Here is a 57671-nt window from a genome sequence, read left to right on the forward strand (position 1 = left end):
GCACGGGCGGCGCTCGCCGACGCCTCCGACGCCCCCGGCTACCCGCTCACCGCCGGCTCGCCGGCCCTGCGCGCCGCGATCGCCGCCTGGTGCGCCCGTGAGTGCGGCGCCGCCGACGGTTTCGGGGTGCTGCCGACGATCGGTCTCAAGGAGCTGGTCGCCTGGCTGCCGACCTTGTTGGGCATCGGCCCCGGCGATCTGGTCGTCATCCCGGAGATCGGGTACCCGACGTACGAGGTCGGGGTCCGGCTGGCCGGGGCGACAGCCGTGCGGGCGGACGCGTTGACGGCGGTGGGGCCGTCGACCCGGGTGCGGCTGGTGTGGGTGAACTCCCCGGCGAACCCGACCGGTCGGGTGTTGCCGCCGGCGCATCTGCGCAAAATCGTCGACTGGGCCCGCGAGCGCGGCGTGGTCGTCGCCTCCGACGAGTGTTACCTGCCGTTGGGGTGGGACGAGCAGCCGGTGTCGGTTCTCGACCCGCGGGTGTGTGGCGACAGTTTCGACAACGTCCTCGCCGCCCATTCGCTGTCGAAGCGGTCCAACCTGGCCGGTTACCGGGCGGGTTTCGTCGCTGGGGATCCGGCGTTGGTGGACGAGCTGCTCGCGGTGCGTAAGCACGCCGGACTCATCGTGCCGGCGCCGGTGCAGGCGGCGATGACGGCGGTGTTGGGCGACGAGGGCCATGTCGACGAGCAGCGTCAGCGGTACGCGGCCCGCCGGCAGGTTCTACGGGCAGCCATGCTGGGGGCTGGCTTCACGATTGACCACTCCGAGGCGGGACTGTACCTGTGGGCCAGCCGCGACGAGCGCTGTTGGGACACAGTGGAGTGGTTCGCCCGACGGGGCGTCCTGGTGGTGCCGGGGGAGTTCTACGGCCCACGCGGCGCCGGGCATGTTCGGGTCGCGTTGACCGCCAGTGATGAGCGCGTCAGCGCTGCCGCGTCCCGTCTGGCGCTCTGAGGCGCCGGGGCCGCGAGCCGCGATAACGTCGGGGCATGACTGACAACAGCGGCTCTGTGAACGTCAACAGCTCTGTGATCGCCGTGCGCGGCGAGGCGACCGTCGAGGTGGAACCGGAGATCGCCCGCCTGTCGGTGACGATCAGCGTCCGGGACCGGTCCCGGGACGGGGTGACGACCAAGCTCGCCGCCCAGGTCGAGGCGTTGCGCGCCACGCTCGACGGGTTCGGCGGGACGATCGAACGGCGCGAGACCAGTGGCTCGAACGTCCACCCCGAGCTGAAACCGGACAGCGACCGGGTGTCGGCGTATGTGGCCAGCCTCACCACGACGGTGACGGTGGCCGACTTCGCCGCCCTCGGCGATCTGGTGTTGGCGCTGGCGCGGCAGGAGCACGCCTCGGTGTACGGACCCTGGTGGGAGCTTCGCCACGATTCGCCGGCCGGCCGGCAGGCCCGCAAGGCGGCGGTCGATGACGCGGTCGACCGGGCCCGCGAGTACGCCGAAGCGGTGGGCGTCCGGTTGGAACGTCTGCTGGTGCTTGCCGATTCGGGACTGTCCGCTGGCGCCCCGGTCGCCGAGTACGGCATGATGCGCGCCATGGCCACCCGGTCGGCGACGGAGATGTCGTTTGATCTGGAGCCGGCCCGGCAGAGCGTGACCGCGACGGTGGAGATGCGGTTCGCTGTGAGCGTCGCCTCGTTCAGTTAGGTCCTCGCGCTTTCGTGCTCGCCGGACAGTCGCCAACGCCGCCCGGGGCAATTTCCGGACATTCCATCTCACAACTGGCAATCGACACTATGGTGTTTTTCATCAGGCAGTCGGGTATGTGGGGTGTCGGATGTGTGGAGAGAGGAGTCGCGGTGATTGACGTCGCGGGCGGTCCAATGAGGATCGCGCTGGTCGTGCCCCCGTACTTCGATGTGCCCCCGGCGGCCTACGGTGGCGTGGAGGCGGTCGTCGCCGACCTCGCCGACGCGCTCGTCGCCCGAGGACATCAGGTCACCCTTATTGGCGCCGGACGCGCGGGCACCGTCGCGGACTTTCTGCCGGTGTGGGAGGACACCATCCCCGAGCGGCTCGGCGAGCCGTTCCCGGAGATAGTCCACGCGGTCCTCACCCGCCGTGCCGTCGAGCGGCTCGCCGCGGGGGACGGCCTGGACGTGGTGCACGACCACACCATGTCCGGCCCGCTCAACGCCCCGGTGTACGCGGCCCTCGGGCTTCCCACCGTCGTCACCATGCACGGGCCGGTCGACGAGGACCTGCACCGCTACTACGGCGCCCTCGGCCTCGACGTCGACATGATCGCCATCAGCGACCGGCAACGCTCGATGGCGCCGCACTTCAACTGGGCCGGCACCGTGCACAACGCGCTCGCCATCGACACCTGGCCGTACCGGGAGGACAAGGGCGACTACGCGCTCTTCCTCGGTCGCTTCCACACCACCAAAGGCCCGCACCTGGCCCTGGACGCCGCCCACCAGGCCGGCATCCAGCTCATCCTCGCCGGCAAATGCTCCGAACCGGTCGAGAAGGACTACTTCGCCCGCGAGATCACCCCGCGGCTTCGGGACACCGACAAGGTCTTCGGCGTCGCCGACGCGGCGGCCAAGCGCGAGCTGCTCGTCAACGCCCGTTGCCTGCTCTTCCCGATCCAGTGGGAGGAGCCGTTCGGCATGGTCATGATCGAGGCCATGGCATGCGGGACGCCGGTGGTGGCGCTGCGCGGCGGCGCTGTGGACGAGGTCGTCGAGGACGGGGTCACCGGATTCATTCTCGACGATCCCGAGGAGCTTCCGGCGGCGCTCGCCCGGGTCGACGAGCTGGACCCGGCCGCCTGCCGGGCCCGGGTGCAACGGCACTTCACTATCGACAAGCTCGCCGCCGGCCACGAGCAGGTCTACCGGTCGGCCATCGCCCGTCGGCAGCTCGTCGACGCCGCCGGCCAACTGGCCGAGCTGCGACGCCAGATCGACGGGATCGACCGGGACCTGACGTTGTCGCCGTTCAACCCAGCCGCATCGGCAGCGGACCCCGCGGCCGCAAAGTGATCCCGGCGACGATGCCGTCGTCGCCGACACCCCTGGTCAGCCGCCCGGCCGGCGTCGCCTCCAGCGCGGTGGCCAGCATCAACCGGGCCAGGTGGGCGCCCAGGCACGTCCGTGGCCCCGCCGAGAACGGCAGGTAGCTCCAGACCGGACGCCCGTCGACGAAGCGCTGTGGTCGGAACCGCTCCGGCGCCGGCCACAGCTGCGGATCCCGGTGGGTGAGGTACGGCGAGTAGAGCACCAGCCGGCCCGCCGGCAACGGGACGCCGTCCACCTCGGCGTCGACGGTGGCCACCCGGCTGCCGATCCAACCGGACGGGTACAGCCGCTGCACCTCATCCAGGAACGGCTCCACCAGGCCGGGAGCGCCCCAGTCGGGCTGCTCCGCCAACCGCCACAACGCCCACGCCAGGGTGTGCGCGGTCGTGTCGTACCCGGCTGCCAGCGCCACCCGTAGCTCCTCGACCGCGCCGGGCACGTCCACCAGCGCCGCGGCCACGCTGCCGGTCGGCGGGTCGGCCAACGTCCGGGCGATTGCGGTGTTCATCCGGCGGAACAGCCACGGACGACGCAGGACCGGCGTGGGCATCGGCTCGGTCAGGGGCCGCAGGAACGCCGCGACCAGCGCCGGGTCGACGCGGCCACCGAACAGGGCGGCGTTGAGCATCCGTTGGATGAGCGCGCTGGCGTGCGCGAGGGCGTCGAAGTCGCCGTCCGGCCGGGCGCGGTCGGCGACGTCGCGGAGCCGGCCGGCCAAGGTGGCCATGGCGGGTCGGGAGAACGGCCGGTTGAGCGCCCGGCGACGTGGCCGGTGTTCGGGCAGGTCGGTGGACACGATCCCGGCGGCCAGATACGGGGTGATCCCGCTCAGACTGCCCCGGCTACGGAACGTCTCCAGATCGGTGAGAACGGCCTGGTTCCACTCCGGCGAGTAGCCCACCGTGGCCTGGCGCCACAACCTGATGTCGAAGGCCGGCCCCAGCCGCGCGCCCTCCGACAGCAGGCCCAGCGGGTCGCGGGTCCACCGCCACAGGTGGCTGGCGGCGTTGCGGGCCGGCGGCGTCGGCGTCGGCTCCACCAGCGTGGACGTCACCGGGCGCCCGTGGTGTGGTCGCCGATCCGGCCGGCCGGCACCGGGTAGTCGCGGCCCTTCCAGGTCGCGGTGCGGCGCATCGCCACCGCGTACACCGGCAGCGCGGCCAGCGCCGTCACCGGCGGCAGGACCGCCTCGGCGTACGCGCCACGTCCGGTCTTGGCGTTGACCAACAGCCGCTGCGCCACCGCGGCCAGCGCCGATGCCCGCCACAGGCTGCCGTCCCGCCACCGCAGCCAGGGCAGGGTGTACGCGGCCAGGTGCCAGCCGGCGCTGGCCGCCAACGCCAGATCGCTGCCGCCGTGGGCGGCCCGCATGCTCTTGCCGAACCCGCGCACCGCCTCACCGTAGCTTTCATACATCCGCACCCGGATGAGGTCGCCGCCAAGCGCCAGGCCCAGCTTCAACCCGACCTGGCGGGCCCACCGGCCCAACGCCACATCCTCGACGATCTCGGCGCGCACCGCGTGGTGCCCGCCGATCCGGTCGTAGGCGTTACGGCTGAACGCCAGCAGCTGACCGTTCGCGGTCGCCGCCGACGGGGCCGGGGCGTCCAGCAGCTGGTGCGGCAGGAACGACAGCAGCACGTCGTCGATGAGCGGTGTCAGCAGGCGCTCGCCCAGTGTGCCGGTGAGCTGGCGGGGGAACACCGAGAAGACATCGGCGCGCTGGGCGTCGATTTGGTCCCGCAGGGCCCCGACAGCGCCGGGCGCCAGCCGCACGTCGGCGTCGCAGAAGACGAGCAGGTCGCCGGTGGCGGCCTCGGCGAGCTGGTGGCACGCCCAGTTCTTGCCGACCCAGCCCTCCGGCTTGGGCCGGCCCGGAAGCAGCCGCAGCCGCGGATCGGTCACCGCGCGCGCGATTTCCGCGGTCCCGTCGGTGGACTCGTCGTCCAGGATCAGGATCTCGTCGACGTCCTGGGCGAGCAGCCCGGGCAGTGCTTCGGGCAGCCGCCCGGCCTCGTCCCGGGTCGGCACCAGCAGCGAGACCCGTCCGGCGCGGACGGTCCGCCCCGCCCGTCGCAGGGTGGGGAAAGCGGCGAGGTTGTTGAGCAGACCAGCGGTTTTGACCAGGTGGAAGGCGGCGACCGCGGTCGCCAGGGCGCGGCTCATACAGGCTCCCGTTCCGGGCGGCGCCAGGTCGCCCTCTCGTCGGCGCCGCGGCGCCCCCGCGCCGCCAGCCGCCACCCGGGCAGCGGACGGCGCGGATCGGTGGTCAGGTTCGCGGCGTCGATCTCGGCCAGATCGGCCGCGAGAACGGCGGCGAGCCGGTCGGTGACCTCGGCGAGCGTGCCGGTGGCGTCGACCGGACGGACCGTCACGAACGCCTCCGGATGTTGCCGGCCCCGCATCAGCAACCGCACCGCCGCCGAGCACAGCGGCGCTCCGGAGCGGATCGCGTACCAGGCCGCTCCTGGCGCTACCGGGCCCGGCGGGCCGGCCGGACGCAGCTCGCCCTCCGGGAACACGATGAGCACCCGGCCGGCCCGTAGCAGCTCCAGACCGCGCCGGGGCTGGTCATGGCCGAAGACCTCCACCTGCCGCAGGTACGGGAAACGCGTCAGGTTGTCAGCCCGCATCACCAGCGAGGGCCGCTGCCCGGCGCCGCCGAGCAGTGTGGCGGCCAGGAACGGGTCCCACCAGCTGTGATGGTTCGCCGCCCACACCGCTCGGCTGCGCGGCAACTCGCCGCGCAGCCACACCCCGGCAAGGCCCCGGCTGGTCATCCACCGGAACGCGAGCCGCATCGGCGGGCCCAGCGGCGTGGTCATGGTCAGTTGTGCGCGTGCAGGGCCGAGTTGAGGGCGATGCCCTGACCGGACCGCGGCCGTGCCTCCAACGCGCCGGACTGGGCGTGCCGCCAGAACAGCACCCCGTTCACCTCGGACAGCTCGGACGCCTTGACCACCCGACCGTCCGGCAGCGCGATCTTGGAACCGGCGGTGATGTAACAGCCGGCCTCGACGACGCAGTCGTCGCCCAGCGAGATGCCCACCCCGGAGTTGGCGCCGAGCAGGCACCGCCGCCCGATCGCGATGACCTCCTTGCCGCCCCCCGACAACGTGCCCATGATGGAGGCGCCGCCGCCGACGTCCGAGCCGTCGCCGATCACCACCCCCGCCGAGATCCGCCCCTCCACCATCGAGGCGCCCAGCGTGCCGGCGTTGAAGTTGACGAATCCCTCGTGCATGACGGTCGTGCCGGCGGCCAGGTACGCGCCCAGCCGCACCCGGTTGCCGTCGGCGATCCGGACCCCGGCCGGCGACACATAGTCGACCAGGCGGGGGAACTTGTCGATACCGAAGACGGTGAGGTGTCCGCCGGTGGCGCGAACGACGCCCCGCAGCTCGTCCACCCGGTCCACCGGGCAGGGGCCGGCGCTGGTCCACGCGTTATTGGGCAGCAGCCCGAAAACGCCGTCCAGGTTCGCCTGGTGCGGGGTGACGAACCGGTGCGACAACAGGTGCAGGCGCAGGTAGGCATCGGCCACGTCGGTCGGCGGGTCGGCCAACGACCCGATGCTGGTGGCGACCACCTTCGTCCGGAGTCCGTGCAGCGGGCGCTCGCCGACCACGGTCGCCGGCAGGTCGAGCAGCACCGCGTCGGCGGCGTCGCCGGTGGGGGCGGGGCCGTCCGGGGCGGCGCCCAGACCGAGCTTGCCGGCGGGGTGCCAGACGTCGAGCAGTTGTCCGTCCGCGGTGACGGTGGCGAGGCCGAAGCCCCAGGCGGGAGAGTCGATGGCAGTCACGGACCAGACGTTACCGCGCCTGGCAGTGACGCATTACGGTGTGGCCCATGGGTAACCCGCTGACTCCGCAGACGCTGGCCGATCCGACCGCGCTCACCCGCGCGCTCGTCGACATCGAGTCCGTCTCCGGCGACGAGGCCGCGATCGCCGACCACGTCGAGGAGGTCCTACGCTCCCAGACCCACCTGAGCGTCGAACGGCACCACCACACCATCATGGCCCGCACCGACCTCGGCCGCGCCGAGCGGGTGGTCCTAGCCGGGCACCTGGACACCGTCCCGATCGCCGACAACCTGCCCTCCAGGCTGGACGGCGATGTCCTGTACGGCTGCGGCACGTCCGACATGAAGTCCGGGGTGGCCCTGGCCCTGCACCTGGCCGTCACTGAGCCGGCGCCCCGGCACGACGTCACCTACCTCTTCTACGAATGTGAGGAAATCGACTCGGCCAGGAACGGCCTGACGTTGGTCTCGGCAGCTCACCCGCACTGGCTCGCGGCCGACTTCGCCGTCCTGCTGGAGCCCACCTACGGGCTGGTCGAGGCCGGCTGCCAGGGCACCATGCGGGCGATCGTCCGGACGACCGGGACCCGCGCCCACGCCGCCCGGTCCTGGCTCGGCGCCAACGCGATCCACGCCGTCGGGGAGTTGTTGAGCCGGCTGGCGACCTACCCGGCCCGGACTGTCGACATCGACGGTTGCCGGTACCGGGAAGGCTTCAACGCGGTGGGGATCACCGGCGGCGTCGCCGGAAACGTCATCCCGGACGCCTGCGAGGTCGAGCTGAACCTTCGGTTCGCCCCGGACCGTTCGGTGGCGCAGGCCGAAGCGCACCTCCGGGAGGTCTGCGCCGGGTACGACGTGGAGATCGTCGACGCCGCACCAGGGGCGCTGCCGGGCCTGGGCGCCGCCGCGGCGAGACATTTCCTGGCAGCCGTCGGTCAGCCGCCGGCCGCCAAGCTCGGTTGGACCGATGTGGCCCGCTTCGCCGAGTTGGGCATCCCGGCGGTGAACTTCGGTCCGGGCGACCCGAACCTGGCCCACACCCGGGACGAGCATGTCGAACTATCCAAGATCACAGATGGCGCTCAGGTGCTGCGGCGGTGGTTGACCTAACCGGCGACGGCGCGGCCAGGATCGTCGGGCGCGACATCCGGGTCGGCGGCGCGATCGTCCACGGTGGCGGCGATCCGTCGCTGGTTGACGGCGGCTCGGATGCGGCGGTTGAGGGCGCGGCGACGGCGGAGCAGCTCGGTGCGGGTCATCACCAATGATTCCCCCTTTCCCGCGCGGGTGTCCTCGGCCGGGAACCCGCGTCTTTACGTTATAGACGCTTGAGGGCCACAAAAGGTTGCGGTTTCCCAGACAAGCGACACGGACCGTTACGGTGGTGGCATGTCGGACCACCAGTCGCAGCGACCCCATAGCAGCAGCCCGGAGCGCCACCGGGGCGCGGTCACCCTGCGGCGGGAGGCCATCCCCACCAGCACCGCCGACCAGCGACTGCTCGATTCGCGGCACCGCGGTGACTGGAAGTCCCGGGACGCCTGGCGGGTGCTGCGCATCCAGGCGGAATTCGTCGAGGGCTTCGACGCGCTGGCCGAGCTGCCGCCTGCCGTCAGCGTTTTCGGCTCGGCCCGGTGCGCCCCCCACTCAGCCGAGTGGGCGTTGGGGGAGCGGCTCGGCGCCGCCCTGGCGAACGCCGGCTACGCGGTGATCACCGGTGGCGGTCCGGGGGTGATGGCGGCGGCGAACAAGGGCGCCGTGGCCGCCGGCGGCCTTTCGGTGGGCCTGGGCATCGAGTTGCCGTTCGAACAGGGCATGAACGAGTGGGTCGACCTCGGCGTCAACTTCAGGTACTTCTTCGCGCGCAAGACGATGTTCGTCAAGTACGCGCAGGCGTTCGTGGTCCTGCCCGGCGGGTTCGGCACCCTCGACGAGCTGTTCGAGGCCCTGACGCTGGTGCAGACCGGCAAGGTGACGCGATTCCCGGTCGTGCTCATGGGGGTGGCGTACTGGTCGGGCCTCATCGACTGGCTCCGCGGCTCGATGGCCGCCGAGGGGAAGATCAGCGCCGCTGACCTCGACCTCATCTGCCTCACCGATGATATGGACCAGGCGCTACGGCACATCGTCGAGGCCGACCCCCGGCTTGTCGCCGAGCAGGAGGCAGCCGAGGAGGCGGCCGTGAGTCATCTTGTGCATGACCAGCTGGCGGCCGACGAAGCCGGACACGAGATCTGACCGCCGGCCGCCCGCTGGTCCGCGATCACATGTTGCCGCAGGCGGCGACGAGGTCGTTCTCGTACTTGGCGCCGACCTTCTCGACCGCTGTCTTGGCATCGGCCGGCTTGACCGCCGCGAGGTCGGCGGCGAACGCGTCCAGCTTCTTGGCGAATTCGCCCTCGGCGTTCTTGCTGGCCTTCGCGACGGCTTCGCTGTACGTCTTGACAGTCGCCGCGGCGTCCTTGTCGGTGGTCGCCGGGTTGATCATTGTTGTCATGGCCTTGACAGTGGCGGACTTCAGCTCGCCGCAGGCTGCCGCGTTGGCGCCGGTCGCGGCGCTGCCGCTGGGGGCGGGCGCGTCGGACGGGCTGCCCGGGGCCGAGGTGGTCGCTGCGGGGTTCGTCGGCGCGGCGGCCGGCGTCTTGTCCCCGGAGCAGCCGGCGGCGGTCAGGGCGATGGCGGCGGTAGCGGCCACACAGATGAGACGGCGCATGAATTTCCTCACGTTGGGGGTGGCCGCCTCCTGGCGGCCCAGACACGGCTGTGGACCGTACGGCAAAAATCGGGGCGGTCGCTGTCGGAAAGCTGACTCTGCGATCTTCGCCTCAATTGTCCACTAAGGAATTGATCATGCAGCGGCGGCGGGTCGGCCCCAGGCGTCGAGCTGTCGGGCGCGGTCGAGGTGTCGGTGACCGCCGACGGTCCGGGCATTCCCGCCGCGGACCGGGAAACGGGTGTTCGACCGGTGGCGCGGTGTAAGTCCAGCAGGACACCTCAGCCGTTCGGCTGCATGTGGGGCGTCCATTTCGCTGTCGAGACGGCGGACAGCAAAAGATCTTATATATGACTTAATCCCTACCGAAGGTATTTTCCAACGCCCAGTAGAAATGCGGCTTTGATACCTATATGTTCCCTGCGGGTTGAGCGCCGGAACCATTCCGGGCGCCGGTCCGAATCCATATTCACTACTCGAGGGGAATCCTCCATGCGCATTGCCGCTCGCACCGCAGTTTTGGCTGCCACGGCCGCTGCGGCCATCAGCTTCGCCAGCCCCGCCCTGGCTGGCGATACCTTCAACAACGCGGACATCAGCATCAGCGGTGGCAACGCCGCCTCGCTTGCCGCCTGTGTGAACTACGCCAAGAAGAGCATCATCGCGGGGCTGAAGGGCCAGTCCAACTACTGCAAGAACTTTGCCAAGGCGGAGGGCGGCGACGTCAAGCTCAAGAACGTCAGCGTCTGGGTACAGCAGGAGGGCAACAGCGGCTGGTTCGGAAAGACCAAGAACAACGCGTCGGTCTCCATCAGCGGCGGCGACGCCGTTGCTGTCGCCGGTTGCGTGAACTTCCTGCAGGGCAGCGCGACCGCCGCGCAGAAGAACGAATGCACGAACGCCGCCGTCGCCCAGGGCGGCGACGTCAACCTGAAGAACGTGAGCATCACGGTCATCCAGGTCGGCAGCTAGTTCAACGACCGGAGGCGGGTGGTGACCTCGCCGCCCGCCTCCCGTGCATCCCGCGGCCCGGCCCGGGGCGCGCTCCCCCCGCCATGAACCCCCTGGAGACCACCATGCACCTGCGCTCACAGCCGCTCGTGGCGAGCACCCGAACCGTCGCCGCGGCCGTCACCGGCATCCTCGTCATCACCGCCGGCACCGCCGCAGTCGCCCAGGCGGCCGACGCCAACATCCGGATCGTCGGCGGCAACGGCGCCGCCGAGGTGGTGTGCGGCAACGTCGCCGTCGCCCAGCAACTCGCCAACAAGCGCCGCATCCCGATGCAGGCCAACCGCTGCACCGCCAACTCCGCCGGCGGCTCCGTCGAGCTGGCCAACGTGGAGATCTACGTCAAGGCCGCCGCGCGCGCCGCGAACCAGGGCAACCGGGTGCTGGCCGCGCTCGATGCCGCCGCCGCCGGGACCGCGAACGACCAGTGCGCCCGCTACCGCGCCTCGAACCAGCAGAGCAACCGCTGCCTGGCCGAGGGGCACAGCGGCAACACGAACCTCAGTGGTGTCACCCACGTGTACCGCGACGCCCAGGGCAGCGTCAAGCGGCGCACCCTGGACGACCTGGTGCTGGGCGCGAGCAGCCTGCCGGCACCGACCGCGGCGTGCCGCAACGTCGTGACCGACGCCGTCAACCAGCAGGACGACTGCGTCAGCACCGGCGGCGCCCCCAGCTGGTCGCTGACCGGCGTGGACGCACGCGTGGGCGGCGCCCTGCGGCAGAACATCAACATCGAGATCCGGGGCGGCTCGGCCCGCAGCTACATCTACTGCTTCAACTACACCGACGGCACCGGCAAGGTACGCCAGCTCAACGTCTGCGACGCCCGCGCCCGTGCCGGCGATATCACCCTCCGGAACGTGGTCATCCACACCGAGTCGTAGGGCCGGCTCCGGGGTCCGGGCGTCCGGCTGACCACCGGGTCGGGTACCGCAGGCTCGATGTCCTACTGGCGTGATCTGATGGAATGGTGTCCGCCGAGCCGTCCCCAGCGTCGCCGACCGCAGCTGCGCCGTCCGGCGACGCGGGGGGCGGGCGGGCCGGTGGTTACCGGCTCGTCCGGCCGGTCGTCGTCGTACCGGCGCCGCTGGCCGTCGATCCGGACCAGCGGCGGGTCGTCGAGCACACCGGCCGTCCGATGCTGGTGCTCGGCGGTCCCGGAACCGGCAAGACGACCACGCTGGTCGAGGCCGTCGCCGCCCGGGTCGCCGAGGGCGTGGACCCGGAGCGGGTCCTCGCGCTCACCTTCGGCCGCCGTGCCGCCACCGCGCTGCGGCGGCGGATCGAGGCGCGGGTCACCCGCGCCGACGGGGCCCGCCCCACCGGGCGGGCGGTGCGCGAGCCGATGGTGCGCACCTTCCACGCGTACGCCTTCGGGCTGCTGCGCAACGCCGCCGCGCAGCGCGGTGAGCCGCCGCCGCGCCTGCTCACCGGCCCGGAGCAGGACCTCATCATCCGGGAGCTGGTCGCCCCGTTCGAGGACGAGCCGTCCCTGGTCCGGTGGCCTGAGCAGCTGCGCGCCGCCGTCGGCACCCGGGCTTTCGCCGGGCAGTTGCGCGACCTGCTCCTACGCGCCGCCGAACGAGGCGTCAGCCCGGCCGGGCTCGCCACGCTGGCCCGTCGCCACGGCCGCCCGGACTGGCAGTCGGCCGCCGCGTTCATGGAGCAGTACGCCGAGGTGCTCGCCCTCCGCGACGCGACCAGCCGGGGCGCCCCCGCCTACGACAACGCCGAGCTGGTCCGCGCGGCGGCCGCGCTCCTGACCGCCGACCAGGAGCTGCTGGCCGCCGAGCGCGGCCGGCTCGCCTACGTCTACGTCGACGAGCTGGCCGACACCGACCCCGCCCAGCTGGACCTGTTGGAGCTGGTCGCCGGCGGCGGGCTGCCGGTCGTCGCGTTCGCCGACCCGGACTCCTCGATCTACAGCTTCCGTGGCGCCGACCCCGCCGGGGCCCGCGGCTTCCCGGACCGGTTCCGGGCCGCCGACGGCGCCCCCGCCCCGACGATCACCCTGTCGACGTCCTACCGGGCCGGCGGTGACCTGCTCGCGGCGACCCGGCGGATCGCCGCCCGGCTGCGCGGCCCCGGCGAGCACCGGCGGCTGCGGGAAGCCGCCAAACTCGCCGCCGTCACCGTCACCACCTTCCGCACCGTCGGCAGCGAAGCCGCGTTCGCGGCGCACACCCTGCGCGAGGCCCACCTGCGCGACGGCGTCCCGTGGTCACAGATGGCAGTGCTGACCAGGGCCAGCTCGCAGCTGCCGACCCTCGAACGCGCCCTGCACACCGCCGGTGTCCCCACCGTCACCCACGCCGACGACCTGGCGCTGCACCGGCAACCGGCCGTCGCGCCGCTGCTGTTGCTGCTGCGTTGCGCCGTCGAGCCGGAGCGGTTGGACGAGGAGGCGGCGGTGGCGCTGCTGCACTCGCCGTTCGGTGGCGCCGACCCGCTCGCCGAGCGGCGGCTGCGGCAGGGCCTGCGGGCGTTGGCGTTGGCCGCCGGCGACCACCGGGCCACCGGCGACCTGCTCGTCGAGGCGCTGGCCGAACCTGGCCAGCTCGCCGCGACGCTGCGCCGCTGGGCCGAGCCGGGGCAGCGGGTGGCCGGACTCCTCGACACCGCCCGACAGGCCGCCGCCCGTCCGGGCAGCACCGTCGAGGATGTCCTGTGGGCGGTGTGGGACGCCAGCGGCCTGGCCGAGCGGTGGAGCGCCGCCGCGACCCGTCCACCACGCGCCGACGAGCCCGCGCACGTCCACCAACGACGGGCGATGGCCGCTGACCGGGACCTCGACGCCGTCGTGGTGCTGTTCGACACCGCCGCCAGGTTCGTCGACCGGCTTCCCGGCGCCCGTACCGAGGTGTTCCTCGACCACGTCCTCGGCCAGCAGCTGCCGGCCGACACCCTGGCTCCCAGCGCCGACCGGGGCGAGGCGGTCCGGCTGCTGTCCGCGCACGCCGCCAAGGGCCTGGAGTGGGACGTCGTGGTGATCCCCGGCGTCCAGGAGGGCGTCTGGCCGGATTTGCGGCTTCGTGGCAGCCTGCTCGGCGCCGAGCAGCTCGTCGACGCCGTCGCCGGACGGGAGGCCGCCGCCGGGGCGGCCGCCGTCAGCGCCCGCTCCGCGCTCCTGGACGACGAGCGCCGCCTGTTCTACGTGGCCTGCGCCCGGGCCCGGCGTCGGCTGGTCGCCACCGCGGTCGCCTCCGGCGCGGTCGGCGGCGCCGACGGCGAGGAGCAGCCGAGTCGGTTCCTGCACGAGCTGGGCGTCGCCGGGCACGTCGACGACGAAGGGGCGCCCCAGCTGCCGGCGGCGCAGCTGCCCCGGGCGTTGACGCTGCCGGCGTTGGTGGCCGAGCTGCGGTCCGCCGCCGCCGACCCGCAGGCCCCCGAGCCACGACGGCGGGCCGCCGCCGCGCAGCTGGCCCGGCTGGCGCTCGCCGGGGTCGCCGGGGCGGACCCGGACCAGTGGTGGGGCCTGCCGCAGCTCACCGACGACGGCCCGCTCTTCGCCGACGACGACGCGGTGCGGGTCACCCCGTCCACGATGGAGAGCGTGCTGCGGTGCAGCCTGCGGTGGCTGCTGGAACGGCACGGCGGCCGGCCCGCCGACTCGTCGGCGCAGGGGTTGGGGAATCTGGTCCACGCGGCGGCGATGCTGGCCGAGGACGCCCACGTCGATCGGGCCGCCCTGGTCGACTATGTGGGGGCGCGGTTCGACGCGATCGAGCTGGCCGCGCGGTGGCTCGCCGACCGGGAACACCAGCGCGCCGAGACCATGGTCGACAAACTCCTCGGCTGGCTGGCGGTGAACCCGCGTCGGCTGCTGGCGATCGAACGGGAGTTCGCGGTGCGGCTGGCCGCCGACGGGGACGGCCCGGCGGTGGAGCTGACCGGCCGGGTGGACCGGTTGGAGGTGGACGACGCGGGGCGGCTGGTCGTCGTCGACCTCAAGACCGGTAAAACGACCTCGGTCACCGGCGCCGACCTGTCCGAGCACCCGCAGCTCGGCGCCTATCAGGCCGCGGTGGAGGCCGGCGCGTTCGCCGAGGGGGACGTGTCCGGCGGGGCGGCGTTGGTGCAGTTGGGGACGACCGCCGGGTCGGCCCGGGAGCAGGTCCAGCCGCCGGTCGCCGACGCCGACGACCCGGGCTGGGCGCAGGCGATGGTGCGTCGGACCGCGGCCACGATGGCCGCCTCGACCTTCGCCGCGGTAGCCAACAAGGGCTGCCGCACATGCCCGGTGCGGGTCTGCTGCCCGGTGTCGGGGCACGGCCGGCAGGTCGTCGAGCCCCCGGCCGGGGCCGGCGGGGCGACATCGTGACGGCGGCGGTGAGCGGGCCACGCCACGCACCCGGCGAGCTGGCCCGGCTGCTGGGGTTGGCGTTCGGGCCCACGCCCGAACAGGCGGCGATCATCTCGGCGCCGGTCGCGCCGCTGCTGGTGGTGGCCGGCGCCGGCTCCGGCAAGACCGAGACGATGGCCGCCCGGGTGGTGTGGCTGGTCGCCAACGACTACGTGCGCGCCGACCAGATCCTGGGCCTGACCTTCACCCGCAAGGCGGCCGGGGAGCTGGCCCACCGGGTGCGGGCCCGGCTGCACCAGCTGGAGCGGCAGCTCGGCCACCCGGCGCGGAGCCCGGACGAGGGGGTGGGCGGGGAGCCGACGGTCGCCACTTACCACTCGTACGCGGCCTCGATCGTCACCGAGCACGGCCTGCGTGGTGGTTTCGAGCCCGCCTCGCGCCTGCTCACCGAGGCGACGTGCTGGCAGCTCGCGGACCGGTTGGTCCGCTCGTACGAGGGGGACATGTCGGCGGTCGGCCGGGCCCCGTCCACGGTGGTCGCCGACCTGCTGTCGCTGGCCGGCGAGCTGTCAGAGCACCTGGTCTCCCCGGAGGAGCTGGCGGCGTGGACGGCCGAGTTCGACACCCGGGTCAGCGCGCTGCCCGGCCGGGTCTACAAGGACGTCGCGGACATGGTGGAGCGGCAGCGGGCCCGGGCGGCGTTGCTGCCGCTGGTCCGCGCGTACGCGCAGCGGAAGCTGGCGGCTGAGGCGATGGACTTCGGCGACCAGCTGGCCCGCGCCGCCGTCGTCGCCCGGGACCACCCGGAGGTCGGCGAGATCGAACGGGACCGGTTCCGGGTGGTCCTGCTGGACGAGTACCAGGACACCAGCCACGCGCAGGTGACGCTGCTGCGCTCGCTGTTCGGCGGCGGGCATCCGGTGACCGCGGTCGGGGACCCCTGCCAGGCGATCTACGGGTGGCGGGGCGCCAGCGCCGGGACGTTGGAACGGTTCCCGGCCGAGTTCGTCGACGCGGCGGGGCAGCCGGCGGCACAGCTTCAGCTTCGGACGAGCTGGCGGAACCGGCCGGAGATCCTGCGGGTGGCCAACGCGCTGTCCGCGCCGTTGCGTGACGCCGGGGCGCAGGTCGCCGAGCTGGCTCCCGCGCCGAGCGTGCAGGAGGCGCTGGGCTGCCACACCGTCCGCTGCGCGCTCACCGACACCTATCTGGACGAGGCCGCCTGGATCGCTGACCGGGTGCTCCGGGCGTGGTGGGAGTTCGCGGGCGTCGCCGTGGGCACCCCGCCGGCCCAGATCCCGGTGTCCGGGCGGCCGACGACCGCCGTGTTGATCCGGGTGCGCAAGCAGATCCCGTCGATCGAGGCGGCGCTGCGGGCCCGGGGACTGCCGGTGGAGGTCGTCGGCCTGGGTGGCCTGCTCGACACACCGGAGGTCCGGGACGTGGTGTGCACGCTGCGCGCGTTGGCCGACCCGACCGACGGCGCCGCCCTGATGCGGATGCTCACCGGGCCGCGCTGGCGGCTTGGGCCCCGGGACCTGTTGGCGCTGCACCGGCGGGCCCGGCGGCTGGCCGCCGAGCGGCGCCCCGAACGTGGCCCCGGCCCAGCCGAGCCGGACATCGTCACCGATCGGCTCGACGACGCGACGCTCGCCGAGGCGTTGGCCGACCTCGGCGACGCCGCGGCGTACTCCGTCGCGGGATTCCGGCGGCTGTCGGCGTACGCGGTTGAGCTGGCCGGGCTCCGTCGGCGGCTGGAGCAGTCGTTGCCGGATCTGGTGGCCGATGTGGAACGAGCGATCGGCCTGGACGTCGAGGTCGCCGTCCGGGCCGGCGCCGCGCCCGGGTTGGCCCGCGCCCACCTGGACGCCCTGGGCGACGTGGCCGCCCGGTTCGCCATGGACGCCGAGGGCGCGACGCTGGCCGGGTTCCTGGCGTACCTGGCGGCGGCCGAGGACGAGGAGCGGGGCCTGGCGCCCGGCGAGGTGGACGTGGCCGAGGGCGCGGCGCAGATCCTCACCGCCCACGCCGCCAAGGGACTGGAGTGGGATGTGGTGGCCGTCGCCGGGCTGACGGCCCAGGTGTGGCCGGGCAGGGTGCAGGGCGCCGACCACTACGTCAAGGGCGTCGGGGTGTTGCCGTTCCCGTTGCGCGGCGACCGGGCCGGGCTGCCGGAGCTGGCGACCGGCCAGGCGCAGGACCAGAAGGACGCCCGGCAGGCGGTGCTCGATTTCCTCACCCGGTGGGACGCCCACGACGAGCGGGAAGAGCGTCGGCTGGCCTATGTGGCGGTGACCCGGCCACGCCGGCTGCTGCTGTGCTCCGGGCACTGGTGGGGCGAGGAGGTGAAGAAGCCGCGCGGGCCGTCGGCGTTCCTGTCCGAGATCCACGCGGTGTGCCGGGCCGGATCGGGCCTGGTGGACCGGTGGGACGACCCGCCGCCGGACGGCGCCGCCAACCCGACCCAGGCGGTGGCCGCCACCGCGCGGTGGCCGGCGGACCCGCTGGGCTCGCGCCGGCAGGCAGTGGAGCAGGCCGCCGCCTGGGTCCGCGCGACCACCGCCGACGCCGGGATTGACGATCCGGTGGTCCGGCGGTGGCAGGCGGAGGCGGAGTTGTTGCTGGCGGAGCGGGAGCGCCGGGCCCGGCGTGCCGGGCCGTTGCCGGTGGAGCTGCCCGGGCATCTCTCGGTGTCGCAGTTGGTGGCGCTACGCCGGGATCCGCAGGCGTTGGCCCGGGGGCTGCGCCGGCCGCTGCCGATGCGACCGGATCCGCACGCCCGTCGTGGCACCGCTTTCCACGCCTGGCTGGAGCAACGGTTCGGCGGCGACCGACTGCTGGACCTGGACGAGCTGCCCGGCGCGGCCGACGACGGCGCCGCCGGCGACGAGGCCCTGGCCGAGCTGCGCGAGGCGTTCCTGGCCAGCGAGTGGGCACACCGGACGCCGACGCAGGTGGAGACCCCGTTCGCCACGGTGGTGGCCGGAGTGGTGATCCGGGGCCGGATGGATGCGGTGTTCCAGGACCCGGACGGGCGCTACGACGTGGTCGACTGGAAGACCGGCCGGCAGCCCGCCGGGGCGGCGGCGCGGGCGGCGGCGGTGCAGCTGGCCGCGTACCGGCTGGCGTGGGCGGAGCTGGCCGGCGTCCCGGTGGAGCGGGTGCGGGCGGCGTTCCACTACGTCGCCGAGCAGGAGACGGCCCGTCCGGCGGACCTGCTGGACGCAGCCGGGCTCGCCGCCCTCATTTCTTCCCTTCCTGAAGTTCGGGATCACCACTGACGTCAAGTCCTTTGTCGGCGCTCGGACAACTTCGCGGGCTGGTGTTCGGCTGGGTCGAGCGACCCAGAAGCGAGGGCTATCGTTGCCGGGTGATTCGTTCTTTTAGATCGTATTTGTGAAGCGGGTCGGGCTATGGGGTTCAACGTTCGGTTCGACGCTGAGGGGCGGCGCAATGGGCGAGGAGACGATCGCGGTGATCGGCGGCGGCTGCTCCGGCGTGCTGGTCACCCGGGAGTTGCTGCGTAACGTCCGACGCCGTGTGGTCCTCGTCGACCCCAGTCCCGCGCCCGGCGCCGGCCTGGCCTACGGCGCCGCAGGTCCGCGTCACCTGCTCAACTCCCCGGGGGCCGCCATGAGCATCGACCCGGATGACCCGGAGCATTTCCTGCGCTGGTCGGCTACGCGGGGCCGGACGCTGGCCGTCGACGAATTCGTCGAACGGCAATGGTTCGGCGAGTACCTGCGCGAGGCGCTCGCCGAGGAGTTGCGGCTGCGCGGCGGGCGCCTGTCCATCCACCGGGCCACGGTCGACGACCTCCATCCAGCCGATGCCGACACAGCCCGTCCCTCGACAGACGATGCCGCCGGGGCCGTCAGTCGCGGCGTCAGGCTGCTGTTGGACGACGGCGCGTCGCTCTCGGCCGATCGCGCGGTCCTGACGCTCGGCGGCGCCGCCCCGGCTTGGCCGGTGGTGATCCGTCCCGACCTGCGCGGACATCCCGGGCTCGTTGGCAATCCGTGGACCACCGGAGCGTTATCGGCCATCCCCGCCGACCGGCCGACGCTCCTGCTCGGCGCGGGGCTCACCGCCGTCGACATGGCATTGACGCTCGCCGGGCGTGGTCAGGAACCGATCATCATGATGTCCAGGCACGGGCTGCTGCCGCGTGCGCACCGACCCGGGCGCGCCGGCGCGCGGCCGGAGCCGTGGCCGCCCAGGGTTGTCGGTCTGCGACGGCTGGTGCGGGCGGTGCGCGAGGCGGCCGCGGGCGAAGGGTCGTGGCGGGTCGCGGTGGACGGCCTGCGTCCACACCTCGACGATCTGTGGCAGGGCCTCGATCTCGCCGAGCAGGAACGGTTTCTGCGCCACCTCGCCCGCTGGTGGGAGGCGCACCGGCACCGGATGGCCCCGGTGGTCGCCGGGCAGATCGCGGCGCTGTGCGCCGAGGGTCGCCTGGTGGTGCGCCGCGCCGCCGTCCGCGGCATTCGTGCCGACGCCGACAGCGGCCTGTGGGTTCGCGCCACGGACTCCGACGTCGACGAGCCGTTCGGCGCGATCGTCAACTGCACCGGGCCGGGCCGGTGGCCGGCCGAAGCGTCGTCGCTGGCGGGACGCCTCGCCGCCGCGGGCGCGGCCAGGCCGGGCCCGTTCGCGCTGGGCATGGATGTCGACGCCGACGGCGCGGTGCTGGACCGGATGGGCCGGCCGCACCCGTGGCTGTTCGCAGTCGGCCCGGCCCGTCGGGGTCGACTGTGGGAGACCACGGCCGCACCGGAGATCCGTGACCAGGCCCGAGCGCTGGCCAACCACCTCGACAAAGTCGACTGAAACCCTCACCAGCGTGGTCCGCCGGCCGATAGACGACATCACCTGACGGCACTCCCCGGACGGAGGCGCAGATGATCATCGGACGATCGACTGTGGCTATGACCAGCTCGTATGAACGGAGAACCGAGCACACCCGTACCGAGCGGCTACGGATGTGGGACAACCGGGGCGCCCCGGGGGCGCCCACCGTCGACGGCCCAGCCCCGCCGCGTGCCCGACCAGCGCTTCCAGCCGTGCCGACCTTACCCCGCCCGGCCGCGCCGTCGTCCGGCCCGTCGGCGCCGTGCGACTGCGACGACGAGGGCGTCGACATCGCCGACCCCAAGCTGGCGTCCCTGGTCGCGCTGGTGGAGCAGCTCACCGGGCAGAAGGTCCGGGTGCTTGATCCGGCGGACCTGACCCGCGGCGTCGGCGGCGTGACAGTGGCCCAGCCGCCCAGCGCGGGCGGACGGGCACACAAGAATGAACGGCCCCCAGAAGGCGGGCGGCCGACCGAAGGCCCGCGGCCGCAGGGCTGGGGCGTGGACTACCAGCTCACCGAGCAGTTCCGGGACCACGAGCGCGCCGGTTTCGCGGCCGCCGGGTGTGTGACGACAACCGACGGCCGGCAGATCAGGTTCGTCGCCAAGGTGACCATGGAGCGGCAGACCGTCGCGACGACGGACGTGCGGATCAAAGCCGGCGACGCCCTGATCGACCCGTTGGCGCTCAACTTCGGCGACGGGCCGATCGGGCTCACCGCGTCCAGGATCGATTTTGATCTGGACGCGGACGGCGTCGCCGAGAAGGTCTCCTTCGTCGCGGGCGGCAACGGGTTCCTGGTGCTCGACGCCAACGGCAACGGCCGCGCCGACGACGGCCGGGAGCTGTTCGGACCCACCACCGGCGCCGGCTTCGCCGAGCTGGCCGAGCACGATCTGGACGGCAACGGCTGGATCGACGAGGCCGACCCGGTCTTCACACAGTTGCGGATCTGGGACGACGCCGACGGTGGGCTCGTCACGCTCGCCGAGCGGGGCGTGGGGGCGATCGGGCTCACCAGCGTGGCGACGCCGTTCCACCTTGAGGCCGGCGGGCGGACGGCCGGCATCGTGCGCTCGACCGGCGTGTGGCTCGGCGAGGACGGGTCGGCCGCCACCATCAGCCAGATCGACCTGGTGGCCTGAGCGCCGGTGGTCAGCCCAGGGACGCCCCGACCACCGCCGTCACCGGCAGCGCGACCAGCGGCAGGAACGCCGCGAGCATCGCCGCGGCGATGACATGGTTCGACTCGTGCACCTCGCGGATCGTGCTGCCGGTGAGCATCACCGCGTCGAACACCCACCGCGTCGCCCAGACGACGACGAGCGCGGCGACCGCCGTGAACGCGAAGCCGCTGAGCGCCGCGCCCCAGCTGGTGAAGTCCCCGGCGATGGCGTTGCGGATGATCAGGCCGAGGGCGATGAGCACGCCGGCCGCCTCGAAGCTCGGCGCCAGCCGGCCCTGCGCCACCCCTTTGCGCAGCGAGATCCGGCTGACCGCGTCGAGCAGCAGGTAGCCGCCGACCAGCAGCACCGCCCCCAAGATCGTGAACACCACCACCGACGCGGCCGCGGTGCCCCAGTTCGGGGCGGAGCCGGTCATCGAGCCGTTGACCACGAAGCCGAACGCCAGGTAGAAGGTGGCCTTGACCATCGACAGAGCGATGTCGTCCTCCCGGGCCGCCTCGACCTTGCGGGCGGCGAGCGCCACTGTCCGGTCGATGACCGGGTGGGCGACCAGCAACAGCAGCGCCACCCAGCTGCCGCCGACGGCCAGCCAGCCCAGGTCGCTCCAGTGATGCCGGTCCACGACGCCCAGCAGCGGCACCATGCCGGCGGCCTGCGCGGCGGTGATGCCGAGGCGCTGGATGAGGTAGCCCCAGTTGCCGCGCTCGAAGATCTCGGCGTGGTCGTCGAATGACCGGGTGACGAGGTTGAGAATCTTCCACAACGCGACCAGGAAGCCCAGGAAGACGAGGACCTTGAGTAGACCGATGCCGAAGCTGGCGAGAGTGGCTGCGGTGAACTCCACCGGGGCTCCTTAGACGGGCGGCACGGGTGTGCCGGTGTGGTCAGACGATCGCGTGCGGGACGAAGTAGCTGGCGTTGTCGGTGACGAGGCCGTCGCTCTCACGGATGGCCAACCCGGCGGGCTCCCCGTCGACGATCCAGGCGCCCAGGACCGGGTGTTGCGCGCCGTCGGCACCCAGGTACTGCGGCAGCGGGGCGAACTGTTGGACCACGTGCCCTTCGGCGCCGTACGGGCCGGCGACGTCCGCGACCGTCCGACCGTGATCAACGATACGGACATTAGCCCCTTCGCGACCGAGTAGCGGCTTGATCACGTAGCTGTCGAGCTGATGGTCGTCGTCGGCGAAGTACGCCGGCAGCAACAACCTGCCGCGCTCCGGGTCGTCGCCGAACAGCTCCCACAGCACCGGCAGCAGACCCTTGTTGCTCCACAGCATCTTGTAGACCGGCTCGACGATCGCCAGACCACCTGGCCGTGCCGAGGCGCTCAGGGCCGCCGGGCCGAAGTCGTCGTCGACCATCCACTCCCACGGGTACAGCTTGAACAGCACGTCCACCCGGCGGCGTTGCAGGTCGTAGAAGTCGCCGTCGTCGCCCAGGCCAAGGTCCTCGGCGACGAGCACATCCACCTCGTAGCCGGCCTGGAGCGCGGTGTCGGCCAGGTACGTGGTGTTCATCTGGTCCTCGCCGGAGGACTCCTCGGCGGTGAACACGAAGTGCACCCGCTCGATCGGGCGCCCCAACCGCCGGGCGTGCTCGTCGAGCTGACGGCGCCAGGCGGCGACGAGCCGTTCGTGCAGCGAGTTCCACTGGTCCCGGCCCTGCCTGGTCTGCTCGAACCACCGCCACTGGACGACCGCCGACTCCAGCAGCGACGTCGGGGTGTCGGCGTTGAACTCCAACAGCTTCGGCGCGGCCAGGCCCGGGTCGGCGGTGGCCTGCGGCCCGGGGCCGGCGTACCGCAGGTCGAAGCGGGCGTAGACGCTCGGCGGCTCGGCCTCCCAGGTGCGGGCGATCTCGGCGAACGCCTCCTCCGGGATGCCCATCCGACGCATGATCCGCGGATTCGCCACCATGTGGTCGCCGGCGGCCACGCACATCGCGAACAGGGTCGCGGTGTGCCGTTCCAGCTCGGCGACCTCGTCGCCGGTCAGCTCGTAGTAGGGACCCTCGCGCCAGTACTTGGTGATGGCGCCGTCGGGCAGCGTCGTGTCGAGGAAGACCAGGCCGTCGGCGCGGACCAGGCTCTCCCAGCCCGGGCGGACCGTGCCGTGCGGAATACGACGCACCTCAGCTCCCGGAGCTGCCCGAGCCGGACTTGCCGCCGAAGCCGCCCCGGGTGACCGTGCCGGACTTGACCCGGCCGCTGGCCGCCAGCCCGGCGGCGATCCGTCCGTTGCGGTCGTCGGTGCGGATGAGCTGGCCGCCGGCGACCTTAGACCCGGGCTTGTACTTGTGCTTGCCCTTGTTCTTCCACAGGAAGAAGCCGTTGCCGGAGCCGCCGTCGCCGTCGTCGTCGCACCAGTCGTCGGAGACGACCTGCAGGTTGCCGTCGACGCAGTAGATCGACTCGTCCTCGCCGCCGATCGAGCAGGCCGAGCCGCTGACCATGAAGGCCGCCGCCGCCGCGCCGACCAGCGTCACCCGAACCGGGCCGCGCCGGGTTGTCCGTTGGCTCACTCGTGGCCCCCTGTCAGATGCGTTCGTCAGATCCCCAGCACCCTGCGAAGGTACGGCGGCGCCGCCAGGGAGGCGGCATACATCTCCGGCGAGACATACTCGCATGCTCCGGCGACGTTTCCCCAGCGTCTGGCGAAGGTCGCGCTGTCGGCCGCGGGGCGGGGCCGGTCGCCGGCAACGAGAAAACCGAACGTGCTCAGTTGATATCCCGGGACGACGGCCGTGTGCAGGTCAACGTGGGTGAACACCGCACGGCCGCGCCGTAGCTGGCCGGCGACCTCCGCGGGCTGGACGGTGACCGACCCGCACTGCATCGCCAGCACCCCGCCCGGGTTCAGCGCCGCCCGGGCCACCCGTAGGAAGTCGGCCGCGAACAGCGGCTCGGCCGGGCCGCCCGGGGTCGGGTCGGTGAGGTCCAGCACGATGAGATCGAACCGCTCGGACGTCTCGGCGAGCAGCCGCGCCCCGTCGGCGAAGACCAGCTCGGCGCGGGGGTCGTCGAACGCCCCGCCTGACACCGAGGGCAGGTGCTGCCGGCACACCCGGGTCACCGTGTCGTCGATCTCCACCTGGACGGCCCGGGTCAGGCTGCGCAGCCGCAGCGCCTGCCGCAGCGCCCCGCCGTCGCCGCCGCCGATGATGAGGGCGCTGGTGGGCGCCCCGTGTCGGAGCGCGGCCGGCAGCACCAGCGTCTCGTGGTAGACGAACTCGTCCCGCTCGGTGGTCTGGATGATGCCGTCGATGACGAGCATCCGGCCGTGGAAGACGGTGTCGAGCACCTGAATGTGGCCGAACCGGCTCCGTTCGTCGTGGAGCGTCTCGACGACCTCCACCGACAGCCGCACCCCGGATCGGCCGAGAGGCAGGTCAGCCTCGGTCAGCCACCATGTCGTCGTCATCGCCGGGCCTCCCTGTCGCGTTGCGCGGCGTCAGTGTCCCAGTCAGCGCGCTCACGCTAGGGTCGAGCCGTGCCCGCCCGTACAAGAAAGCCTGTCATTCCCGCTACCGCCTACCCGGTCGAGCGGTTCACCCTGGACAACGGCCTGCGGGTCGTCCTGTCCCCGGACCGCAGCGCGCCCGTGGTGGGCGTGGCTGTCGTCTACGATGTCGGCATCCGCTCCGAGCCGCAGGGCCGGACCGGTTTCGCCCACTTGTTCGAACATCTCATGTTCCAGGGCTCGGCGAACTTGGAGAAACTCGCCCATTTCCGGCATGTGCAAGGCGCCGGCGGCAGTTTCAACGGCTCGACCCATCTGGACTACACCGACTACTTCGAGATCCTGCCCGCCAACGCCGTCGAACGCGCCCTGTTCCTGGAGGCCGACCGGATGCGCGGCCCGGCCCTCACCGAGGAGAACCTGCGCAACCAGGTCGACGTGGTCAAGGAGGAGATCCGGGTCAACGTGCTGAACCAGCCGTACGGCGGTTTCCCCTGGTTGAAGCTGCCACCGGTCATGTTCGACACGTTCCCGAACGCCCACGACGGCTACGGCTCCTTCGACGACCTCGAAGCCGCCACGGTCACCGACGCGGCTGACTTCTTCGACCGGTACTACGCCTGCGGCAACGCGGTCCTCAGCGTCTGCGGCGATCTCGACGTGGCCGAGGCCACCCGGCTCATCGAGCGCCACTTCGGCGACGTGCCGCCCCGCCCCGCTCCGACCAGGCCCGACTTCGCCGAGCCGGACCTGTCCGACGAGCGCCGCGCGTCCTACACCGACCCGTTGGCGCCGTTGCCGGCGGTAGCGGCCGGCTGGCAGGTCCCGGACCCGGTCCGGGACCTCACCGGGTACCTGCCGTTCGTGGTGCTCGCCGAGGTGCTCACCGACGGGGACGCCTCCCGCCTGGTGCGGCGCCTGGTCCACACCGACCGGACCGCGACAGGCATCAGCGGCTACCTCGGTTTCATGGGCGACGCCTTCGACGTCCGGGAGCCCACGGCGATGTTGTTGCAGGCCCACCTGCCACCGGGCGGCAAGGTCGACGGCGTCCTCACGACCGTCGACGAGGAGCTGGACCGGCTGGCCACCGACGGACTGGCCGACGGTGAGCTGGCCCGGGTCCAGGCCAGGCTCGCCGCCCACCTGCTACGGGAGTGTGACTCGGTGCTGCAACGGTCCCTGCGAATGGCGGTCTGGGAGCTGCAACGCGGCGCTCCGGGACTGCTCAACGAGCTGCCGAGGCTGCTCGGCTCGGTGACGGCCGACCAGGTGCGCGGCGCCGCCGCGACGTTGCGTCCGGGTCGTCGGGCCATCGTCGAGGTCGTCGCGGGAGGCGCCCGATGAGCGCCGCGACGCTGCCGGCCCCCGGGCCGGCCCGCGCGTTGGAGCTGCCGGCCCTCGGTCCGGCCCGCCGGTTGAAGCTGCCGCCGTGGGCCGAGCGCACGCTCCCCAATGGCCTCACCGTCATCGCGGTGCGCCGGCCGGCGGTGCCGCTGGTCGAGCTGCGGCTGCGGATGCCCTTCGCCCGGGCCCCGCTGGCCCGGTCGTTGACGTTGGCCCAGGCGCTGTTCAGCGGCACGTCCGGCCGCTCCGCCATGGACATCGCCGCGGACCTGCAGACGGTGGGCGGCGGCCTGGGATCGGACACCGACCCGGACTGGCTCTCGGTCTCCGGCAACTGCCTGGCGTCCGGGCTGCCGACGGTGCTGGACATCCTGGCCGAGATCCTCAGCGACGCGACGTACCCGGCCGACGAGGTCGCGGCCGAGCGCGAGCGCCTGGCCGATCACATCGAGGTGGCGTTGAGTCAGCCGTCGCACCTGGCGCGGGTCGCGCTGCTGCGTCGGCGGTACGGCAGCCACCCGTACGCCGAGCAGACGCCGGGAGTCGACCAGGTGCGCGCGGTGGGCGCCGGTCACCTGCGGAAGCTGCACGCCGACCGGGTCGCTCCGGCCGGCGCAATCTTGACGGTCGTCGGCGATGTGCGTCCGGAGAAGGCGCTGGACCAGGTCGAGGCGGCGCTGGGCGGCTGGGTCAACGAGGCGTCGGTCCGGTCCACGCCGGGGGTCCCGGCGGTGGCCCCGCAGCCGCTGTTGTTGGTGGACCGGCCCGGTGCGGTGCAGTCGTCGATGCGGTTGGCGCTGCCCGCGGTGGGCCGTTCGCACCCGGACTATCCAGCTCTGCAGCTGGCGAATCTGGTCTTCGGCGGCTACTTCTCCTCCCGGTGGGTGGAGAACATCCGCGAGGACAAGGGCTACACGTACGGCCCGAACTCCTACATCGAGCACAACGCCGCCGGCTCGACATTGGTGGTCGCTGCGGAGGTCGCCACCGACGTGACGGCGCCGGCGCTGCTGGAGACCTTCTACGAGCTGGGACGGTTGTCGGCGGTTCCGCCGGCCGGCGCCGAGCTTGAACAGGCCCGCCAGTACGCCCTGGGCTCGCTGCGGATCGGCATCGCCACCCAGGCCGGGCTGGCCAGCCTGGTGAGCGCCTACGCCAGCTTCGGGCTGCGGCTGCCGGATCTGGCCGGGTACGCCGAAGCGGTGGCGGCGGTCACCCCGGACCAGGTCGCCGAGGCGGCGGCCAGGTATCTGTCGCCGTTGCGGGCGCTGCCGGTGCTGTTGGGGGACGCGGCGGCGGTCGCCGGACCGCTGGCGGCCCTCGTGCCGGTGGAGCGGGACCAGCCGTGATCACTGAGCCGGCGCTGAGTCGCGCGGCGATCGACCGGGCCGCGCACCGCCGCCAGGATCCCCAGTGGCTGGCCGCCGCCTGGCAGCGCAGCCAGGTGGTGATCGTCGACACCGGCGCCGGCGGGGCCTCCCTGGTCACCTCACGCGACGAGTTGGTCCTGTTCCCGCCGGATCAGGTCGACGCCGGAGCGGAGCGCTTCTTCCTCGGCGTGGACGCCGACGGCAACCCATACTTCGGCGTCGACGCCGTGTTGCCCAAGCACGGCGCGGACGGGGCTGAGCTGGCCGGCGCCCGGTCGGCGACGCTGCGCGAGGTCGCCGACCGGCTGCCGGCGCGTGACGCTGACCTGATGGCCACGGCTGCGGCGCTGGCGTTCTGGCATGCCCGGCACCGGTTTTCCGCGTCCGTGGGAGAGCCCACCGAGCCGGCCGAGGGCGGCTGGGCACGGCGGGGCGGCGTGGGCGGTCAGGAGTGGCCGCGTACCGACCCGGCCGTCATCGTCCTGGTCCACGACGGGGCCGCCGGCCCGTTGGGGCGCTGCCTGCTCGCGGTGGGCACGAGCTGGCACGAGGCCCCGGTGCAGCGGTTCTCCTGTCTGGCGGGGTTCGTCGAACCGGGGGAGTCGGCCGAGTCCGCGGTGGCCCGTGAGGTGGCCGAGGAGGTCGGCGCGGCGGTGGACGAGATCGCGTACGTGGCCAGTCAGCCGTGGCCGTTCCCGGCTTCGTTGATGTTGGGCTTCACCGCCCGGGCGGATCCTGGGGTCCTGTTGACGTTGGAGCCGGCCGAGATCGCCCGGGCCCGGTGGTTCACCCGGGCGGAGGTGGCGGGTTTGCGCGCCGGCGGCGCGCTGCTCACCGACGACGGCCTGCCGATCGCGGTCACCGACAACGCCTCGATCTCAACCTGGTTGATCGACGCCTGGCTGGCGTCGGGCTGATCCGGGACGCGTTGTGGGGGCGGCCCGACGGGGCCACCCCCACAACGCCTTCTGCTAGGACGGGTCAGGCGCGGTCGAACTCGCCGGCCTTGACTCCGGCGAGGAAACCCTGCCAGGCGTCGGCATTGAACTGGAGCACGTCGCCGGCACGGTTCTTACTGTCACGGACCGCCGCGCCGGAATCGGCGAAGGTCGCCACCTCGACGCAGTTCGTGGCGGCGCTGTAGCTGCTGGTGCGCCAGGCGGCGGTGGGCAGCGCGGCGGTGAAGTCGGGCGTGGTCATGCGTAACTCCTGTGTGGTGATGGGGAGGGTGTTGCTGGTCACGGCGGTGAGACCGTCACCCGCAAGGCGCCGCGTGGGCCGTTACCGGCCCGCGTTGCGCCGGGGGGATCGCCGGCGGGCCGGCGTGGTCGTCGTCCCGACGGGACGACGAGTCGGTGGTTGGTGCGGGTTGTCGGCTGCGGATCGCCGCGGCGGCGTCGGCGAGCCAGTCACGCGTCTCCTCGGGTCCGCGGGCGGCCTCGCGGAGCCAGCTGAAGGCGCGCAGGTACTCCTCCAGGCTGCTGCCGTCGCTGAGCACGTGGTCCCGGGCGAGCGCTTCGACGGCCACCGTTCCGGGGTCGTCCGGATCGGTGAACTGGTAGACCGAGAACGACGTGGCGGGGATGTACCACTCGCCGATGACCGCGTCGGGCGGGAGCACCCGGAGCGTGACATGCGGCATCTCGGTCAGTTGGTGCAGGTGCTGGAGTTGGCTGGCGATGACGTCGGGCGGCGCCACCCGCCCGGTGAAGGCGGTTTCTTCGAGGATGGCCTCGTACCGCGGCGGGTCGTTCTCCGGTCGCAGCAGGTGGGTGCGGGCGGTGCGGGCGGCGACTTCGCTGTCGAGGTCGTCGGTGCGGGAGTCGCCGCTGCCGAGGATCCGACAGCGGGCGTACCCGGGCGTCTGGAGGAGGCCGGGCAGGATCTGCTGGGCGTACTCGCGGATCATCGAGCAGCCGACCTCAAGCTCGGCGTAGGTGCGTTGCTGGGGCGTCATCGCCGGGTAGGCCCGGAGCCACCCGCGGCTGTTGCCGGCGTCGCGGGCGATGGCGACGAGCTGTTCGCGCTGTTCGTCGGTGGCGCCGTAGAGATCGAGCAGGTCCAGGACGTCGCCGAGGTCGGCCCGGCTCCGGCCGTTCTCGATCCGGGACACTTTGGACGAGGACGCCCACCCGATCATCTCCACGACCTGGTCGCCGGTGAGGCCGGAGCTTTCGCGGAGGCGCCGGAGCTCGACGCCGAGGCGCCGTCGCCTGATGACAGGGCTTGCTACTCGGGACACTAAGGTGACCTCCTCTCGACGGTGCGTGGTCGTCGCGACCGGGCTTCTTTTCTGGAAAGAACTCTTTTGAAAGAACCCTTTCGAGACTACGCTGATGGCGTGACCGGCGTCCAGAGAGTGAACGATTTAGAAGTCCGCGAGGTGCGGGACCCCCAGGAGTTACGGGCGATCGCCCACCCGATCAGGCTGCGTCTGCTCGACGAGCTGTTCCTCAGCGGTCCGGCCACCGCCACCGAGCTGTCCGACCGGGTGGGCCAGAGCCCGGCGAACTGCTCCTGGCACCTGCGTCAGCTCGCCCGGTACGGCTATGTGGAGGAAGCCGACGGCGGCGTCGGCCGGCGTCGGCCCTGGCGGGCGGTGTTCCGCGGGCGGGCCTGGGGCGGACCGGACGAGTCCGTCGCGCTCTCCCGGGCGGGTGACGCCGCCACCGAGGTGTTGTTCACCCGGGAGTTCGACCAACTACGGCGGTGGCAGCAGACCCGCCGCGACGAACCGGCCGAGTGGCGCGACGCCGGATTCGTCGACCAGACCATCGGCTGGCTCACCGCCCCGGAGCTGGCCGAGCTGGCCGAGGAGCTCTACCCGTTGCTCATGCGCTACGCGGACCGGGTCGCCGACTCGGCCAGCCGTCCCCCAGGCGCCCGTCCGGTCCGTTTCGTCGCCTGGGGTGTGCCGGTCCCGCCGACCGACTCCTGACCACCACCCACCCCTGTTGACCGGAGTCCCCCTCATGCGTGCCGTGCTACGCCGCCCCGACTTCCGCCTGCTCTTCGCCGGTCTCTTCGCCAGCATCGTCGGCGAATCCATTCTGCTCATCGCGCTGGCCATCTGGGTCAAGGACCTGACCGGGTCGGACGGCCTGGCCGGCGCGGCGATCTTCGCCATCGTCGCCCCCACCATCGCCGCCCCGCTTATCGGCTGGGTGGTGGACCGCTTCCCACGCCGCCCGTTCTTCGCGGCCGTCAACATCGCCGCCGCGGCCACCCTCATCCCGTTGCTGTTCGTCGACCACCGCGACGACCTGCCGCTCATCTACACCGTCGCCGTCCTCTACGGACTGTCGGCGATCGCCGTCAACGCCACCCTCACCGCGCTGCTCCAGGAGATAGTCCCGGCGGCGCTGCTGGCCGACGCCAACGGGGTGCTCCAGACCGTCCGGCAGGGGGTCCGGCTCGGCGGCCCGCTGGCCGGCGCGCTGCTGTTCACCGCGATCGGCGGCTGGGCGCTGGCGCTGGTCGCGTCATCGGGATTTCTACTCGCCGCCGCCGCGGTGACGGCGATGCCGGCGCCGCCGCCGCCCCCGGCGGCACGCGCTGCTCCGATGTGGCAGGAGGCCAAGGTGGGGGTGCGGCATCTTATCGGCGAGCCGGCGCTGCGTCGGGTGGTGCTCGGCGTCGGGTCGGCGATGCTCATCCTCGGGCTGTGCGAGTCGCTGACGTTCGCCTACGTCGACCAGGGCCTCGGACGCGGGCCGGCGTTCGTCGGCGTGCTGCTGTCGGTCCAGGGCATCGGGGGGCTGCTCGGCGGCCTGGCCTCGCCGCAGCTGGTGTCCCGGCTCGGTGAGATCGGCGCCGCCGCCGTCGGCCTGCTGCTGTTCGCCCCGGCGATTTTGGCGATGGCCGCGCCCTCGCTGAGCGTGGGACTGGTCGCGGTGATCGTCTGCGGCGCGGGCATCCCGCTCATGCTGGTGGGGGTCACCACGCTGGTCCAACGCCGCACCCCGGCGCCGATGCTGGGCCGGGTGTCGGCGGCGTGCGACGCGCTGCTCAGCGCCCCGAACGCGTTGTCCATCGGGCTGGGCGCGTTGCTGGTGTCGTTCGTCGACTACCGGCTGCTGTTCGCCACCGTCGCCGTCGTGGTGTTCGCCGCCGGCTGCTACCTGTGGCGGGGCCGCGGCTTCAGCGCGCCGCCCCCGGCGGCGCTACCCGATCTGCCCGATCTGCCGGACCTACCTGAACTGCCGAAGCAACGCCGTCGCCAGGTGGTGGCCAAGACGTTCTGAGCTCACGTCCCGGCCAGCGCCGCCCTGACCTCGATGATCGACGGGTTGGTCAGGACGATCTCGTCGCCGCCGACAACGGGCAGGATGCGTACCGTGGGCACCGTCTGGTTGCCGCCGTTGACGCTCATCACGTACCGCGCGGCCTCCGGGTCCTGCTCGATGTCGATGACCTCGTGCGCGATGCCGGCCCGGTCGAGCTGCGACTTGAGCCGGTGACAGTAGCCGCACCAGGGGGTGGAGTACATCGTCAGCATGAGGTCGTCCTTAGGTCTCGGGGGCTGCCCCAGCGGCAACGTCGCGGGCGGCTGCGATGATTCCAGCTGTGACTGACAACGCAGCCGGGAGCGCCGTGCCCCGGGTGCTCGCCGGCCTCGACCCCCAGCAGCGGGCGGCGGTGACCGCCCCGGCCGGCCCGGTCTGCGTCCTGGCGGGCGCCGGCACCGGAAAGACCAGGGCGATCACGTCGCGGATCGCCTACCGCGTGCTCAGCGGCCAGATCGCGGCACGACACGTCCTCGCCGTCACCTTCACCGCCCGGGCAGCCGCAGAGATGCGCTCCCGCCTCGACGAGTTGGGCGTCGGCGGGGTGCAGGCTCGGACGTTCCACGCGGCGGCGCTGCGCCAGGTGCGCTACTTCGCTCCCCGGCTGCTGTCGGGCCGGGCGGTCCCCGAACTGATCGATAGCAAGATCAAACTGGTCGGTCTGGCTGCCGCGAAGTGCGGGACGCGCGCCGACCGCACCATCGCCCGGGACCTGGCCAGCGAGATCGAGTGGGCGAAGTCTTCGCTGGTGGAGCCCGCCGAGTATCCGGTCGCCGCGGCGCGGCACGCCCGGGAGACCCCCCTGGACGCCGCTCGTGTCGCTGAGGTCTTCGCCGCCTACGAGCGGCTCAAACGCGCCCAGGGCGTCATCGACTTCGAGGACGTGTTGCGCGCCGCGGTCTGGGGGATCGAGGAGCACCCGGACGTCGCCGCCCAGGTGCGCGCCCAGTACCGGCACTTCGTCGTGGACGAGTACCAGGACGTCAACCCGCTCCAGCAACGACTGCTCCAGGCGTGGCTCGGCGGGGGCGATGACCTCACCGTCGTCGGCGACGCCAGCCAGACGATCTACTCGTTCACCGGCGCGACGTCGACGTACCTGACCGACTTTCGGCGTGCCCACCCGGGCGCGACAGTGGTCCGTCTGGTGCGCGACTACCGCTCCACCCCGCAGGTCGTCGGCCTGGCGAACGCCGTCATCGAACAGGCCCGCGGCAGCGAGGCGCGGCTGCGGCTGGCGCTTGAGGGCCAGCGCCCGCCCGGCCCGGACCCGCAGTGGCGCATCTTCCCGGACGAGCCGGCCGAGGCCGTCGCCGTCGCGCGGCGCTGCGCTGAGCTGATCGCCGGCGGCACGACGGCCAGCGAGATCGCGGTGCTGTTCCGGGCCAACGCCCAGTCGCCGGCGTACGAGGAGGCGCTCGCCGACGCCGGAGTTCCGTACGTGGTGCGCGGGGCCGAACGGTTCTTCGACCGTCCTGAGGTCCGCCACGCGATGATCGCGCTCCGGTCGGCCGCCCGGTCGGCGGACCCGGACCGGCCGCTGGTCGACGCGGTGGCCGAGGCGCTGTCGGCGACGGGTTGGCAGCCGGCCGCCCCACCGCCCGGCGGCGCGGCCCGGGAACGGTGGGAGGCGCTGGCGGCATTGGTCACCCTCGCCCAGGAACAGGCCGCCACGCCGCCGGCCGGCGGAATGGTCGCCTTCTGCGAGGAGCTGGCCAGACGGGCGTCCGCTCAGCACGCCCCGACGGTCGAGGGCGTGACCCTGGCCTCGCTGCACGCCGCCAAGGGCCTGGAGTGGGACGCCGTCTTCCTCGTCGGGCTCGCCGACGGCGCCCTGCCGACGGTCTACGCCAAGACCCCGGCGTCTGTGGAGGAGGAACGGCGTCTGCTGTACGTGGGGATCACCCGCGCCCGGCATTGGCTGTGGCTCTCGTACGCGCTCTCCCGCGCCCCCGGCGGCCGGTCCCGCCGGCCCTGCCGGTTCCTGCCGCAGTTCGACGGGGACCGCCCCGCCGCCGGCGCCAGCGGACCGCGCCGGACCGGTAGGGCGGCTGGTCGGGTGGAGCGGGCCCAGGTGCGGGTGGCCACCTGCCGGATCTGCGGGGCCACGCTGCTGGCCGGGGCCGACCGTAAGCTCGGACGCTGCCAGGACTGCCCCTCGGACTTGGACGAGGATCTGCTGGAACGGATCGTCCGGTGGCGCGCGGACACGGCCGCCGCACAGGGCGTGCCGGCGTATGTGGTGTTCACCGACGCGACGGTGACGGCGCTGGCCGAGCGGCGACCGACTGCCGAGTCGGACCTGTTGGCGATCGCGGGCATCGGCCCCCGCAAGGCGCAGATGTACGGCTCCGCGGTGCTCGCGCTCACCTCCGGTGGAGAAGTCGCCCCAGAAGACCGCGGAAATTAGTTTGCCTAGCCCCGGCGTCACGTCCTAACCTTCGGGGGCGCACCTGTGCGCTCGCGGTGTTTTCGCAGGTCACAGGGCGGTGACGAAGCTGTCAGGTACCCGACAGTCGGTTGCCAGACAGCGGCGATAGCCACAGAATCATTCGTAACGCAAAGCAGGCGGCGCGACCGGAGACGGTCCGCCCGGAGACCAGACAGGAGGTGCTTCCCATGGTGATCAACATGACGATCGAGCGTCGCGTTCCGTCCCCGGCGGAGGCGCTGATCGCTGTCTGGCGTCCGGCGCTCGCCGTTCACGTCCGCGAAGCGCGGCCGGCGTACACCACGCTTCCCAGCACTGTCTTCACGACCGCTGCCACGCCGGCTGCCGGTCTGAAGGCGGCTCTGACCCAGGGCCACAAGGTTTCCGGCAACGGATTCGTCGGCGCCATGCGCGCTGACAACGATCTCGTCAGCGGTGTCCCACCTCGAGGAAGGCCGGTCTGAGTCACTTCAGACCTCCGGCTCACCTTGAGGCCGCGGACCCCGTAACCGGGATCCGCGGCCTTTCTCATTTTGCCCCGCTACCCAAGGCGAAACGACCGTGATCAACACACTCGTCAGTCCGTCAAGCAACCCGATCGAAGAAGAGGTGATCAACAGCATGTCGACGTTGGCAATAGTCCCCGAGCGGGCGCCGACCTTGTCCGACCTGCCCTGCCGCAAGTTCGACCCGGACCTGTGGTTCTCCGATGCCCCAGCCGAACTTGAGCTCGCCAAGGCCCTGTGTGGCGACTGCCCGTTGCAGCGCGAGTGCCTCGCCGGCGCCGTGGAGCGGGCTGAGCCGTGGGGCGTCTGGGGTGGCGAGATCTTCGAGCGCGGCGCGGTCATCGCCCGCAAGCGGCCCCGGGGCCGGCCCCGGAAGGCCGACCTGGCCCGGGACGCCGTCCTCACCGTCGAGGTCCAGACCCGGCTCACCGCCCAGGGCCTGCCGACCAGGCAGCCCGTCGCAGCCTGACCCGCGGCGCCTCCAGCAACAGCCCGATTCGTCCGAAGCTATGGAAAGGAACCACCCTGATGAAGCTCTCATCCGCGACTGGCGTCCACTTAATTCACCAAGCGCTCGCGAGGGCCCGAAGGCTCATGCCTCAGTCCGTTGTGGAGACGACAACTGAGGCGCCGCAGTCCGCGTTGACCATCGCCATGCAGGCGCGCCGCCGGGAGGCGGCCCGCCAGCTCGGGCTCTGACAACGACGCCACGGCTGGGCCAGCACGATCCGCGCCCCTGGGGGTGGCCGACCGCCACGCCCAGGGCGCGCCGTGCGCCCGTTGAGCCTCACCGGAGCCGCTCAGGCAGCCGCCTGGCCGCTCGCACCACACGCGCAGCACGCCAACGACAGGTCGTTTCGCTGTACCCCTCAGAGGTGAAAAACCATGTTCATGAAAGGAATGGTCGTCTGCTGGGCCGGCCCGAGCCGGTGGGCCGGCCCCAGCCACTGACCGATCCGGGGCTCGGCCCCGCTGACCCCAACGCCCGTACGCATCGCGTACGGGCGTTCGTACTGGAGCCGCCACAGCGGCCGGCCGCTGTCAGTCCTCGGCGAAGCCGGGCAGCCAGCGCAGCAGCACGTCCCGGAACGGGGCCCGTGCCTCCAACTGGCACAGCACCCCGATCGAGCCGAGCGTCACCCGGTGGATGAGCATGTACGCCGGCGGCAGGTTGAGCTTGCGGCTGAGCAGGTACGCCGGGCTCTTGGGGCTGCCCAGCCGCGCCGCCTCGGCGCGGAGCCAGGCCCGGGTGAAGTGGAACTCGTCGACGGCGAACGGTTCCAGCATCGGCAGCAGGAAATCCAGGAGGGCGTCGGCCGGCACATCGTCGGCGCTGAGGAAGCCCTCGCCGCTGAGGCCGTCGCGGACACCGTCGGCGTCGCCGGCGAGCGCGAGGCGCACCAGCCGGCCGATCGGCGCCGGCAGCCCGTCCGGGAGTCGGGCGACGGCGCCGAAGTCGAGCACGCCGAGGCGCCCGTCGGCCAGAATCCGGTAGTTGCCGGGGTGCGGGTCGGCATGTAGCAGACGGGCCCGCTGCGGGGCCGAGAAGTGCAGGGTGGCGAGTAGCCGACCGGCGTGGTCCCGCTCCGGCGGAGCGCCCGCGGCGATGATCTGTGACAGCGGCGTTCCATCTACCCAGCCGGTGACCAGGACCCGAGGGGCGCTGGCCAACACCGGTGGCACGTAGATCTCGTCGTCGTCGGCGTAGGCGGCGCCGAAGCCACGCTGGGCGGCCGCCTCCAGCTCGTAGTCCAACTCCTCGGTGATCCGGGCCCGGAGTTCCGACACCAACGGCTTGACGTCGATGCCGGGCTGGATGACCCGGAACAGGCTGCTGAGCCGGGCGAGCTGGTTGAGGTCGGAGACCAGCGCGTCCCCGGCGCCGGGGTACTGGACCTTGACGGCGACGTCGGTCCCGTCGTGCCAGACCGCCCGGTGCACCTGTCCGATGCTGGCCGCGGCCGCCGGGGCGTCGGAGAACGCACGGAAGTTCGTGCGCCAGTCGCGGCCCAACTCGGCGATGAGCACCTTGTGCACGCTGGCGGCGGGCAGCGGCGGCGCCGCTTCCTGGAGCTTGGTCAGCGCCTGCCGGTAGGGCCCCGCGAGTTCCTCTGGCAGCGCCGCCTCGAAGACGCTCAGCCCCTGACCGAACTTCATGGCCCCGCCCTTGAGCTGGCCCAGGACGCTGAAAAGCTGCTCCGCGGTGCGTTGCTGCATCTCCGCCGAGACGACCTCGGAGGCCATGCCGGTGACGCGCTTGCCGAGCCCCAGCGCGGCTCGCCCTGCGAAGCCGAGCGGGAGCGCGGCGAGCTTTGCGGAACGGACGACGGCCCGGCGGGGGATCTCGCTCATTGTTTGATTGTGACCGACGTCGGCGGTTGCTGACCGCCCCGGCGTCGGTGATCAGCGATACGTTCGGCGCAGCCGCACCGCGGGTGCGCCGTCCAGCGTCGTCGATGTCCTGGCCCACGTCCGATCTCGATGCTCTCGCCGAAGGCGTGGTTGGCGCGTCGGTCGATGAAGCTGGTCACCGTTTCGACGGCCTGGGCGGCGGCGGCCAGCACCGTGGCGGCGTTCGCTGCCTCGCCGGTGTGCCCGCTTAGCTGGTCCGTGAGCTGCGGCCAGTGCGGGTCACGGTCATACCGGTGGAGTTCCAGGCAGTTGAGGCAGGGACGCCCGGCCGGCGGCAACAGCGGTCCGACGACGATCGTGGCGTCCCGGCCGGTCACTGTCAGGTGCGCTCGGCGGTGGCGGCGGTGGCCGAGCGCGACCAGCTCCGGTGGGCTGTCCAGCCCGAGATGGATGACCAGCGGCGCCTCGCCGGCTCGGACGGGCCGGATGACGGTCTCCGGGGCGACATTCCTGATGAGCTGCTCCATGACGTCCCGCCGGGGCCGACCGACGTGGGCCAGGCGGACCAGGCCGGCGAAGACCTCGTCCGGCTGGATCCTTCCCGGGGCGGGATCGAGGTGGCCGATGCCGGCCTCGGCGAGACCAGCGAGCAACGGACCGGCGATGCGGCCGGCGCCGACCACGGTGATCCTGGCGGCCGCGCGTCGACGCAGGAGGTTCGCCGGATTCGGCTGGCCGTCGGCCAGGGCCAGCGCCGCGGCCTCGGTCGTCAGCCTCCGCCGTGCCGGTTCCGGGACGTGCCCGGGCAGCAGGGCGTTGCCGGACATGAGGAGCCCGGTGCGGGCCATCGCGTCGATGAGGTCGAGCGCGACGGCGGCCGGGATGCCCCACCGGGCGCCCTCACGGCAGATCGCCGCCTCGCTGAGGCGGCCGTCGAGCAGGCTGATGAGGCGCCCGAGCTGGGGGTGGGGCAGATCGACGACTGTCGCGTGGGCGGTGTCGATGCCCAGTTGCAGCTGGCTGGGGCTCCGCCACAGGCGGGGGAGGCCAGGAATGAGGGTGGGCCGGGTGACTGGGCGACGCGTCATGGGTGACAGATTGTCACTGAGAGATCGCGGCGAGGTGGAGTTATCCACAGGGTCCGCCGACTGCGGCGGCGGTTATCCACAGGATCGGGCTGGTTATCCACAGGTAGCTCTGACTACTGTCGGCTACCTGACATAACGACGGGTGAGTTCACGCGGTACGGCCGTTCATGCTTTCAGGCCTGGCCTGGTGAGCGGGGAGGTCGTCGGTCCCGGCGGGGCTGTCGACCCCGCCGGGGATCCGACGCGTGCGGGTCAGGCCTTCGCCTTGGCCTTGCCCAAAATCCGGTTCACGGTGGTGCCACAGGTCGGGCACTTGCCCTTGGCCATCTCCATGCCGGTCTTGGACACCTCGACGTTGCCCTCGAAGGTGCGCTTCTCCTTGCACTTGACGCAGTAACCCTCATAGGTCTGGGCCACGGTGTCCTCCTCGTGTTGTCGCCGCCCGGTCGTCGCGGCGCCGGTGGCGCGGATGCGGCGATGTCGCGCGGCGGCTGGTGCGATCGCGGTGCACGACCGCCGTCCCGCGCCGACCTGTACCCAGCCTGGCGCGATTTCATGTCCACTGCCGGCTGGCAGCTCGGCACGATGAGTGTGCCTGTCCTTATCGTCCACATATGCGAACTTCGTCGGGACACGCCGTGGCGTCGACGGAAAGGTGGGCCAGCATGACCCAAACGGAGAAAAATTCGGACGGCAGGCGCGAGAGCGCCCTTTCCTCCGCGGCTCCGGCGTGTCGAGCCTTGCGGGTTACTGGCCACCACCCGTTAGCTTGCCTGCGTGAGGGTCGTTCGGGGCCACGCGGACCGCCGATGAGCGGGGCCCGCAAGCCGGTGGTCGAAGTCCGGCGCAGTCAGCGCCGGCGTCGAACAGTGTCCGCCTACCGCGACGGCGAGACCGTCGTGGTGCTCATCCCGGACAAGTTCTCCCGCGCGGAGGAGTCCGAGTGGGTCGACCGCATGCTCGCCCGGCTGGCCGCCCGTGAGAAGCGCGCCCGCCGTGACGACGCCGAGCTCGCCGCCCGAGCCCGCAGGCTCACCAGCCAGTACCTGCACGAGCACACCGACACCGCTGTGCCGGTCAGCATCCGCTGGGTACGGAACCAGAACGGCAGGTGGGGCTCCTGCACCCCGGCAGACCGCACCATCCGCATCTCGCACCGGATCCAGGAGATGCCCGACTGGGTCGTTGACTACGTCCTGCTGCACGAGCTGGCGCACCTGGTGGTGCCGAGCCACAACTCCCGGTTCTGGGAACTCGTGGGACGGTACCCGCGCGCCGAACGCGCCCGCGGCTACCTGGAGGGCATCTCGGCGGCGACCGGGTTCGTCGTGGACTGAGCCGGCCCGGGTCTAGGGTTGCGGCCGTGCCCACCCACCTCGTCACAGCGCTGCTGAGCCCGGTCCGCTGGACGCCGCCCGGAGTAGCCCCCGCCGCCTGGCGGCTGGCCATGGCCGAGGACATCGTCGATCTCCTCGCCGGACTCAGCCAGGTCGACTCGGCGATCGTCGGCGCCCCGGCCGACCACGCTCTGGCGGCGGCCGTCGCCTGGCCGCAGACCGCGATCCAGATCCGCACCGCGACGGTCGGCCACGCCCTGCGGGCGGCCGGCGCCGCCGGCTACCAGGCCGTGGCGGTGCTCGCTCCGGACGTCCCGAGCCTGCCCGGGCTGCTGGTCGGCAAGCTGCTGCGGCCGCTCACCAGCCGTCCTGTCGCGGTCATGCCGACCCCCGACGGCGTCGGTCTCGCCGGTCTGGCGTGCGTGCTGCCGCCTCCGCCGTGGCTGCCTGACGCCGACCTCGACCTCGACCTCGACCACACGAGTGTGGCGCGGATACGCGCCAGCGCGCCGAGCCCCGGGGACGTGGTGACAACGCCGGCCTGGCGGCGGCTCCGCGGCCCAGCCGACCTCTCCGCCCTCGACCCGGCGCTGGAAGGCTGGGACGCCACCCGGAAACTGTTGGAGTCGTCACGCCGCTGACCGCCCGCTCCCGGCCCGGGTCACCACGGCCAGCCGTCGGTTCCGGCCCGCGTCGGCTCAGCGGGCGCCGGGCGGGTCGTCCCGATCGTCCCGAGGCCCGCTGGTGGGCTCGTCGGTGTCAGCGGCGGGGGCGGCCCCGTCGCGCGTCCCGGCGGCGAACTGCGCCTCAAGGCCGCTGATGTCGAGGCTGTCGGTGGCGGCGCTGGCGAACCCGACCGGGTCGGCGAAGTCGTCAGCCGAGGGCAGCAGATCCGGGTGACCCCAGATCGCGTCCCGGCCGGCGACACCGCGCTGCTCGGTCAGGGCCGCCCACAGCGCGGCCGCCTCCCGGAGCCGGCGCGGACGAAGGTCCAGCCCGACCAGCGCGGCGAAGGTCTGCTCCGCCGGACCGCCGGTGGCCCGGCGCCGCCGGAACGCCTCATTGAGCCGGTCGACCTGCGTCAGGCGGCCGGTCGCCGCCGTGTCGACCACATGCGATACCCAGCCCTCGACGAGCGCCAGCGCGGTCTCAAGGCGGATCAGGGCCGCCTGCTGCTGCGGCGTCTCCTCCGGAGTGAAGACGCCGGTGAGTTGCAGCGCCTCCATCGCGGACGGGTCGGCCGGGTTGAACCGGCCCATCGCCTCCTCGATCGCCTCGCGGTTCACCCGGATGCCCGCGGCGTAGCTCTCGACAGCCGCGACGACATGCCCACGCAGCCAGGGCACATGCTCGAAGAGCCGCTGGTGCGCCGCCTCCCGCAGGGCGGCAAAGATCCGGACCTCGTCGGCGGGCAACTCCAGGCCCTCGCCGTACGCCGTGATATTCACCGGCAGCAGCGCGGCCTCGCCCGCCGGCCCCAGAGGCAGGCCGATGTCGCTGGCAGACAGCACCTCGGTCGCCAGCGTCCCCAGCGCCTGGCCGAGCTGACCACCGAACATCGCGCCGCCGAGGCCGCTCATCATCGCCTGCACCGGGCCGAGCTGCGCCCGCGCCTCCGGCGGCACCAGGTCGCCCATGGCGCCGACCATCCGCGCGGCCAACGGATCACACAGCCTCTTCCAGACGTCGAGCGTCCGGTAGACCCACTCGTTGCGGTTCCAGGCCACCGCGGCGCGCACCCCGGATGGCAGCACGCTGACCGGTTCCAGCCACAGGTCGGCGAGCCGGATCGCCTCCTCGACGGCGTGCCGGTCCGCCGGAGTCACCGCTGGGTCTCCCTGGGCGTTGAGCGAGCCCGCCGCGACCTGCCGGGCCAGGTCCCAGTTCACCGGACCGCCGCCGGGGCTCACGAGCATCTGCTGGAGGTGGCCGAGGAGTTGGTGCAGCTGCGCCGCGTCGCCAGGATCACCGCCCGGGTTGCCGCCAGGATTGTTTCCGCTGCCGGGAAGGGAGAAGCCGAAGGGAAAGTCGGTCACCGTTCCACCGTACGCCGCCTCCGCACCTGGTCGACCAGCGCTCCGGAACCACCGGATCGAGCGGATAGGCTCGACGACATGAAACGTCGCGGCGTCACCGTTCTGCTGGGCGCGGTACTCGTGGGCATCCTGCTCGCCGGCATCCTGTCGGCGCCGGTGCCGTACGTGATCCTGGGCGCCGGACCCACGGTGGACACCGTCGGCGGCGACGATGGCAAACCCATCATCGCCGTCACCGGCGCCCCGACGTCCGAGTCGGCCGGCCAGCTACGGCTGACGACAGTCGGCGTGCAGGCCCGCACCGACCTCATCGCAGCCATCGGGGCCTGGTTCGACCGGTCGCGGGCGGTCGTCCCCCGGGAAATGATCTATCCGGCCGGTCGAGACGAGAAGGAGGTCGACCAGCAGAACGCCGAGGACTTCAAGGAGTCGCAGACCAGCGCCGAGACGGTCGCGCTGCGGGAGTTGGGCTACCCGGCCCAGACCGTGGTCGCCAACGTCGTCGCGGACAGTCCGGCCGCGTCAGCCCTCCGGAACGACGACGTCATCATCGCCATCGACGGCACGCCGATCGAACACAAGGGCCAGCTGATCGCCGCGGTCCAGGACAAGCCCGCCGGCGCCGCGTTCGCCGTCCGATACCGTCGGGACGGCAAGGAAGCCACCGCCACCATCACCAGCCGCGCCGACGGCAAGGACAAGACACCGCGCATCGGCGTCGAGGTGAGCCAGCGGCAGCCAAAGCCGTTCACGATCACCATCAAGGTCGCCGAGGACATCGGCGGGCCCAGCGCCGGGCTCATGTTCGCCCTCGGCATCATCGACAAGCTCCGGCCCGAGGACCTCACCGGCGGCAAGTCGATCGCCGGGACGGGCACCATCGACGACGGCGGCAACGTCGGCCCGATCGGCGGCATCCCCCAGAAACTCGTCGGGGCCCGCGCCGCCGGCGCCCGCTACTTCCTGGCGCCGGCTGACAACTGCGCCGAGGCCAAGGCCAGCCCCGTCCCTGGTCTGACCGTCGCCCGGGTGGCCACCATCGATGACGCGCTGGCGGCGCTCGCGGCGATCCGGGAAGGCCGTGACGTCGCCGGCTGTTGACCGCCGTCGGGGTGCGGGCGGGCGGCCGCCGACCGACACGCCGTAGGGTGGACGGGTGGTCACGCCAAGAAATCCGCTGCCCCGGGTCAGTCGTCGGGGTCGTGCGACGTTCATCGTCGGTACCGCCGGCTTCCTGATCTTTTCGCTGATCAGCTGGGCGGTGCGGGCGTACACGGACTGGTTGTGGTTCGACGAGGTCCGGTTCACCGGCGTCTTCGGCCAGGTCCTCTCCACCCGGGTCGCGCTGTTCCTGGCCGTCGGGGCCGCGATGGCGCTGGTCGTCGGCGGAAACCTCTACCTGGCGTTCCGGCTGAGGCCCCTGCTGCGGCCGCACTCGGAGGAACAGGCGACCCTCGAGCGGTACCGGATGATCATGACGCCCCGGGTGCGTCAGTGGATCGGCGGGCTGGCCGTGGCGGTCGGCCTGTTCGCCGGTATGTCAGCGCAGGCGCACTGGCCCCAGTGGCTGCTGTTCCGCAACCGTCAGCCCTTCGGCGTCAAGGACCCCGAGTTCGGGGTCGACGTCGGGTTCTACGTCTTCGCCTATCCCTTCTGGCGGTACCTGCTCGGTCTGCTCTTCACCGCGCTCGTGTTGTCCCTGCTGGGCGCCCTGGCGGTGCACTACCTGTACGGGGGCGTCCGGCTCCAGGGCATCGGCGACCGGATGACCTCCGCCGCCCGTACCCACCTGGCGACGCTGGTGGCGCTGTTCGTGTTGGGCAAGGCCGCCGCGTACTTCCTGGACCGCCGCGGTCTCCTGCTCGGCTACAACGAGGGCACCAACCTGTTCGGCGCCGGGTACACCGACATCAACGCGCTGCTGCCGGCCAAGGAGATCCTGGCCTACATCTCGATCGTCGTCGCGATCGCGATCATTGTTTTCTCCTTCGCGGGCGCCCGCAATCTCGTCTGGCCCGGTATGGCGCTGGCCCTGCTCGGCGTCTCGGCGGTGGCGATCGGCGGGGTGTACCCGGCGGCGGTGCAGTTCTTTACCGTCAAACCGAGCGTGCAGAACAAGGAAGCGGAGTTCATCGGCCGCAGCATCGAGGCGACCCGGGCCGCGTACGGGCTCGGCGCCGCCACCTCCACCCGCTACAGCGCCACCAACCAGGTTCCCCGGGCGACGCTCGGCACCGATCGGGCGGTCGTGCCGAACGCCCGCCTGCTCGATCCGGAGCTGGTCTCCGAGACGTACACCGCGTTGCAGCAGGTGCGTAACGTCTACGACTTCGGCCCCAAACTCGACATCGACCGGTACACGATCAACGGCCAGACCCAGGACTACGTCGTCGGCGTCCGCGAGGTGTCCGACGAGCAGCTCACCGGGGCACAGCGGCAGTGGCAGAACCGGCACACCGTCTACACCCACGGGTACGGGCTGGTCGCCGCGCCGGCCAACCGGGTCTGCAACGGGCTGCCGTTCTTCGTCTCCGGCTTCCTCAGCGAGCAGACCACCGCGGCCGACAACCCGTGCGCCGAGAAGACCGACCAGATCAAGGTGGCCCAGCCGCGGGTCTACTACGGCGAGCAGCTACCGCCGTACGCGATCGTGGGTCAGACCGACCCCGACCGCAAGGTCGAGTTCGACCGGCCGTTGAGTTCGCGGGAACAGCAGCCCGGCCAGGACGACCAGGTCAACTACACCTACACCGGCGTCGGCGGCATCGAGGTCGGCTCGCTGAGCCGGCGCCTGCTGTACTCGATCGCGCTCGGCGAGGGTAACTTCCTGCTCTCCAACGCGGTCAACGACAACTCCAAGTTGCTGTACGTGCGTGAGCCGCGTGAGCGGGTGCAGAAGGTGGCGCCGTTCCTCACCCTCGACGGGGACCCGTACCCGGCGGTCATCGACGGCCGGATCCAGTGGATCGTCGACGGTTACACCACCGCGGCGACCTACCCGTACGCCCAGGTCGTCGACCTCGAGGCCGCCACCCGCGACGAGCTGACCGGCCGGGGAAGCACCCTGGCCCTGAAGCGGCAGAACGTCAACTACATCCGCAACTCCGTCAAGGCGACTGTGGACGCCTACGACGGGACCGTCACCCTGTACCAGTTCGACGAGACCGACCCGGTGCTCAAGGCGTGGAACGCGGCCTTCGGCGGCAAACTGATCAAGCCGCGTTCGGAGATCCCACCGGCGCTCATGGCGCATCTGCGGTACCCGGCGGACCTGTTCAAGGTGCAACGGAACCTCATCAGCCGGTTCCACGTCACCGACCCGATCCGGTTCTTCCGCGAGTCGGACATGTGGCAGGTGCCCAACGCGCCGGACAACCCCGACTCCAACCTCAAGCAGCCGCCGTACTACCTGCTGACCCAGCTCCCCGGGCAGAAAGGCGCCCGCTTCCAGCTGACGTCGGCGGTCAGCCCGACGAACCGGCAGAACCTGGCCGCGCTGATCTCCGGCTCCTACGACGAGGCCGGCAAGCCGGTGCTGGAGACGTTCGAGCTGCCGTCGGAGTCGGTGGTCGCCGGCCCGATCCAGATCCACCAACAGATGATCAGCCCGCCGGAGATCAGACGGCAGCTCAGCCAGCTCACCGCCGACAACAAGGCGGTGGTCGAGTACGGCAACCTGCTGGCCCTGCCGATCGACAACGGCCTGCTGTACGTCGAGCCGGTGTATGTCAAAAGCACCAGCAACCGGCAGGCGTACCCGCTGCTACAGAGCGTGCTGCTCAGCTACGGTGACGGCGGTAAGTACGTCACCCTGGCGCCCACCCTGGAGCAGGGAATCCAGAACCTCATCGCGCTCGGCAAGGGGCAGGCCCCACCGCCGTCCGCAGGGCCGGATACCCCCGCGCCGCCGTCAGGGCCGACGACGCCGGCCCCGTCGGCGCCGACCGGCGACGTGGCCACGGCGGTGGCCGAGCTGGACCGGGCGATCGCCGAGGTCAAGGCAGCCCAGGCCTCCGGCGACTTCGTCCGCTACGGCCGCGCCCTGGCTGCCCTGGACGCCGCCATGGCCCGCTACAAAGCCGCCCAAGCCGCCCCCCGCCCCGCCCCGACCACCGGCGGCTGACCAGGCCCTGGTTGACCATGACTTCTGCGGATGAATCGGAGTTGATTCACGCGCGGAGGTCATGGTCAACGGGCCTGAGGGTGGGGGGAGTGGGTGGTTTTGCGGGTTCGGGGTGGGGTGCGCTAGTCTTACCGGGCCGACGCGGGGTGGAGCAGCTCGGTAGCTCGCTGGGCTCATAACCCAGAGGTCGCAGGTTCAAATCCTGTCCCCGCTACTAGCACGAATGGTCGTCCAGCGATTGTCTGGGCGGCCTTTCGTCGTTTCCGGGGGGCTTCACCCGGGAGTCAGATCCCGGTAGTAGTAGTACATCGGCTCGCTGGCGTCCGGCTCGGTGTTGCGGAAGCCGTGCGCCTCGTAGAACCGGCGGGCGTCGGTGTCCTCCCCGTCAACGTTGATCTCCAGGGTTTCGGCGCCGCGGTCGGTGGCCAACGCGCACGTGGCGGTCAGCATGGCGTGGCCGTAGCGGCGTCCGCGCAGGTCCGGGCGTACGTACAGCTCGTCAAGAAGGGCGACGGGGCCCTCGTACCAGACATTGCGGCGGAACGAGACGACCGCCACCCCGATGGCTGGCTCGCCGCCGAGCAGGACCACCAGGTCCTGCCCAGCGAGCAGGGAGCGCAGTCTGCCGGCGAGAACCTCGACGCCCGGGGTCGCGGTGTCGAATTCACGGTTGAACGCGTCCAGCAGACGCGCCGCCGTCAGCGCGTCTGCCGGCGTGGCGCGTCGGACCAGGTGGTCGGGGTGTGGGCTGCTCATGCCGGCAGTCTGCTGGTGTGGGCGGCGGGGGACAACGGTGTTGCCTGGTTGTCGCCCGGTGTCCATCCGACAGCGTGGGGGCGCCCTGGTGATGGCCGCGAGTTGGCGGTGCCATAGGCTGGTCTTACCGACGCGGGGTGGAGCAGCTCGGTAGCTCGCTGGGCTCATAACCCAGAGGTCGCAGGTTCAAATCCTGTCCCCGCTACAGAAGAAGGCACCCGTCCAGAGATCATCTGGGCGGGTGCCTTCGTGTCCGTTGCGAATCGTTTGGTCTGATGTTCCGGCTCCGTCGTACTTGCTCAGCACGACATGCGCCTTCCCAAGCAAAGAGGCGCGCATCAAATCCAGGACGGTTCAGTCGCGAGGTTGCCGGTGAGCAGGCCGCGGCGGGTCCACGCGGTGGTCATCGCGGCTCCTCGAAGAGTCGGCGGGCCAGGACGGCGACGTCGGGGTTGTCGGTGAACAGCCCGTCAACTGCGGCGCGCAGGAACATGAGCTGCTCGTCGATGGCCTTGCCGTAGGCGGACGGGTCGGCGCCGACCCGCAGGGCGGCGGGCAGGAACTGGTTCTCGGCCCGGAACGTGTACGGGTGGACCAGCAGTCCGGCGCGGTGGGCGTCGGCGACCAGCCGCGTCGCTGGGGTCGGCGAATGGGCCGCCGGAGGCGGCGGTGAGGAACACCGTGCGGGCGCGTAGGCCCAGGTCGTGGCGCAGCCGCCGCAGGTTCGCCGCCTCGAACGACTGCACGAACACCGGCGCCTGCCGCCGGTCCAGGCCGTTGGCGCGCAGGTCGTCAACGAGGCGTTCCTCCAGTGACAGACCCAGCCGCTTGAAGTACGTCGGGTGCTTGGTCTCCGGGTAGACGCCGATCTGGCGTCCCAGCTCACGGCTGAGTCGGGCGCGTAGGTGGAGGATCTCGGCGAAGGTGGGGACGGTGAACCGTCCGTCGTAGAGCGTGTTGCGTTGCCGCACCTCGGGCAGCCGCTCGACCGCCCGCAGCGTCTTCAGCTCGGCGAGGGCGAAGTCCTCGACGAACCAGCCCGTCACCGTCGCCCCGTCCAGGGACACGGTCTTGCGCCGGCTGTCGAACTCCGGGCGCGTGGCCACGTCGGTGGTGCCGGAGATCTCCGGCTCGTGCCGGGCCACCAGGACCCGGTCGGCGGTGATGACCAGGTCAGGCTCGATGAAGTCCGCGCCCATCCGGGCAGCCAGCTCGTACGAGGCCAGGGTGTGCTCGGTCCGGTAGCCGCTGGCGCCCCGGTGTCCGATCACCAACGGCCCGCGCGCGGCGACCGCCTCCGGCGATGCGGCGGTGGCCGCAGTCTGTCGGGCGGCGGACGCCCCCGCCGGCGTTGTCGCCGTGACCGCAGCGCCCATCCCCATCGCAAGCACCGTCCGTCGATCCGTCATCCGCGTCCACCGAACCTCTCGTCGCCGCATGGTGCCCGACGCAGAGTGCAGCCCAGCCCGGCCACGCCCACATCGCCGTCAGCGAACCGGCACACGAATTCCGGGGTACGGGCGGGCAGTCCGCGGGACGCGCTGTGGGTATGGTGGCCGGTCATGAGCGGACGGATGCTGGTCACCGGCGCGACCGGGTACCTCGGCGGCCATGTGGTCAGCCGGGCGATGGCCGCCGGGTGGCAGGTTGTGTCCAGCGCCAGGTCAGGTGGCGAGCGGGTCGACATCCGGGACCGGGGCGCCGTGTTGGCGCTGCTGAGGCGCCTGCGTCCTGACGCGGTCGTGCACACGGCCGTCGGGCGGGAACGTCAGGACTGGGCCACCACGGCGGACGGGGCGGCGAACGTCGCCGTCGCCGCGGTCGGATGCCGGCTCGCGCATGTCTCCAGCGACGCGGTCTTCTCCGGGCGGGACGTCGAGTACGCCGAGTCGGCGCTGCCGGACCCGGTCAACCGGTACGGGGCGGCGAAGGCGGCCGCTGAGACCGCCGTCAGGGCGGTGCTGCCGGAGGCGGTCATCGTGCGGACGTCGCTGCTGCTCGGGGACGGCAACGGGCAGCATGAGCGCCTCACCCATGACCTCATCACCGGCAGGCTGGCGGGTGCCCTGTACACCGACCAGATCCGCTGCCCAGCGCACGTCGGTGACGTCGCCGCCGCGCTGGTAGAGCTGGCAGCCGGCGATCACCACGGGGTCGTCAACGTCGCCGGCCCGGAGGCGATCAGTCGGTACGATCTCGGCGTTCTCGTCGCCCGCCGGGACGGCCTCGATGCCGGGGCCCTGCCGTCGGCGACGCTGGCGGAGTCGGCCGAGCCGCGGCCCGCCGATGTGCGGCTACGGTTGGATCTGGCGTCCAATATCATCCGGACTCCGTTGCGTGGGGCGGGTGAGTTCCTGGCCGTGTAGGTCGGCCAGGTGTCTCCCATGTGACCGGTTTGTTGCGACCTGTGGAACTCCGCGGCTGGTCAGCCCGAGCGCGCTCCGGTAACTTCATCTCGCCGGCGAGGTCGGCGACAGTTTCCTGCAGGCCACAGCGTCGGCTCCACGACCGGCGGTACCGGTGTGGACGGGCGTCCGGCCTGCGACGATGCGTGGCAGGAGCGTTCGGCGTTGCTTCTCAGTAGGCTCCGCATTCGCGGCAAGATCGCGTTGCTGGTGGTGTTTCCGCTGCTGGCGGCGGTCAGTCTGGCCATTCCGGTGGTGGCCGATCGGGTCAGACAGGCCGATCGGGCGGCGGCCACCGCGGAACGGGCCCAGTTGGCCCGGCAGGTCGGGCAGTTGATTCAGGGGCTCCAACAGGAGCGGCTGCTGCTGTTCGGCGTGGTGTTCCGGGTGGCCAAACCCGCCCAGCTGCGGGAACAGGTGCAGTTGACCACCACCCGGGTCGCCGGGCTGCGTGAGCTTCCGACGGTACGGCGGTCGCCGGGTCTCCAGCAGGCATTGGACGGCACGCGGGCGCTGGCCGGGCTCACGTCGGCCGCGGGCGGGGACGACTTCCAGCCGGATCGGGTCGTCTTGACCTACGGCGACGTCATCGCCCGGCTCATCGACGCGCTGCGGCTTCAGGAGGGCATGGACGGCGCGACGCCCGAGGGGCGGCAGATGGTGGCCCTGGACGCGTCGATGCGCTCTGACGAGGGCATCTGCGTCGCCGCGACGTTCGCGTTCCTCATCGTGGCCACCAAGGAGGACCGGGCGGTGGCGCTGTACTTCGCCGCTCTGGCCGCCATCGACCTGTCAGTGGACCGTTTCAAGCTCTTCGCGACCTCTGAGCAGCAGGTGCTCTACAAACAGGAGGAGAAGCGGGTTCAGGAGACCTTCGGCCCGGCCTTCTCCGCCAACGTCGGCTCCGACCCGAGACCGCTGCTGGCGGGGTTCCCGCTGCGACTGCTGCTGCCGGCGCTGCTCGCGCACAGCGGCAGCGACCGCGCCGTCAGCTCGAAGATCATCTCTGATGTCGAGGACGAGGTCGACCGGGAGCGCGACTACCAGCTCACCACCGCGTACCTCGTCGGTGGGGCGGCGTTGCTGCTGGTCCTTGCGGTGGCTGCGCTCAGCGTGCTGACCGCCCGTCGGGTCATCCGGCCGCTGACCCTGCTCACCGAGTCAGCCGACCGGATCGCCCGGCTCACCCAGGATGAACTGGTCCGGGCCGCGGACGACGAGATGGAAACCGGCCGTGACGTGCGCTTGGACCCGGTCGTCGTGGAGGCGATGGACGAGATCGGCGACCTGGCCCGGGCGTTCGAACGGGTGCGGGGGACCGCGGTGAGCCTGGTCCAGCGGCAGGTGCTGGTGCGTCGGAACGTCGCGCAGATGTTCGGGCACGTCGGCCGGCGCACCCAGAACCTCGTCGGCCGGCAGATCGCGTTCATCGAGCGGCTTGAGGCCGAGGAGGGCGACCCGCGTCGGCGCGCCGAGCTGTCGCAGCTGGACCACGTCGCGAACCGGCTCCGCCGTAACGCCAGCAGCCTGGTCGTGCTCTCCGGAGAGAACAGCCCGGACGAGCGGGTCAGCCCGCTGGCGCTGGTCGACGTGGCGAGGCTGGCGCTGGCCGAGATCGAGAGCGGCCACCGGATCGACCTGGAGATCCCGCGCGACATCGCCCTCATCCCGGCGGTCATCAACGACCTGGTGCTCATCATCGCCGAGCTGATGGAGAACGCCACCGTCTTCTCGCCGCCGGACACCAGGGTGTCGGTGATCGCCGACTCGACCGCCCGCGGCGCGGTGGCGCGCATCGTCGACCACGGCATCGGCATGTCCGACACCCAGCTCGCCACCGAGAACGGCCGTCTGCGGCACCGGGAACGTCTCGACATCGCGCCCACCGGCGCCCTGGGCCTGTTCGTCGTCGGCCGACTCGCCCGTCGCCACGGCCTTCGGATCGCTCTGCTCGCCAACCCCGGCGGCGGCACCGTGGTGAATGTGGAGATTCCCCGCGGACTGCTGTCCACGGATGCCACACCGGAGCGGGTGAGCGTCCCCGACCGGGTCCGGTCGGGTCGCGGCGCGCCCACCGCCGCGCTGTCGGGGCCGAGACCGACGCGGGCGGGAGACCGCTTCGACGCCGCCCTTCTGGAGCGCGCGTGTGAGGTGATGCATGACGCTCCGTCATGGGGCGCGTTCGTTCCGCACCAGCGGTCACCGTGGGCGGACGTGGTCGGCGCCGAGGAAGTAGCCTTTCCCGGAAGCTCCGCGATGACCCTCGAATCGCGGGCCCACCCGGGGGAGGACACGACGCTCATGATCATGCCCTCGCCGCCGGAGCTGCCCTCGTCGGGCGGCGTCGCGGGACGTGCCCTGGTCACGGAGAATCACGGCCCGCGCTTCGATCACGCCGACGTCCCGACGGCGCGGGCGGGCGAACTCAGCGCGCTCACCGCGCCGCTGGGCGGCATCGGCACAGCGCCCGCCACGCCGGCGGCGCCGCCACCGGTCATTGAGGCCTCGACCGCGTTGCCGCGGCTCGACCGGCGGGTTCCCGGCGCGGCCCTCGCGGCCGGCGGCGGTGACCTGGCGTCCAGCTCGGTCCGTGGCCGGGCGCCGGTGCCGCGGCAACGCGCCGACGCCGACGCCGTCCGGGATCTGGTGGAGCAGTTCGAGTCCGGCGTCGAACGGGCGCTTGCCGACGACGTCCGTCATCGGTCCACCGTGGAAGGAACACGCCTGTGAGTGGTATGTCCCAGTCGGTCAGCGGCGCTCAGACAGCCGGCCGGCCGTCGCTGAGCAAGGAGGCGGCCAACTTCAGCTGGCTGCTGGACAACTTCACCCGGGAGACCGCCGGGGTACGGGAGACGGTCGCCGTCTCGGCTGACGGTCTGCTCATGGCGATGTCAGCCGTCAGCGACCGGGCGAACGCCGAGCGGCTCGCCGCGGTCGTGTCAGGTATGACGAGCCTGGCAGGTGGCGTGGCCCACGCCTACGCGCTCGGGGTGCTCAACCGGGTGATCATCGACATGGCCGAGGGATATCTGCTGCTCACGGCGATCAGCGCCGGCAGCGTGCTCGGCGTCATCGCCGACCGCTCGGCGAATCTGGGCTCCGTGGCATATGAGATGACCCGTTTCGCCACCAGCGCCGGCGGGAGCCTCAGCCCGACGCTCATCGCCGAGTTGAAGGACGCCGTCCAGCGCTGATGGCCGTGGCGGCCCGGCAGGAGTCGACCCGGCAGGCGATACTGGCCGCCGTGACCAGTCCCGTCGCCGATCGGCTCCGAACTCTGCGCGGCCCCGTCGCGCCTCGCCGGCACAACGCCCGCACCATCGCAGCGCTCACCGCGAATCCTGGTTGCGACCGGCGGGCGGTGCTGGACGCCGCGGGCGTCGACAAGGTCCTGCTGGCTGAGCAAGTAGGCCACCCGGCCCGGTTCGGTCAGTCGCCGTTCGCGATCTCCCGGGGCGTGACGTTCGAGTCCGGGCTCAAGGCCGACGGGCACCGGGCGTTGCTCGCCGCGGTGCGGGAGCGGCTCGGGCTTGCCGAAGGACCGGCGGCGGTGCTTGATCTGGGCCGGTCCGAGGCAGCTCAGCTGAGCAACGAGGAGCGGCACGAGCGCACCAGGCAGGCCTTGTCGCGTGCGGACGTGGCCGTCATCGACCACCCGATGCTGCGTGTCGAGGTGGCCGGCCAGCCGGTCTACCTGGAGCCGGACCTCGTCGCGGCGCGACTCGACGGCCAGCTGCGGGTCGTCGAGATCAAGAGCTTCCCGATCATCGACGGCCGTGCCGACCAGGCCAAGGTCGCCGCCGCCGCGATGCAGGCCGCCGTGTACGTGCTGGCGCTCCGGCAGCTGCACCGGCAGCTGGGTCGGCCGGCCGCCGACGTCAGCGCGGACGTGCTGCTGGTGTGCCCGCGCGACTTCGGCAACCAGCCGGCGGTGGCCGTCCTGGACACCCGCCGGCAGGTCGCGGTGCTCAGCCGGCAACTGGCCCGGATGACGAGGATCGCCGACCTGCTCGATCGGCTGCCGGAAGGGCTGTCGTTCGACCTGGCGTTGGACGCCGACGGCGTGTCCACTCGGCCGGCCGGCGAGCTGGCCGGGGCGTTGGCCGCCACCAGCGCGCGGTACGTGCCGGAGTGCCGGGCCTCGTGCGAGCTGGCGCTGCACTGCCGCACCGAGGCGCGCGGCAGCACCGGGGCGCTCGGCGCGTCGGTGCGGGAGGCCCTCGGTGGCGCCGCCGACGTGGCGACGGCGTTGGCGCTGGCCGAGGGGCGGGTCAAGCCGGGACCGCACGAGCAGGAGTCGGCCCGGCTGCTGCGGCACGCCGCCAGGCTCCGGGCTGAGGCGTTGGCGTGAGCGTGCTCGTGGCGTTGGCCCGGGCGCAGGCGGCGGCGTCGGGCTTCGCCCAGCCGGTCGCCACCGTGCGGCACGTGCGCCTGCACCCGCGTCCGCTGGTGTTCGTGCCGTTGGCGCTGGCTGGCGAGGCGCACGCCCCGCTGGCGGCGCTGGTCGGCGAGGACCGGGACGCCCCGCGGTTGCTGCTGGTCGCCCAACCCAGGGACCGGTCCCGGCGGCTCGCCTTCGCCGCCGAGCTGGCCGACATCGTGCTCCCCTACCTGGACGCCCGCCGGGGCGACGTCGAGATCATCCCGGTGGACCGGGGGCGGGAGATCCGGCAGCGATACCTGGACGCCCCGCAGCTGGTGGTCCCCAATCCGGCGGGGATGGAGTTCGTCCGGTTACTAGGACGTTGGCTGCGGTTCCGGCGGGTCGACGGCGAGCACCCCGCGCCGCCGCAGGTCCCGCGGCTGGGCTGCTGGCTGACGTTCCTGGCCGACCGGGCCGAGCTGCCCGGATCGTCGCTGCTAGTGGCCCTCACCGAGGCCCTCGGCACGCACTGGGCGACCGGGCAGAGCGTGGTGGAGGACGCGCACCTGGCGTCGTTGGTGGCGTGGATAGACCCTCCGGAGGGCCGCACCGGCGCGGGCGCCGCCGCCGCGACCGAGGACCCGTCGGTGTGCCCGCCGGCCGGGCCGGCCACCGACCCCGACTTCGACCGCGTGGTCCTCGCCCCGCTCATCGCCGACCACTCCCGGGCGGCGACGGACGCGGCCCGCACGGCCGTCGAGCGGCGCCTCGCCGACGTGCTGCGCGCCCAGCTTGAGCCGACCTGGCAGTCGGTGTGGCAGGCGTTGGATCTGCTGCGGGCGTTGCCGGAGGCCGCGTCCACGTCGGAGCGGTGGGCCCACGACCGGGACGCGTTCAGCGACTACGCCGCCCACCTGGACGCCGGCGGCGCCCCGCAACCCCGGCACGACAGCGCGGTGGCCGCGGCCGCCCGGCTGCACCGGCTGGAGCGGGCGGCGGCAGCGTTCGAGCGGCAGCGCGCCTACGACGACCCGATGGTGATGGCCGAGCACCGGTTGACCGGCGAGGCTTTCGCCGGGTTAGTGACCCTGGCCGCCCCGGACCGGGTGGACGACTCCGGGCGGCGGCCGGTCCTACGACCGCGGATCATGGTGCGGTCGGATGATCCGATCCCGCCGGCGGTCGGGGCGACGCTGGGCTCGCCGGCCCGTCGGGCGCAGAAGGCCCGGGTGGTCTCCGTCGACGGCGCCGACATTCTGCTGGAGCTGTCCGGGGGGATGGGGCGGGGCCTCAGCGCGCCCGAGGGCAGCGTCCCGGCCGTGGGGGAGCGGGTCGTCTACACCACCGTGGTGGACGCTTTCGCGCCGTCGGCGACGTTCCCGCCGGTGGACCAGACGCCCTGGACGCATGGCGGACCGCCGGCGCCACCCTCCGAGCCGGCGGCCGGGGCGCTTGCGGTGGGAGGCCAGGGGTGAACGCGTCGCCAGCCAAAGCGGCCGAGGGCGTCATCGGGGCCGTGCTAGGCGACCTCGCCCGGGGCGTCAGCCGTGGGGTGGTGGTCGATTCGCCCCCGGGCGCCGGCAAGTCCACACTGGTGGTGCGCGCCGCCCGTACTCTGGCCGCCGCCGACCCGGTGATGATCGTCGCGCAGACCAACGAGCAGGTGGACGATCTGGTCGACCGGCTCGCCACCGCCGACCCCACGCTGCCGATCGGTCGGCTGTCGGCCGCCGACTACCGGCCGACCCCACGGGTCGCCGGGCACGACAACGTCATGGTCGCCGCGAAGGCCCCCGACCTCGCGGAACGTCCGGTCGTCATCGGCACCGCGGCGAAGTGGGCGACGGTCGCCGAAGGCTGCTGGCCGTGGGCGATCGTCGACGAGGCGTACCAGATGCGCTCGGACGCGCTGCTGCGGGTCGCCGCCCGGTTCGAGCGGGCGCTGTTCGTCGGCGACCCCGGCCAGCTCGACCCGTTCTCCACCGTGGAGACCGGCCGCTGGTCCGGGCTCACCTGGGACCCGATGCAGTCGGCCGTCGCCGTCCTGCTGCGTCACAACCCCGACCTGCCGGTGCACCGGCTCCCGGTGTCGTGGCGACTGCCGCCGTCCGCCGCCGACCTCGTCGCCGCCGCGTTCTACCCGGACGCCCCGTTCGCCGCCGGCAGCGCGCCCGACGACCGCCGGCTCCACCTCGGCGTCAGCGCCGCGGACCCGTTCGACGCGGTCCTCGACCAGGCCGCCGCCACCGGCTGGGGGTACCACGAGCTGCCCGCCCGGCACACCCCGCGCACCGACGCCGAAGCCGTCGCTGTCTGCGCGGCGCTCGTCACCAGACTCGTGGACCGGCAGGCCGTCGCCTCCTGCGAACGCGAGCCCGGCGGCGCCCCGGTCACTCCGGGGCGGATCGCCGTCGGGGTCGCCCACCGGGACCAGGCCGCCGCGGTGCGGGCCGCGCTGCCCGCACGGCTCGACGGGGTGGCCGTGGACACCGCCAACCGGTTGCAGGGCCGCGAGTTCGACGTCACCGTCGTGCTGCACCCGCTGTCCGGCCGGCGGGACGCCACCGCGTTCCACCTGGAAGCCGGGCGGCTGTGCGTGCTCACCAGCCGGCACCGGCAGGCGTGCCTGGTGGTCGCGCGGGCCGGGATCGCCGAGCTGCTCGACGCCCACCCGACACAGGCGTCCGTGCCGTTGGACCTACCGGTGCGCTTCCCCGACGGCTGGGAGGCCCACCACGCGCTGCTGGCCCGGCTGACCAGCTGACGCGTCAGCCCGGGTCTGCCATCGACGCGTCGCCTGGCCGCGTCGCCCGACTCTCCCCGGGGGCCTGGCGGTAGACGCCCGGCGCCAGCGGCTCGAACTGGCGCGCGAGCTCCACGACGGGACGAATGAGCGCCGCGAGGTGTTCCCGGGTCTCCGGATCGGTGCTGTGGACGGTCGTGCCGCGCATCCCCCGCGTCAACAGGACTTTGTAGGTGTTGCGGATGAGCTGGTCGGCGTCGTCGTCCGAAAGCGTCTTTCGGCTCCGCAGGGCCGGGTCCTTCGAGTGCTCCCGCCTCGTCACCAGCTGGCCGTCGCGCGCGACGAGGTCCGGGCCGATGATGACGCCGGACCAGTCGTACTCGAAGCCCTGGGCGGTGTAGACGCATCCGACCTGTCCGAAGCCGCGCGGGTCCGTGGCCCAGAACGCGCTGCCTGGCGCATCCCCGACGGCCCGATCGCTCTTGAGGTTCCAGGGGCGGGCCCAGTCTCCGATCACCACGTCTGGCGGGATCTTGCCCTCCGGCGACGGGTCGCTCCATGGCCAGCGGTATCCGGCGGCGATTCGTCCGGACCATCCCTGTTCAACGCTCTGGGCCAGCTCCATTTCCATGATCACAGGGCTTTCGGCGGTGGTCAGCTCGAACAGCCCGTCGCCTGTCCAGACGAACTGCTCGGCCCCGTCGAGCCCGAGCAGACCCAGCACCCACCGCTCGTACTCCAGGCTCCCGCCACATCGGAACTGGCCTTCCAAACGTACCTGTTGGACGTCGAGGCCGGTCGCCCTGGCGAACGCCACGATCGCCTCGGCGCTGCCGGTCTCGCCGGGCCGGACGATCTGGTGTTCGTCGAGGAGGAACACGGGCACATGGGCCGCCGTCATCAACTCGTCGAGCTGCGGCCTGCTGCGCTCCCGGACTTCCCTGCGGGTGAACCTGTTCGCGGACGTCTCCCGCACCCGGTGGGCCTCATCACAGAGGAGGACGTCAATGCCGTTGGCCTCGGCGACCATGAAGCTGTTGAAGTACTTGAACAGGTTCTTCGTCCGGGTGGAGCCCTTCGCGGCGTAGCGGCGCAGGGTTTCGGTGAACGACCGTGAGCCAGTGGCGTGGATGACGGTCCGGCCCTGCCGGGCCAGCTCGGCCATGACGGACAGCGCGATGACGCTCTTGCCGCTGCCAGGACCGCCCTCGATCACCACCGCCGTCTTCCGGTTGGCCGCGCGCGCGTGCCGCACCGCGTTGAGCACCAGCTCGTACGCCACCTGCTGTTCGTCCAGGAGAACGAACTGCGACCTGTCGGTCAGCTCCCGGGACGCGTGGGTGAGCAGCTGACGGCTCGGCCGGACGGCGCTGTCGAGGAGCCGGTCTGCCGCGCGGGCGCCCGACGCCGGGCTCAGCAGGCCACGGAGGAAGTCGAGGAACCGTCCTCTTCGCTGGCTGGTGAACAGGCGGCTCTGCTCGGTCTGCGCCAGTCGCAGCAGGTCCTGGACCTGGTCGTCCGCGGCGTTGTGCAGGTAGGCGACCCCACATAACGCGCCAGGGTCGTGATCCAGGGCTCCCACGAAGTCGGTCAGATACTGACAGTAGCGGCTGACCTGGATCCCGGGATGCAACTGCGGCGCTGCCATCTGCGGCACCGCGAACAGTTCGTCGGAGCCGTCGAAGGAGGTTGTAGCACTCCACTGTTTGAGCTCGACGACGATGTACGAGTCGCCGCCCGTGACCGGATGTGTACCGGCCAGGACCGCGTCCGCCCGTTTGCTCGTCAGCGGGAGGGAGTATTCGACCAGCACCTCTACGTCTGCCAGGCCGGCGTCAAGCAGGTCCTGGCTGAGGACGCCGAGACTCGCCTCCCAGGATCGACGTTCTGCCGGTCCTACGCCCACCCGGTTGGCCCGAAGATGATGGCTGATCTGATCGGCGAGCGTTCCTTCGTTGGCGAGGCGGGACAGTGTGGCAGCAGAACGGCGGAAGGCCGACATTCGGATTTGCTCCCGGGCAGCACGAAGACGTGCGGAGGGAGGCGTATCCGTGGTGCGGAAGCCTGTCGGTGACCGCTGTGATGGCGTCGACCTTAGCCAACTCGTTGTCCTATGGCGACTCTCCGACTACGCGGCGTGTTG

General features: G+C 72.1%; 48 protein-coding genes, 2 tRNA genes and 2 pseudogenes (1 of these 52 running past the window's edge). 31 read left to right on the plus strand and 21 right to left on the minus strand.

Features of this window, described 5'->3' with window-relative positions; genetic code table 11:
• The 3 genes from dapC to ABD287_RS04645 form a co-directional block, all read left to right on the plus strand.
• On the plus strand, positions 1-960 hold the 3' portion of the coding sequence (gene dapC, locus ABD287_RS04635) for a succinyldiaminopimelate transaminase (protein ID WP_344169314.1). It extends 150 nt beyond the left edge of the window; only the last 960 of its 1110 coding nucleotides appear in the window; its start codon lies beyond the left edge, outside the window; the stop codon is at positions 958-960.
• A 35-nt stretch (positions 961-995) separates the two neighbouring features.
• Complete coding sequence (locus ABD287_RS04640; RefSeq protein ID WP_344168754.1) at positions 996-1670, plus strand: SIMPL domain-containing protein; 675 nt, start codon at positions 996-998, stop codon at positions 1668-1670.
• Between the two features lie 152 nt (positions 1671-1822).
• Positions 1823-3013, plus strand: coding sequence for a glycosyltransferase family 4 protein (locus ABD287_RS04645; RefSeq protein WP_344168757.1), 1191 nt, complete (start codon positions 1823-1825; stop codon positions 3011-3013).
• Here ABD287_RS04645 and ABD287_RS04650 read toward each other — a convergent pair.
• The 4 genes from ABD287_RS04650 to dapD are packed head-to-tail and all read right to left on the minus strand — an operon-like array spanning position 2970 to position 6851.
• Entirely contained in the window at positions 2970-4103 is a 1134-nt protein-coding gene (locus tag ABD287_RS04650) for a cytochrome P450 (RefSeq protein WP_344168760.1), read from the minus strand. The genes ABD287_RS04645 and ABD287_RS04650 overlap by 44 nt on opposite strands.
• Positions 4100-5215, minus strand: a complete 1116-nt coding sequence (locus ABD287_RS04655; RefSeq protein ID WP_344168762.1) for a glycosyltransferase family 2 protein — start codon at positions 5213-5215, stop codon at positions 4100-4102. Before ABD287_RS04655 ends, ABD287_RS04650 begins: the two co-directional genes overlap by 4 nt.
• Positions 5212-5874 (minus strand): 1-acyl-sn-glycerol-3-phosphate acyltransferase, encoded by a 663-nt coding sequence (locus ABD287_RS04660; RefSeq protein ID WP_344168765.1) that lies wholly within the window; start codon positions 5872-5874, stop codon positions 5212-5214. The genes ABD287_RS04655 and ABD287_RS04660 overlap by 4 nt, the downstream gene beginning before the upstream one ends.
• Before the next feature lie 2 nt (positions 5875-5876).
• Positions 5877-6851 (minus strand): 2,3,4,5-tetrahydropyridine-2,6-dicarboxylate N-succinyltransferase, encoded by a 975-nt coding sequence (dapD, locus tag ABD287_RS04665; RefSeq protein ID WP_344168768.1) that lies wholly within the window; start codon positions 6849-6851, stop codon positions 5877-5879.
• 47 nt (positions 6852-6898) lie between these two features.
• Between dapD and dapE the strand changes: the two genes are divergently transcribed.
• Positions 6899-7966 (plus strand): succinyl-diaminopimelate desuccinylase, encoded by a 1068-nt coding sequence (dapE, locus tag ABD287_RS04670; RefSeq protein ID WP_344168771.1) that lies wholly within the window; start codon positions 6899-6901, stop codon positions 7964-7966.
• Here dapE and ABD287_RS04675 read toward each other — a convergent pair.
• Positions 7963-8118, minus strand: a complete 156-nt coding sequence (locus ABD287_RS04675) for a hypothetical protein (protein ID WP_344168774.1) — start codon at positions 8116-8118, stop codon at positions 7963-7965. The two genes, dapE and ABD287_RS04675, sit on opposite strands and share 4 nt — an antisense overlap.
• Before the next feature lie 127 nt (positions 8119-8245).
• Here ABD287_RS04675 and ABD287_RS04680 point away from each other — a divergent pair, with 127 nt between their 5' ends.
• Positions 8246-9094 (plus strand): LOG family protein, encoded by an 849-nt coding sequence (locus ABD287_RS04680; RefSeq protein ID WP_344168777.1) that lies wholly within the window; start codon positions 8246-8248, stop codon positions 9092-9094.
• 25 nt (positions 9095-9119) lie between these two features.
• Here the strand turns inward: ABD287_RS04680 and ABD287_RS04685 are convergent, their stop codons facing one another.
• On the minus strand, positions 9120-9569 hold the full coding sequence (locus ABD287_RS04685) for a hypothetical protein (protein WP_344168780.1): 450 nt from the start codon (positions 9567-9569) through the stop codon (positions 9120-9122).
• Between the two features lie 492 nt (positions 9570-10061).
• Here ABD287_RS04685 and ABD287_RS04690 point away from each other — a divergent pair, with 492 nt between their 5' ends.
• The 6 genes from ABD287_RS04690 to ABD287_RS04715 all read left to right on the plus strand — a co-directional run bounded on the left by ABD287_RS04690 (position 10062) and on the right by ABD287_RS04715 (position 20882).
• A complete protein-coding gene (locus ABD287_RS04690; RefSeq protein WP_344168783.1) occupies positions 10062-10541 on the plus strand; it encodes a hypothetical protein in 480 nt (159 codons plus the stop codon).
• Positions 10542-10624: 83 nt separating this feature from the next.
• Positions 10625-11467: a hypothetical protein gene (locus ABD287_RS04695; protein WP_344168786.1), complete on the plus strand. Its 843-nt coding sequence runs from the start codon at positions 10625-10627 to the stop codon at positions 11465-11467.
• 86 nt (positions 11468-11553) lie between these two features.
• Positions 11554-14904 carry an ATP-dependent helicase gene (locus ABD287_RS04700; protein WP_425565500.1) on the plus strand — a complete coding sequence of 1117 codons (3351 nt, stop codon included), beginning with the start codon at positions 11554-11556 and terminating at the stop codon, positions 14902-14904.
• Positions 14901-18167, plus strand: coding sequence for an ATP-dependent helicase (locus ABD287_RS04705; RefSeq protein WP_425565501.1), 3267 nt, complete (start codon positions 14901-14903; stop codon positions 18165-18167). The genes ABD287_RS04700 and ABD287_RS04705 overlap by 4 nt, the downstream gene beginning before the upstream one ends.
• Before the next feature lie 172 nt (positions 18168-18339).
• Positions 18340-19716: an FAD/NAD(P)-binding protein gene (locus ABD287_RS04710; protein ID WP_344168792.1), complete on the plus strand. Its 1377-nt coding sequence runs from the start codon at positions 18340-18342 to the stop codon at positions 19714-19716.
• A 98-nt stretch (positions 19717-19814) separates the two neighbouring features.
• Entirely contained in the window at positions 19815-20882 is a 1068-nt protein-coding gene (locus tag ABD287_RS04715; RefSeq protein WP_344168795.1) for a hypothetical protein, read from the plus strand.
• Positions 20883-20892: 10 nt separating this feature from the next.
• Here ABD287_RS04715 and ABD287_RS04720 read toward each other — a convergent pair whose 3' ends face one another.
• From ABD287_RS04720 to speE, 4 genes are read right to left on the minus strand one after another with little or no spacing between them, the layout of a single operon-like run.
• Positions 20893-21768, minus strand: coding sequence for a DUF350 domain-containing protein (locus ABD287_RS04720; RefSeq protein ID WP_344168798.1), 876 nt, complete (start codon positions 21766-21768; stop codon positions 20893-20895).
• Positions 21769-21808: 40 nt separating this feature from the next.
• Positions 21809-23056, minus strand: coding sequence for a glutathionylspermidine synthase family protein (locus ABD287_RS04725; protein ID WP_344168801.1), 1248 nt, complete (start codon positions 23054-23056; stop codon positions 21809-21811).
• A gap of 1 nt (position 23057) precedes the next feature.
• Positions 23058-23447 carry a hypothetical protein gene (locus ABD287_RS04730; RefSeq protein WP_344168804.1) on the minus strand — a complete coding sequence of 130 codons (390 nt, stop codon included), beginning with the start codon at positions 23445-23447 and terminating at the stop codon, positions 23058-23060.
• A gap of 26 nt (positions 23448-23473) precedes the next feature.
• Positions 23474-24346: a polyamine aminopropyltransferase gene (gene speE, locus ABD287_RS04735; RefSeq protein WP_344168807.1), complete on the minus strand. Its 873-nt coding sequence runs from the start codon at positions 24344-24346 to the stop codon at positions 23474-23476.
• A gap of 69 nt (positions 24347-24415) precedes the next feature.
• Here speE and ABD287_RS04740 point away from each other — a divergent pair, with 69 nt between their 5' ends.
• The 3 genes from ABD287_RS04740 to nudC are packed head-to-tail and all read left to right on the plus strand — an operon-like array spanning position 24416 to position 28019.
• A complete protein-coding gene (locus tag ABD287_RS04740; RefSeq protein ID WP_344168810.1) occupies positions 24416-25732 on the plus strand; it encodes a M16 family metallopeptidase in 1317 nt (438 codons plus the stop codon).
• On the plus strand, positions 25729-27081 hold the full coding sequence (locus tag ABD287_RS04745) for a M16 family metallopeptidase (protein WP_344168812.1): 1353 nt from the start codon (positions 25729-25731) through the stop codon (positions 27079-27081). Before ABD287_RS04740 ends, ABD287_RS04745 begins: the two co-directional genes overlap by 4 nt.
• Positions 27078-28019, plus strand: coding sequence for an NAD(+) diphosphatase (nudC, locus tag ABD287_RS04750; RefSeq protein WP_344168814.1), 942 nt, complete (start codon positions 27078-27080; stop codon positions 28017-28019). Before ABD287_RS04745 ends, nudC begins: the two co-directional genes overlap by 4 nt.
• 64 nt (positions 28020-28083) lie before the next feature.
• Here the strand turns inward: nudC and ABD287_RS04755 are convergent, their stop codons facing one another.
• Both ABD287_RS04755 and ABD287_RS04760 read right to left on the minus strand, forming a co-directional pair.
• Entirely contained in the window at positions 28084-28302 is a 219-nt protein-coding gene (locus ABD287_RS04755) for a DUF397 domain-containing protein (protein ID WP_344168817.1), read from the minus strand.
• A 55-nt stretch (positions 28303-28357) separates the two neighbouring features.
• Positions 28358-29344: a helix-turn-helix domain-containing protein gene (locus ABD287_RS04760; RefSeq protein ID WP_344168820.1), complete on the minus strand. Its 987-nt coding sequence runs from the start codon at positions 29342-29344 to the stop codon at positions 28358-28360.
• A gap of 99 nt (positions 29345-29443) precedes the next feature.
• Between ABD287_RS04760 and ABD287_RS04765 the strand changes: the two genes are divergently transcribed.
• Both ABD287_RS04765 and ABD287_RS04770 read left to right on the plus strand, forming a co-directional pair.
• Positions 29444-30040: a winged helix-turn-helix domain-containing protein gene (locus ABD287_RS04765; RefSeq protein WP_344168823.1), complete on the plus strand. Its 597-nt coding sequence runs from the start codon at positions 29444-29446 to the stop codon at positions 30038-30040.
• Positions 30041-30074: 34 nt separating this feature from the next.
• Positions 30075-31346: an MFS transporter gene (locus ABD287_RS04770; protein ID WP_344168826.1), complete on the plus strand. Its 1272-nt coding sequence runs from the start codon at positions 30075-30077 to the stop codon at positions 31344-31346.
• Between the two features lie 2 nt (positions 31347-31348).
• Here ABD287_RS04770 and ABD287_RS04775 read toward each other — a convergent pair whose 3' ends face one another.
• Positions 31349-31600: a mycoredoxin gene (locus ABD287_RS04775; RefSeq protein ID WP_344168829.1), complete on the minus strand. Its 252-nt coding sequence runs from the start codon at positions 31598-31600 to the stop codon at positions 31349-31351.
• Between the two features lie 68 nt (positions 31601-31668).
• Here ABD287_RS04775 and ABD287_RS04780 point away from each other — a divergent pair, with 68 nt between their 5' ends.
• The 3 genes from ABD287_RS04780 (at position 31669) to ABD287_RS04790 (ending at position 34794) form a co-directional block, all read left to right on the plus strand.
• Positions 31669-33798, plus strand: a complete 2130-nt coding sequence (locus ABD287_RS04780; RefSeq protein WP_344168832.1) for an ATP-dependent DNA helicase UvrD2 — start codon at positions 31669-31671, stop codon at positions 33796-33798.
• Between the two features lie 209 nt (positions 33799-34007).
• Complete coding sequence (locus ABD287_RS04785) at positions 34008-34283, plus strand: hypothetical protein (RefSeq protein ID WP_344168835.1); 276 nt, start codon at positions 34008-34010, stop codon at positions 34281-34283.
• 157 nt (positions 34284-34440) lie between these two features.
• Entirely contained in the window at positions 34441-34794 is a 354-nt protein-coding gene (locus tag ABD287_RS04790; RefSeq protein ID WP_344169320.1) for a WhiB family transcriptional regulator, read from the plus strand.
• A gap of 572 nt (positions 34795-35366) precedes the next feature.
• Here ABD287_RS04790 and ABD287_RS04795 read toward each other — a convergent pair.
• The 3 genes from ABD287_RS04795 to ABD287_RS04805 all read right to left on the minus strand — a co-directional run bounded on the left by ABD287_RS04795 (position 35367) and on the right by ABD287_RS04805 (position 38182).
• On the minus strand, positions 35367-36677 hold the full coding sequence (locus ABD287_RS04795; protein ID WP_344168838.1) for an ABC1 kinase family protein: 1311 nt from the start codon (positions 36675-36677) through the stop codon (positions 35367-35369).
• Positions 36674-37765, minus strand: a complete 1092-nt coding sequence (locus ABD287_RS04800) for a hypothetical protein (RefSeq protein ID WP_344168841.1) — start codon at positions 37763-37765, stop codon at positions 36674-36676. Before ABD287_RS04800 ends, ABD287_RS04795 begins: the two co-directional genes overlap by 4 nt.
• Before the next feature lie 252 nt (positions 37766-38017).
• Positions 38018-38182 (minus strand): DUF5679 domain-containing protein, encoded by a 165-nt coding sequence (locus ABD287_RS04805; RefSeq protein ID WP_344168844.1) that lies wholly within the window; start codon positions 38180-38182, stop codon positions 38018-38020.
• A gap of 392 nt (positions 38183-38574) precedes the next feature.
• On the opposite strand from ABD287_RS04805, the gene ABD287_RS04810 reads away from it, so the two are divergent.
• Together ABD287_RS04810 and ABD287_RS04815 are read left to right on the plus strand one after the other, a co-directional pair.
• Positions 38575-39102 (plus strand): M48 metallopeptidase family protein, encoded by a 528-nt coding sequence (locus ABD287_RS04810; protein ID WP_344168847.1) that lies wholly within the window; start codon positions 38575-38577, stop codon positions 39100-39102.
• Between the two features lie 26 nt (positions 39103-39128).
• Positions 39129-39743: a hypothetical protein gene (locus ABD287_RS04815; protein ID WP_344168849.1), complete on the plus strand. Its 615-nt coding sequence runs from the start codon at positions 39129-39131 to the stop codon at positions 39741-39743.
• Positions 39744-39800: 57 nt separating this feature from the next.
• Here the strand turns inward: ABD287_RS04815 and ABD287_RS04820 are convergent, their stop codons facing one another.
• Positions 39801-41138: a zinc-dependent metalloprotease gene (locus tag ABD287_RS04820; protein WP_344168852.1), complete on the minus strand. Its 1338-nt coding sequence runs from the start codon at positions 41136-41138 to the stop codon at positions 39801-39803.
• A 78-nt stretch (positions 41139-41216) separates the two neighbouring features.
• On the opposite strand from ABD287_RS04820, the gene ABD287_RS04825 reads away from it, so the two are divergent.
• From ABD287_RS04825 to ABD287_RS04835, 3 genes are all read left to right on the plus strand, one after another.
• Positions 41217-42239: a YlbL family protein gene (locus tag ABD287_RS04825; protein ID WP_344168855.1), complete on the plus strand. Its 1023-nt coding sequence runs from the start codon at positions 41217-41219 to the stop codon at positions 42237-42239.
• Positions 42240-42294: 55 nt separating this feature from the next.
• Positions 42295-45261, plus strand: coding sequence for a UPF0182 family membrane protein (locus ABD287_RS04830; protein ID WP_344168858.1), 2967 nt, complete (start codon positions 42295-42297; stop codon positions 45259-45261).
• Positions 45262-45401: 140 nt separating this feature from the next.
• Positions 45402-45475: transfer RNA gene (locus tag ABD287_RS04835), tRNA-Met, on the plus strand.
• A gap of 59 nt (positions 45476-45534) precedes the next feature.
• Here the strand turns inward: ABD287_RS04835 and ABD287_RS04840 are convergent.
• Positions 45535-46017 (minus strand): GNAT family N-acetyltransferase, encoded by a 483-nt coding sequence (locus tag ABD287_RS04840; protein WP_344168861.1) that lies wholly within the window; start codon positions 46015-46017, stop codon positions 45535-45537.
• Positions 46018-46148: 131 nt separating this feature from the next.
• On the opposite strand from ABD287_RS04840, the gene ABD287_RS04845 reads away from it, so the two are divergent.
• A tRNA-Met gene (locus ABD287_RS04845) sits at positions 46149-46222 on the plus strand.
• Positions 46223-46522: 300 nt separating this feature from the next.
• Here ABD287_RS04845 and ABD287_RS04850 read toward each other — a convergent pair.
• Positions 46523-46813, minus strand: a pseudogene (locus tag ABD287_RS04850) (hypothetical protein); the annotation flags it as partial.
• Positions 46746-47456, minus strand: a pseudogene (locus tag ABD287_RS04855) (glycerophosphodiester phosphodiesterase family protein); the annotation flags it as partial. The pseudogenes ABD287_RS04855 and ABD287_RS04850, both read right to left, overlap by 68 nt.
• 123 nt (positions 47457-47579) lie before the next feature.
• On the opposite strand from ABD287_RS04855, the gene ABD287_RS04860 reads away from it, so the two are divergent.
• The 6 genes from ABD287_RS04860 (at position 47580) to ABD287_RS04885 (ending at position 55549) form a co-directional block, all read left to right on the plus strand.
• Complete coding sequence (locus tag ABD287_RS04860; protein WP_344168864.1) at positions 47580-48383, plus strand: SDR family oxidoreductase; 804 nt, start codon at positions 47580-47582, stop codon at positions 48381-48383.
• Between the two features lie 204 nt (positions 48384-48587).
• Positions 48588-51152: a sensor histidine kinase gene (locus ABD287_RS04865; RefSeq protein WP_344168867.1), complete on the plus strand. Its 2565-nt coding sequence runs from the start codon at positions 48588-48590 to the stop codon at positions 51150-51152.
• Positions 51153-51157: 5 nt separating this feature from the next.
• Entirely contained in the window at positions 51158-51616 is a 459-nt protein-coding gene (locus tag ABD287_RS04870) for a roadblock/LC7 domain-containing protein (protein ID WP_344169323.1), read from the plus strand.
• Positions 51617-51666: 50 nt separating this feature from the next.
• On the plus strand, positions 51667-52773 hold the full coding sequence (locus tag ABD287_RS04875) for a hypothetical protein (RefSeq protein ID WP_344168870.1): 1107 nt from the start codon (positions 51667-51669) through the stop codon (positions 52771-52773).
• Entirely contained in the window at positions 52770-54260 is a 1491-nt protein-coding gene (locus ABD287_RS04880) for a hypothetical protein (RefSeq protein ID WP_344168871.1), read from the plus strand. The genes ABD287_RS04875 and ABD287_RS04880 overlap by 4 nt, the downstream gene beginning before the upstream one ends.
• Positions 54257-55549, plus strand: a complete 1293-nt coding sequence (locus tag ABD287_RS04885; protein ID WP_344168873.1) for an AAA family ATPase — start codon at positions 54257-54259, stop codon at positions 55547-55549. The genes ABD287_RS04880 and ABD287_RS04885 overlap by 4 nt, the downstream gene beginning before the upstream one ends.
• 4 nt (positions 55550-55553) lie before the next feature.
• Here ABD287_RS04885 and ABD287_RS04890 read toward each other — a convergent pair whose 3' ends face one another.
• Positions 55554-57530, minus strand: a complete 1977-nt coding sequence (locus ABD287_RS04890; RefSeq protein ID WP_344168875.1) for a DNA/RNA helicase domain-containing protein — start codon at positions 57528-57530, stop codon at positions 55554-55556.
• Positions 57531-57671 lie beyond the last annotated feature (141 nt).

The organism is Pilimelia columellifera subsp. columellifera, from assembly GCF_039532605.1.
Classification (GTDB): domain Bacteria; phylum Actinomycetota; class Actinomycetes; order Mycobacteriales; family Micromonosporaceae; genus Pilimelia; species Pilimelia columellifera.

Excerpts from the sequence above, each read along its gene's own strand:
- ABD287_RS04870 (WP_344169323.1), top strand. The coding sequence starts at position 51,158 with ATGTCCCAGTCGGTCAGCGGCGCTCAGACAGCCGGCCGGCCGTCGCTG.
- ABD287_RS04655 (WP_344168762.1), bottom strand. The coding sequence starts at position 5,215 with ATGAGCCGCGCCCTGGCGACCGCGGTCGCCGCCTTCCACCTGGTCAAA.
- speE (WP_344168807.1), bottom strand. The coding sequence starts at position 24,346 with ATGACGACGACATGGTGGCTGACCGAGGCTGACCTGCCTCTCGGCCGA.
- ABD287_RS04745 (WP_344168812.1), top strand. The coding sequence starts at position 25,729 with ATGAGCGCCGCGACGCTGCCGGCCCCCGGGCCGGCCCGCGCGTTGGAG.
- ABD287_RS04715 (WP_344168795.1), top strand. The coding sequence starts at position 19,815 with ATGACCAGCTCGTATGAACGGAGAACCGAGCACACCCGTACCGAGCGG.
- ABD287_RS04800 (WP_344168841.1), bottom strand. The coding sequence starts at position 37,765 with ATGACGCGTCGCCCAGTCACCCGGCCCACCCTCATTCCTGGCCTCCCC.
- ABD287_RS04690 (WP_344168783.1), top strand. The coding sequence starts at position 10,062 with ATGCGCATTGCCGCTCGCACCGCAGTTTTGGCTGCCACGGCCGCTGCG.
- ABD287_RS04680 (WP_344168777.1), top strand. The coding sequence starts at position 8,246 with ATGTCGGACCACCAGTCGCAGCGACCCCATAGCAGCAGCCCGGAGCGC.
- ABD287_RS04840 (WP_344168861.1), bottom strand. The coding sequence starts at position 46,017 with ATGAGCAGCCCACACCCCGACCACCTGGTCCGACGCGCCACGCCGGCA.
- ABD287_RS04660 (WP_344168765.1), bottom strand. The coding sequence starts at position 5,874 with ATGACCACGCCGCTGGGCCCGCCGATGCGGCTCGCGTTCCGGTGGATG.
- ABD287_RS04860 (WP_344168864.1), top strand. The coding sequence starts at position 47,580 with ATGAGCGGACGGATGCTGGTCACCGGCGCGACCGGGTACCTCGGCGGC.
- dapE (WP_344168771.1), top strand. The coding sequence starts at position 6,899 with ATGGGTAACCCGCTGACTCCGCAGACGCTGGCCGATCCGACCGCGCTC.
- ABD287_RS04695 (WP_344168786.1), top strand. The coding sequence starts at position 10,625 with ATGAACCCCCTGGAGACCACCATGCACCTGCGCTCACAGCCGCTCGTG.
- ABD287_RS04640 (WP_344168754.1), top strand. The coding sequence starts at position 996 with ATGACTGACAACAGCGGCTCTGTGAACGTCAACAGCTCTGTGATCGCC.
- ABD287_RS04825 (WP_344168855.1), top strand. The coding sequence starts at position 41,217 with ATGAAACGTCGCGGCGTCACCGTTCTGCTGGGCGCGGTACTCGTGGGC.
- ABD287_RS04775 (WP_344168829.1), bottom strand. The coding sequence starts at position 31,600 with ATGCTGACGATGTACTCCACCCCCTGGTGCGGCTACTGTCACCGGCTC.
- ABD287_RS04795 (WP_344168838.1), bottom strand. The coding sequence starts at position 36,677 with ATGAGCGAGATCCCCCGCCGGGCCGTCGTCCGTTCCGCAAAGCTCGCC.
- ABD287_RS04710 (WP_344168792.1), top strand. The coding sequence starts at position 18,340 with ATGGGCGAGGAGACGATCGCGGTGATCGGCGGCGGCTGCTCCGGCGTG.
- ABD287_RS04755 (WP_344168817.1), bottom strand. The coding sequence starts at position 28,302 with ATGACCACGCCCGACTTCACCGCCGCGCTGCCCACCGCCGCCTGGCGC.
- ABD287_RS04785 (WP_344168835.1), top strand. The coding sequence starts at position 34,008 with ATGGTGATCAACATGACGATCGAGCGTCGCGTTCCGTCCCCGGCGGAG.
- ABD287_RS04685 (WP_344168780.1), bottom strand. The coding sequence starts at position 9,569 with ATGCGCCGTCTCATCTGTGTGGCCGCTACCGCCGCCATCGCCCTGACC.
- ABD287_RS04770 (WP_344168826.1), top strand. The coding sequence starts at position 30,075 with ATGCGTGCCGTGCTACGCCGCCCCGACTTCCGCCTGCTCTTCGCCGGT.
- ABD287_RS04890 (WP_344168875.1), bottom strand. The coding sequence starts at position 57,530 with ATGTCGGCCTTCCGCCGTTCTGCTGCCACACTGTCCCGCCTCGCCAAC.
- ABD287_RS04810 (WP_344168847.1), top strand. The coding sequence starts at position 38,575 with ATGAGCGGGGCCCGCAAGCCGGTGGTCGAAGTCCGGCGCAGTCAGCGC.
- ABD287_RS04790 (WP_344169320.1), top strand. The coding sequence starts at position 34,441 with ATGTCGACGTTGGCAATAGTCCCCGAGCGGGCGCCGACCTTGTCCGAC.